The organism is Leucobacter sp. GX24907, from assembly GCF_053567335.1.
In genome coordinates this window covers 396,713-454,383 of the sequence record NZ_JBSGPD010000001.1, presented here as the reverse complement: position 1 = coordinate 454,383, position 57,671 = coordinate 396,713, and the positions used below count along the sequence as shown (strand labels likewise).

The 57,671-nt window shown below is 64.1% G+C and carries 46 protein-coding genes and 1 pseudogene (2 of these 47 running past the window's edge); 16 read left to right on the top strand and 31 right to left on the bottom strand.

The features are described from left to right. The 3 genes in view from ACUYV6_RS02160 to ACUYV6_RS02150 are tightly spaced (at most 58 nt apart) and all read right to left on the bottom strand, a layout consistent with a single transcriptional unit that may run on beyond the window. Nucleotides 1-185: the 5' end (the start) of an ABC transporter ATP-binding protein gene (locus ACUYV6_RS02160; protein ID WP_449276998.1), read on the bottom strand. 598 nt of this gene lie to the left of the window's left edge; only the first 185 of its 783 coding nucleotides appear in the window; the start codon lies at nt 183-185; its stop codon lies off the left edge, out of view. 25 nt (nt 186-210) lie between these two features. Beyond that, nucleotides 211-1,269, bottom strand: a complete 1,059-nt coding sequence (locus ACUYV6_RS02155; RefSeq protein ID WP_449276997.1) for an ABC transporter substrate-binding protein — start codon at nt 1,267-1,269, stop codon at nt 211-213. A 58-nt stretch (nt 1,270-1,327) separates the two neighbouring features. Then, nucleotides 1,328-2,191, bottom strand: a complete 864-nt coding sequence (locus ACUYV6_RS02150) for an ABC transporter permease (RefSeq protein WP_449276996.1) — start codon at nt 2,189-2,191, stop codon at nt 1,328-1,330. 256 nt (nt 2,192-2,447) lie between these two features. Here ACUYV6_RS02150 and ACUYV6_RS02145 point away from each other — a divergent pair, with 256 nt between their 5' ends. Then, nucleotides 2,448-2,927 carry a RidA family protein gene (locus ACUYV6_RS02145; protein ID WP_449276995.1) on the top strand — a complete coding sequence of 160 codons (480 nt, stop codon included), beginning with the start codon at nt 2,448-2,450 and terminating at the stop codon, nt 2,925-2,927. A gap of 9 nt (nt 2,928-2,936) precedes the next feature. Then, nucleotides 2,937-4,553, top strand: a complete 1,617-nt coding sequence (locus tag ACUYV6_RS02140; protein WP_449276994.1) for a thiamine pyrophosphate-binding protein — start codon at nt 2,937-2,939, stop codon at nt 4,551-4,553. A gap of 32 nt (nt 4,554-4,585) precedes the next feature. On the opposite strand, the gene ACUYV6_RS02135 is transcribed toward ACUYV6_RS02140, so the two are convergent. Then, on the bottom strand, nt 4,586-5,500 hold the full coding sequence (locus ACUYV6_RS02135; RefSeq protein ID WP_449276993.1) for a LysR family transcriptional regulator: 915 nt from the start codon (nt 5,498-5,500) through the stop codon (nt 4,586-4,588). 144 nt (nt 5,501-5,644) lie between these two features. Here ACUYV6_RS02135 and ACUYV6_RS02130 point away from each other — a divergent pair, with 144 nt between their 5' ends. From ACUYV6_RS02130 to ACUYV6_RS02120, 3 genes and pseudogenes are all read left to right on the top strand, one after another. Then, nucleotides 5,645-9,211, top strand: a complete 3,567-nt coding sequence (locus tag ACUYV6_RS02130) for a bifunctional proline dehydrogenase/L-glutamate gamma-semialdehyde dehydrogenase (protein ID WP_449276992.1) — start codon at nt 5,645-5,647, stop codon at nt 9,209-9,211. 224 nt (nt 9,212-9,435) lie between these two features. Beyond that, nucleotides 9,436-9,654, top strand: a pseudogene (locus tag ACUYV6_RS02125) (hypothetical protein); the annotation flags it as partial. Nucleotides 9,655-9,822: 168 nt separating this feature from the next. Then, nucleotides 9,823-10,302, top strand: coding sequence for a MurR/RpiR family transcriptional regulator (locus ACUYV6_RS02120; RefSeq protein ID WP_449277143.1), 480 nt, complete (start codon nt 9,823-9,825; stop codon nt 10,300-10,302). 101 nt (nt 10,303-10,403) lie between these two features. Here the strand turns inward: ACUYV6_RS02120 and ACUYV6_RS02115 are convergent, their stop codons facing one another. From ACUYV6_RS02115 to ACUYV6_RS02090, 6 genes are all read right to left on the bottom strand, one after another. Further along, nucleotides 10,404-11,660: an amidohydrolase family protein gene (locus tag ACUYV6_RS02115; RefSeq protein ID WP_449276991.1), complete on the bottom strand. Its 1,257-nt coding sequence runs from the start codon at nt 11,658-11,660 to the stop codon at nt 10,404-10,406. Next, on the bottom strand, nt 11,657-13,174 hold the full coding sequence (locus ACUYV6_RS02110) for a GMC family oxidoreductase (protein ID WP_449276990.1): 1,518 nt from the start codon (nt 13,172-13,174) through the stop codon (nt 11,657-11,659). Before ACUYV6_RS02110 ends, ACUYV6_RS02115 begins: the two co-directional genes overlap by 4 nt. 23 nt (nt 13,175-13,197) lie before the next feature. Then, a complete protein-coding gene (locus ACUYV6_RS02105) occupies nt 13,198-14,688 on the bottom strand; it encodes an aldehyde dehydrogenase family protein (protein ID WP_449276989.1) in 1,491 nt (496 codons plus the stop codon). 61 nt (nt 14,689-14,749) lie between these two features. Continuing rightward, nucleotides 14,750-15,973 carry a sugar ABC transporter permease gene (locus ACUYV6_RS02100; RefSeq protein ID WP_449276988.1) on the bottom strand — a complete coding sequence of 408 codons (1,224 nt, stop codon included), beginning with the start codon at nt 15,971-15,973 and terminating at the stop codon, nt 14,750-14,752. 10 nt (nt 15,974-15,983) lie between these two features. Next, nucleotides 15,984-16,757, bottom strand: a complete 774-nt coding sequence (locus tag ACUYV6_RS02095) for an ATP-binding cassette domain-containing protein (RefSeq protein WP_449276987.1) — start codon at nt 16,755-16,757, stop codon at nt 15,984-15,986. Nucleotides 16,758-16,765: 8 nt separating this feature from the next. Then, nucleotides 16,766-17,899 carry a substrate-binding domain-containing protein gene (locus ACUYV6_RS02090; protein ID WP_449276986.1) on the bottom strand — a complete coding sequence of 378 codons (1,134 nt, stop codon included), beginning with the start codon at nt 17,897-17,899 and terminating at the stop codon, nt 16,766-16,768. Nucleotides 17,900-18,316: 417 nt separating this feature from the next. Here ACUYV6_RS02090 and ACUYV6_RS02085 point away from each other — a divergent pair, with 417 nt between their 5' ends. Further along, nucleotides 18,317-19,180, top strand: a complete 864-nt coding sequence (locus tag ACUYV6_RS02085) for a MurR/RpiR family transcriptional regulator (protein WP_449276985.1) — start codon at nt 18,317-18,319, stop codon at nt 19,178-19,180. A 137-nt stretch (nt 19,181-19,317) separates the two neighbouring features. Here ACUYV6_RS02085 and ACUYV6_RS02080 read toward each other — a convergent pair whose 3' ends face one another. The 4 genes from ACUYV6_RS02080 to ACUYV6_RS02065 form a co-directional block, all read right to left on the bottom strand. Next, nucleotides 19,318-20,643, bottom strand: coding sequence for a TRAP transporter large permease subunit (locus ACUYV6_RS02080; RefSeq protein WP_449276984.1), 1,326 nt, complete (start codon nt 20,641-20,643; stop codon nt 19,318-19,320). A 12-nt stretch (nt 20,644-20,655) separates the two neighbouring features. Then, the gene (locus ACUYV6_RS02075) at nt 20,656-21,186 is read right to left on the bottom strand and encodes a TRAP transporter small permease (protein WP_449276983.1); all 531 of its coding nucleotides are present in this window, start codon (nt 21,184-21,186) and stop codon (nt 20,656-20,658) included. A 98-nt stretch (nt 21,187-21,284) separates the two neighbouring features. Beyond that, nucleotides 21,285-22,286, bottom strand: a complete 1,002-nt coding sequence (dctP, locus tag ACUYV6_RS02070) for a TRAP transporter substrate-binding protein DctP (RefSeq protein WP_449276982.1) — start codon at nt 22,284-22,286, stop codon at nt 21,285-21,287. Between the two features lie 47 nt (nt 22,287-22,333). Next, complete coding sequence (locus ACUYV6_RS02065; RefSeq protein WP_449276981.1) at nt 22,334-23,545, bottom strand: amidohydrolase family protein; 1,212 nt, start codon at nt 23,543-23,545, stop codon at nt 22,334-22,336. Between the two features lie 155 nt (nt 23,546-23,700). On the opposite strand from ACUYV6_RS02065, the gene ACUYV6_RS02060 reads away from it, so the two are divergent. The 3 genes from ACUYV6_RS02060 (at nt 23,701) to putP (ending at nt 27,428) form a co-directional block, all read left to right on the top strand. Further along, nucleotides 23,701-24,963: an MFS transporter gene (locus ACUYV6_RS02060; protein WP_449276980.1), complete on the top strand. Its 1,263-nt coding sequence runs from the start codon at nt 23,701-23,703 to the stop codon at nt 24,961-24,963. 94 nt (nt 24,964-25,057) lie between these two features. Further along, nucleotides 25,058-25,753: an SDR family NAD(P)-dependent oxidoreductase gene (locus ACUYV6_RS02055; protein WP_449276979.1), complete on the top strand. Its 696-nt coding sequence runs from the start codon at nt 25,058-25,060 to the stop codon at nt 25,751-25,753. 175 nt (nt 25,754-25,928) lie between these two features. Then, nucleotides 25,929-27,428: a sodium/proline symporter PutP gene (gene putP, locus ACUYV6_RS02050; RefSeq protein WP_449276978.1), complete on the top strand. Its 1,500-nt coding sequence runs from the start codon at nt 25,929-25,931 to the stop codon at nt 27,426-27,428. A 303-nt stretch (nt 27,429-27,731) separates the two neighbouring features. Here putP and ACUYV6_RS02045 read toward each other — a convergent pair whose 3' ends face one another. The 8 genes from ACUYV6_RS02045 to ACUYV6_RS02010 all read right to left on the bottom strand — a co-directional run bounded on the left by ACUYV6_RS02045 (nt 27,732) and on the right by ACUYV6_RS02010 (nt 38,679). Then, nucleotides 27,732-29,222 (bottom strand): alanine/glycine:cation symporter family protein, encoded by a 1,491-nt coding sequence (locus ACUYV6_RS02045; protein ID WP_449276977.1) that lies wholly within the window; start codon nt 29,220-29,222, stop codon nt 27,732-27,734. A gap of 288 nt (nt 29,223-29,510) precedes the next feature. Next, nucleotides 29,511-30,761, bottom strand: a complete 1,251-nt coding sequence (locus tag ACUYV6_RS02040; protein WP_449276976.1) for an amidohydrolase family protein — start codon at nt 30,759-30,761, stop codon at nt 29,511-29,513. Between the two features lie 171 nt (nt 30,762-30,932). Continuing rightward, nucleotides 30,933-32,636: a hydantoinase B/oxoprolinase family protein gene (locus ACUYV6_RS02035; protein WP_449276975.1), complete on the bottom strand. Its 1,704-nt coding sequence runs from the start codon at nt 32,634-32,636 to the stop codon at nt 30,933-30,935. Then, nucleotides 32,629-34,686, bottom strand: coding sequence for a hydantoinase/oxoprolinase family protein (locus tag ACUYV6_RS02030; protein WP_449276974.1), 2,058 nt, complete (start codon nt 34,684-34,686; stop codon nt 32,629-32,631). The genes ACUYV6_RS02035 and ACUYV6_RS02030 overlap by 8 nt, the downstream gene beginning before the upstream one ends. A gap of 98 nt (nt 34,687-34,784) precedes the next feature. Then, nucleotides 34,785-35,768, bottom strand: a complete 984-nt coding sequence (locus ACUYV6_RS02025; protein WP_449276973.1) for an ABC transporter permease — start codon at nt 35,766-35,768, stop codon at nt 34,785-34,787. Then, entirely contained in the window at nt 35,765-37,294 is a 1,530-nt protein-coding gene (locus ACUYV6_RS02020) for a sugar ABC transporter ATP-binding protein (protein WP_449276972.1), read from the bottom strand. The genes ACUYV6_RS02025 and ACUYV6_RS02020 overlap by 4 nt, the downstream gene beginning before the upstream one ends. A gap of 4 nt (nt 37,295-37,298) precedes the next feature. Further along, nucleotides 37,299-38,330, bottom strand: coding sequence for a sugar ABC transporter substrate-binding protein (locus ACUYV6_RS02015; protein WP_449276971.1), 1,032 nt, complete (start codon nt 38,328-38,330; stop codon nt 37,299-37,301). A 34-nt stretch (nt 38,331-38,364) separates the two neighbouring features. Continuing rightward, nucleotides 38,365-38,679 carry a hypothetical protein gene (locus tag ACUYV6_RS02010; protein ID WP_449276970.1) on the bottom strand — a complete coding sequence of 105 codons (315 nt, stop codon included), beginning with the start codon at nt 38,677-38,679 and terminating at the stop codon, nt 38,365-38,367. 110 nt (nt 38,680-38,789) lie between these two features. Here ACUYV6_RS02010 and ACUYV6_RS02005 point away from each other — a divergent pair, with 110 nt between their 5' ends. From ACUYV6_RS02005 to ACUYV6_RS01995, 3 genes are read left to right on the top strand one after another with little or no spacing between them, the layout of a single operon-like run. Then, nucleotides 38,790-40,151, top strand: coding sequence for a hypothetical protein (locus ACUYV6_RS02005; RefSeq protein ID WP_449276969.1), 1,362 nt, complete (start codon nt 38,790-38,792; stop codon nt 40,149-40,151). Beyond that, on the top strand, nt 40,141-41,226 hold the full coding sequence (locus tag ACUYV6_RS02000; RefSeq protein WP_449276968.1) for a DUF917 domain-containing protein: 1,086 nt from the start codon (nt 40,141-40,143) through the stop codon (nt 41,224-41,226). The genes ACUYV6_RS02005 and ACUYV6_RS02000 overlap by 11 nt, the downstream gene beginning before the upstream one ends. Next, the gene (locus ACUYV6_RS01995; protein ID WP_449276967.1) at nt 41,219-42,862 is read left to right on the top strand and encodes a PucR family transcriptional regulator; all 1,644 of its coding nucleotides are present in this window, start codon (nt 41,219-41,221) and stop codon (nt 42,860-42,862) included. The genes ACUYV6_RS02000 and ACUYV6_RS01995 overlap by 8 nt, the downstream gene beginning before the upstream one ends. Nucleotides 42,863-42,870: 8 nt before the next feature. Here the strand turns inward: ACUYV6_RS01995 and ACUYV6_RS01990 are convergent, their stop codons facing one another. Next, nucleotides 42,871-44,310 (bottom strand): aldehyde dehydrogenase family protein, encoded by a 1,440-nt coding sequence (locus ACUYV6_RS01990; protein WP_449276966.1) that lies wholly within the window; start codon nt 44,308-44,310, stop codon nt 42,871-42,873. Nucleotides 44,311-44,497: 187 nt separating this feature from the next. Between ACUYV6_RS01990 and ACUYV6_RS01985 the strand changes: the two genes are divergently transcribed. After that, entirely contained in the window at nt 44,498-45,265 is a 768-nt protein-coding gene (locus tag ACUYV6_RS01985) for a FadR/GntR family transcriptional regulator (protein WP_449276965.1), read from the top strand. Beyond that, nucleotides 45,258-45,953: a cache domain-containing protein gene (locus ACUYV6_RS01980; protein ID WP_449276964.1), complete on the top strand. Its 696-nt coding sequence runs from the start codon at nt 45,258-45,260 to the stop codon at nt 45,951-45,953. The genes ACUYV6_RS01985 and ACUYV6_RS01980 overlap by 8 nt, the downstream gene beginning before the upstream one ends. A 79-nt stretch (nt 45,954-46,032) precedes the next feature. On the opposite strand, the gene ACUYV6_RS01975 is transcribed toward ACUYV6_RS01980, so the two are convergent. The 5 genes from ACUYV6_RS01975 to ACUYV6_RS01955 are packed head-to-tail and all read right to left on the bottom strand — an operon-like array spanning nt 46,033 to nt 51,510. Further along, nucleotides 46,033-47,118, bottom strand: a complete 1,086-nt coding sequence (locus ACUYV6_RS01975) for an ABC transporter ATP-binding protein (RefSeq protein WP_449276963.1) — start codon at nt 47,116-47,118, stop codon at nt 46,033-46,035. Continuing rightward, nucleotides 47,118-47,954 (bottom strand): carbohydrate ABC transporter permease, encoded by an 837-nt coding sequence (locus ACUYV6_RS01970; RefSeq protein ID WP_449276962.1) that lies wholly within the window; start codon nt 47,952-47,954, stop codon nt 47,118-47,120. Before ACUYV6_RS01970 ends, ACUYV6_RS01975 begins: the two co-directional genes overlap by 1 nt. Then, complete coding sequence (locus ACUYV6_RS01965) at nt 47,954-48,919, bottom strand: carbohydrate ABC transporter permease (RefSeq protein ID WP_449276961.1); 966 nt, start codon at nt 48,917-48,919, stop codon at nt 47,954-47,956. The genes ACUYV6_RS01970 and ACUYV6_RS01965 overlap by 1 nt, the downstream gene beginning before the upstream one ends. Then, complete coding sequence (locus ACUYV6_RS01960) at nt 48,912-50,216, bottom strand: extracellular solute-binding protein (protein WP_449276960.1); 1,305 nt, start codon at nt 50,214-50,216, stop codon at nt 48,912-48,914. The genes ACUYV6_RS01965 and ACUYV6_RS01960 overlap by 8 nt, the downstream gene beginning before the upstream one ends. 37 nt (nt 50,217-50,253) lie before the next feature. Continuing rightward, the gene (locus tag ACUYV6_RS01955; protein ID WP_449276959.1) at nt 50,254-51,510 is read right to left on the bottom strand and encodes a D-arabinono-1,4-lactone oxidase; all 1,257 of its coding nucleotides are present in this window, start codon (nt 51,508-51,510) and stop codon (nt 50,254-50,256) included. Nucleotides 51,511-51,707: 197 nt separating this feature from the next. On the opposite strand from ACUYV6_RS01955, the gene ACUYV6_RS01950 reads away from it, so the two are divergent. Next, complete coding sequence (locus ACUYV6_RS01950; protein ID WP_449276958.1) at nt 51,708-53,189, top strand: aldehyde dehydrogenase family protein; 1,482 nt, start codon at nt 51,708-51,710, stop codon at nt 53,187-53,189. Between the two features lie 96 nt (nt 53,190-53,285). Beyond that, nucleotides 53,286-54,818 (top strand): APC family permease, encoded by a 1,533-nt coding sequence (locus ACUYV6_RS01945; RefSeq protein WP_449276957.1) that lies wholly within the window; start codon nt 53,286-53,288, stop codon nt 54,816-54,818. 102 nt (nt 54,819-54,920) lie between these two features. On the opposite strand, the gene ACUYV6_RS01940 is transcribed toward ACUYV6_RS01945, so the two are convergent. The 3 genes in view from ACUYV6_RS01940 to ACUYV6_RS01930 are tightly spaced (each overlapping or abutting the next) and all read right to left on the bottom strand, a layout consistent with a single transcriptional unit that may run on beyond the window. After that, the gene (locus ACUYV6_RS01940) at nt 54,921-56,429 is read right to left on the bottom strand and encodes an FAD-dependent oxidoreductase (protein WP_449276956.1); all 1,509 of its coding nucleotides are present in this window, start codon (nt 56,427-56,429) and stop codon (nt 54,921-54,923) included. After that, nucleotides 56,426-56,803, bottom strand: coding sequence for a (2Fe-2S)-binding protein (locus ACUYV6_RS01935; RefSeq protein ID WP_449276955.1), 378 nt, complete (start codon nt 56,801-56,803; stop codon nt 56,426-56,428). The genes ACUYV6_RS01940 and ACUYV6_RS01935 overlap by 4 nt, the downstream gene beginning before the upstream one ends. Beyond that, a protein-coding gene (locus ACUYV6_RS01930) for an NAD(P)/FAD-dependent oxidoreductase (protein ID WP_449276954.1) crosses the window boundary here: on the bottom strand, nt 56,800-57,671 show its 3' portion. 463 nt of this gene lie beyond the right edge of the window; the window shows 872 of its 1,335 coding nt (coding positions 464-1,335); its start codon lies off the right edge, out of view; the stop codon is at nt 56,800-56,802. The genes ACUYV6_RS01935 and ACUYV6_RS01930 overlap by 4 nt, the downstream gene beginning before the upstream one ends.

Below are 57,671 nucleotides of genomic sequence, written 5' to 3'. Positions count from 1 at the left end.
AGCAGTCCGGCGATGATGCGCAGCAGCGTCGTCTTGCCGCTGCCCGACTGCCCCACGATCGAGATGAACTCGCCGTGCTGCACGGAGAAGTCGCATCCGTCGAGAACCTTCACTTCCCCGCCCTCGCGAGACTTGTAGGTCATGCCGACATCCTTGATGTCGATGACGTTGTGCGTTGCAGTCACTGGGACTCCTTACGTCGCCGAAGAATCACTTCTTGGGGCTGTCGATCGTCTCGCCCTTCGCGATGGGCTCGATGTAGTCGTTGGTGTAGACCGTGCCGGGATCGAGCTCATCAGCGTTCTCGAGCTCGAGGTACTCGCCGCCGAGGTCGATGAGCTGCTGCACGCCCTCGTCGGTCATGTAGCCGAGCCCCTCTTCCTCGTTCTCGTCGTTCCAGCGGACGTCGCACTGCATCTGAATCGCCGTCTCGAGCGCGATGTCGCTGAACCCGGAGACCTGGTTGTTGAAGCTGTCGATGGTCTCGTCGACGTGGTCGCACGACCACATCACACCGCGGGTGACCGCACGGTTGAAGGCCTTCACCAGTTCGGGATCCTCTTCGATGAGCTTGTCGCTGGTGAGAACACCGTCGCCGTACACGCTGAGGTCGGCGTCGCTCCAGCTCAGGATCACGGGATCTTCGCCCTGGTCGACGAGCCCGGGAACATCCGACCCGGAGTACGAGAGGTTCGCGTCCCACTGACCGGCGAGCAGACCCGGAACCTTCGAGTCACCGGTCGCGTGGATGACCTCCACGTCGCCCTCATCGAAGCCCATCCGCTCCATGATGAGCGGCCAGAAGGCGGTCATCGCGCCGCTCGCCTCGGTGGCGACGGTTTTGCCCTTCAGGTCATCCCAGTCCTTGATGCCGCTCTTCTCGAGGGCGACCACTGAATAGAAGTCGGAGCCCTGCAGGAGGTTGACCTGCTTCACCTTGCTGCCCTGACCGACGTTGAGCACCGTGACGCCGAAGTCGGCCCAGCCGAAGTCGACCTTGCCGGAGTCAACGGCTGCAACGGTGTTGCCGGAGCCGGTGCCGGGCAGGATCTCGAGGTTGATGCCTTCTTCTTCGAAGAAGCCCTGATCCTTCGCCGCGAAGATCGGTGCGTGGCGAGGGGTGAACGCCACACCCAGCATGAGAGACGCATCCTTGAGCCCCTCCGTGTCGCCGTCTCCGCCCGCGCCACTGCACGCCGTCAGCGTCAACGCGGCCGCGGCTACGACCGCACCGGCCGCCAGAGTCCAACGCTTCCTGTTCCGATTCATTGTCATGATTCCTTTCTTGAGAGTGTTCAGAGTGCGCAAGCGACTTCACGAAGTCGCACTACTTGACGAAGTTGCGCCACGGTACGAGCTTTCGACCGATGAAGTCGACGAGTGCGAAGAGCAGGAGCGAGATGACCGCGAGCACCATGAACGCGGCGAACATCGACGGCAGATTCACCTGGCTGTTCGCGAGCAGGATGACGAAGCCGAGTCCGCTCGAACCGGCGATGAACTCGCCGACCACCGCACCGCCGACCGCGATCGAGATCGCGATCTTCATACCGGTGAAGACGTAGGGCAGGGCGTAGATGAACTCGATCTTGCTCATCTGCTTCCATCGCGAGGCCTTGTTGATGCGCGCGAGCTCCTTCAACTCGGCAGGCACCGATGAGAGGCCCTCGTACGTGTTGATCACGAGCGGGAAGAAGGCGATGAGCATGGAGACGAACGCCTTCGATTCGAAGCCGAAACCGAACCAGAGGATGAAGAGCGGCGCGAGTGCGACCTTCGGAATCGTGTCGATCGCGATGAGCATCGGGTAGATGAAGTGTCTGAGGAAGGGCAGGTAGTAGAGGATCGACCCGAAGAGGATGCCGAGCATCGCGCCGAGGGCGAAGCCCGCGAGCGACTCGGCGAGCGTCACGCCACTGTGCATGAGGTAGAACTCGGGACGCGAGAACAACTCCTGCAGTGCTGACAGCGGCCCGACCAGCAGGTAGGCGGGGAAATCGAAGACCCACACCACGATCTCCCAGAGGGCGAGCGCAATGAGAATGCCAGCGATTGCCTTCGCACCCGACGAGGTGAGGATCGCCCGGAGGCTTGGACTCTGCTTGGCCCGAGATACTCTGATCTCACTGATCTGGCGCGTACTGAGATCCTCGTGGGTCTCCGAAGCGGTTCGGTCATTGGCCACACTCATGTGTGTCTCCGTCCTTCTCAACACTGAGATCTAGCTGCCGTGGCCCGTGGTACTTGCTTCCCCTACGGGCTCACGACGCCAAAAAAGGTCTTCCAGCGGCCCCAGTATCACATGGGACTACATACCTGTCTAAGACCCGTTTCGAATCAATCGATACCTTTTTTGGCATGAGATTTGCCTGTCCCGAAAGGGGCCTTCCGGGCTATAACTGGGTGGCGTGCGGCGACCCCGTCGCACGCAGCGAAAGGAAGCCAGCATGACCAGCCGCATCGCCCGCAGACTCGCGGATCTCGGCCACCAACTCCCGACCGCCGCCGCACCGAAATACGCGTACACCGCAACGGTGCAGACCGGTGATCTGCTCTACGTCTCTGGCCAGATTCCGAAACTCGACGGACAGGTGGCGAGCACCGGACTGGTGGGCCGCGACCTCTCCGTCGAAGAGGGGGCAGAAGCGGCACAGCTCGCAGCGCTGAACCTGCTCGCCCAGGTGGAACAGGCCGTCGGACTCGATCGCGTCGCTCGCGTGGTGAAGCTCAACGGCTACGTCGCCAGCGCACCGGGCTTCTACAGCCAGCCCAGCGTCATCGATGGCGCGAGCTCTCTGCTGCGCGACGCTTTCGAGGACTCCCGCGGCGAGCACGCCCGCACGGCTCTCGCCGCCCCGCAGCTGCCCCAGAACGCCTCGGTCGAGCTCGAGGCCATCTTCGAACTCGACCGCGCCGAGACCAACTAGGAGGCACCCGTGCCGAATACCGTCGCCCGCAGCATCGTGCGTCAGCTCGAGGCCCGAGAAGTGCCCCGCATCTACCAGGTGCCCGGTGAAAGCTTCCTCGGCCTGCTCGACGCGCTCCACGATTCGCCCATCCGCTTGGTGACCGCCAGGCAGGAGGGAGGCGCCGGTTTCATGGCTCTCGCCGAGGGCCGCCTCACCGGCCGCGCCGGGGTCGCGATGGTCACCCGCGGCCCCGGGGCGGCCAATCTCTCGATCGCGATCCACACCGCCTATCAAGATGCGACGCCGCTCGTCGCCTTCGTCGGGCTCATCCCGACCTCAGACCGCGACAAGGAGGCGTTCCAGGAGTTCGATCCGCGCGCCTGGTTCGGTTCGACGACCAAGGCCGTGATGATCCTCGATGATCCGGATTCCGCCGGCGAGAGCGTCGCACGGGCATTCGACCTCGCCGAGGCCGGCCGTCCGGGCCCGGTCGTCATCGGACTCCCGGAGGAGCGCCTGCGGGAGGCGACGGACGTGCAAGACGTGTTCCCGGCGATCCGCGTCCAGCCACTGCGCCCGACTCCGGAAGGCATCGCCGAGGTGCGCGTGGCATTCGAACGGGCCGAACGCCCCGTCTTCGTGATCGGCGGCGATGACTGGAACCGCGAGTCGGCGACACAACTGCGCCGCATCGCCGAGGCTATGTCGGTTCCGGTGGTCTCCGACTTCCGGGCGCACGACAACCACCCGCACTCCTCCGCGGCCTGGGTCGGATCGCTCGGCTTCAAACGCTCGGAGGCGGCGGCCGCCGCGTACGAAGAGGCCGACCTCGTGTGCTATCTCGGCGCCGTACGCTCCGACGTCATGAGCGATGGGTATACGCTCGGCCGAAACGCTCCCCGCACCTACATCGTCACCAAGGACCCCGACCTGCGGGCCCGAGTCGGGGGAGCCGGGGCGCACTTCACGATGTCGACGACCGACTGGATGACCGCGCTCGAAGCAGAAGCCCTCCCGGCTTCGGCCGCGCGCGCCGATCGCCTCTCCGCGCTGCGCGAGAGCTACGTGCGTTGGAGCACCCCTCCGCAGCCCGAGAGCGATGAGCTCACGCCCGAATCGATCTACGGGGTACTCGCCCAGGTGCTTCCCGACGACAGCATCTTCACGCTCGGCGCCGGCAACTACGCACTCGCGGCGCAGCGATATCTACACCACGAAGTGCCCCGCAGCCTCGTCGGTCCCCGAAACGGTGCCATGGGCATGGGCATGCCGGCCGCCGTCGCCGCGAGCCTCGTCTTCCCGGAGCGCACGGTCGTCGCACTCGCCGGAGACGGCTGCTTCGGCATGAACGGAACGGAGCTCGCCTCGCTCGCCTCAGTCGAGGGACGGGCGCTCGTGTTCATCCTCGACAACGGCGGCTACGGCACAATCCGCTCCCACCAGGAGCGCGAGTTTCCCGGGCGGCGGGTCGGCACGACGCTGGTCAACCCCGACTTCGCCGCGCTCGGACGCGCCTACGGGCTCGACGCCTGGACGTTCACGACGCTCGACGGCTTCGCCGAGCGTCTGGCAGCGGCGGTGAGCTCGCGACGCTCGACCGTCTTCCACCTGCGGATCCCCCAGTTGCCCCCGTCGGCGAAGTAGCGCGCTGAACTGCGGAAGCTGCGCCGCCCACCTTACGCCGCGCTGAGCGCCCGCGCCTCGTGCGCCAGCGCGGCCCGCACCGCGGCGAGTTCGGGTCGCGACCGGCTCGACGCGCGAGCCGCGGTGAACACGGTACGGTGCGGCTGCCCGGGCAGCTCGGCCAGACGCAGACGGTGCGGGCGGCCGAAGTGCACGAGTCCGGGCAAGAGCGCGACCGCGTTGCCCGACTCGACGAGCCGCACATGGGCCTGCAGATCCGCCGTCTCATACCGCACGTCTGGCTCGAACCCGGCACTGCGACACATCTGCTCGGCCCAGTGCCGGGAGGCCGCCCCACGCGGCTCCATCACCCAGGGCAGCTGCGCCGCATCGGCGAGCCGCTCGGCCTCATCGAATGCCGGATCGCCCGAGCCCAACGGCGGGAGGGCGAGCTGCACGCGATCCCGAGTGAGCGCCTCGCGATCCAACCCCGCGAAGTGCGGTGCCGCGTGCCCCGGATACTGCTCAGCCACCACCAGATCGAAGCCTCGCGCCCAGGTCTCTTGCAGCGCGGCCTCCGGCTCGTGCTGCACCATCTCGACGCGCAGAGCCGGGTGCTCGCCCCGCAGCCGCCTGAGCACCTGCGGCATGATCGCGAGCACCGCCGTCTGGAACACGGCGACGCGCAGCGTGCCCGAGACCTCGCCATCGAGGCCGTGCAGCGACGCCTCGGCCCGCTCCAGCCCCGCGAGGAGCTGCTCGGTCTCTTCCACGAGCGCCTCGGCAGCCGGGGTGAGCTCGAGCGTGCGCCCGCTGCGACGCAGCAGTTCGACGCCCGCTTCTCGCTCCAGAAGAGCGAGCTGCTGGGAGACCGCCGACGGGCTGTAGTTCATCGCTTCCGCCACCGCAGCGACCGTTCCACGGGCGTGGAATTCCCAGAGCAGCCGCAGCCGCTTCATCTCCAACAATCCCCGACTCCAATCGTTAAGATGCTCTTCATTGTACGCAACAGAAAGTATCGCTTTACTTCACGCTCGGAAGAGCTCACACTGATTCTGAATACGCGCGCGCGACGCAGCGCGAAAACCACCCCATCCCGAGAAAGGTTCCGAGTGAGTACTGACACCACCACCCTCACCCGTCCACAGGACCTCGCGAACGACGCTGTCGCGCTCGTTCAGCGCTGGCTGAAGGAAGCCGCCACCATCCCCGCCGACGCTTCGGCCGCCCGCCTCGCCGGTGTGCTGAGCGACCCCAACGGCCTCGACTTCACCGTCGGCTTCGTCGACGGCGTCGTGCGCCCCGAAGACCTCTCTGCCGCAGGCAAGAAGCTCAAGGAGCTCGTGCCGCTCACCCCGAAGTTCCTCCCCGCACCGATGCGCGGAGCGATCGGCCTCGGCGGTGCCTTCGCCAAGCCCATGCCCGGCGTCGTGGTGCCGATCGCACGCAAGGTGCTGCGCCAGATGGTGGGCCACCTCATCATCGACGCGACCGACTCCAAGCTCGGCCCGGCGATCGCGAAGATCAAGAAGGACGACGTTCGCCTCAACATCAACCTGCTCGGCGAGGCCATCCTCGGTGAGCACGAAGCCGAGCGCCGCCTCGCCGGAACGCACAAGCTGCTCGCCCGCGACGACGTCGACTACGTTTCCATCAAGGTCTCCTCGACCGTGGCTCCCCACAACCACTGGGCATTCGACGAGGCCGTCGGCCACATCGTCGACCAGCTGGTGCCGCTCTACGAACGCGCCGCAGCGTCGAGCCCCCAGAAGTTCATCAACCTCGACATGGAGGAGTACAAGGACCTCCACCTCACCATTGAGGTCTTCAAGCGCATCCTCGATCGCCCCGAGTTCAAGAACCTCGAGGGCGGCATCGTGCTGCAGGCGTACCTGGCCGACGCCCTCGAGGCGACGATCGACATCCAGGAGTGGGCTGCGAAGCGTGTCGCCGACGGCGGCGCCCCGGTCAAGATCCGCGTCGTGAAGGGCGCGAACCTTCCCATGGAGCTCGTCGACGCGGCCATCCACGGCTGGCCCGCAGCGACCTGGGGCTCCAAGCAGGCCTCCGACACCAGCTACAAGGCTGTGCTCGACTACGCGCTGACCCCTGAGCGCGTGAAGAACGTGCGAGTCGGCGTCGCCGGCCACAACCTCTTCGACATCGCCCTCGCCTGGCTGCTCGCCAAGTCGCGCGGCGCTCAGAGCGGCGTCGAGGTCGAGATGCTGCTCGGCATGGCCACGGGCCAGGCCGAGGCCGTCAAGCGCGAGGTCGGATCGCTGCTCCTCTACACGCCCGTCGTGCACCCTGAGGAGTTCGACGTTGCGATCGCCTACCTGATTCGCCGCCTCGAAGAAGGCGCGAGCCAGGAGAACTTCATGTCGGCCGTGTTCGAGCTCAACGACAACCAGGCGCTGTTCGAGCGCGAGAAGCAACGCTTCCTCGCATCGCTCGCAGACCTCGAAGCCATCACCGGCGACGGTTCGATCGAGTCGTACAACGTGCCGAAGCCGAACCGCCAACAAGATCGCCGCAGCTACGACGAGCCCGGCGCAGAAGCTCGCGTCGAGGCACTCGTCGAGGCCGGCCGCAAGGGCGAGTTCGAGAACTGCCCCGACACCGATCCCGATCTGCCCGGCAACCGCATCTGGGGTCGCGAGATCGCGAACAAGATGGTCGCCTCTCAGCTCGGCGTCGAGATGGTCGAGAACTCGCGCATCGGCGACGAGAAGACCCTGAACGAGGTCATCGAGCGCGGTGTCAAGGCTGCCGACGGCTGGCAGGCACTGGGCGCCGACGAGCGTGCCCGCATCCTCTACCGCGCCGCTGAGCGCCTCGAAGCGAAGCGTGCCGACCTCATGGAGGTTTCCGGATCCGAGTGCGGCAAGACGCTCGACCAGACCGACCCCGAGATCTCGGAAGCGATCGACTTCGCGAACTACTACGCGATGCTCGGTCAGCTGCTCGAGCAGACCGACGGTGCGAAGCCCGTCCACAAGAAGCTCATCGCGGTCATCCCGCCGTGGAACTTCCCGACCGCGATCCCCGCAGGCGGCGCCCTCGCAGGTCTCGCCGCAGGCTCCTCGGTCATCATCAAGCCCGCCACCAACTCGGCCCGCACCGGCGCCGTGATGGTCGAGGCACTGTGGGAGGCCGGCGTGCCCCGCGACGTGCTGCAGTTCGTGCAGTTCAGCGACCGCTCGCTGGGCTCGAAGCTCGTCGCCGACGAGCGTGTCGAACGCCTGATCCTGACCGGCTCGTACGAGACCGCCGTCAGCTTCCGCGAGACCCGCAAGGATCTGCCGATCCTCGCCGAGACCAGCGGCAAGAACGCGATCATCGTCACCCCCGACGCCGATCTCGACCTCGCCGCCAAGGATGTCGCCCTGTCGGCATTCGGTCACGCAGGCCAGAAGTGCTCGGCCTCGTCGCTCGTGATTCTCGTCGGCTCGGTCGCTACCTCGAAGCGCTTCCGCCGTCAGCTCATCGACGCGGTGCAGTCTCTCAAGGTCGGCACCCCCGAGAACCTCGAGACCCAGATGGGCACGATCATCACGGCGCCCTCCGGCAAGCTCCTCCGCGGCCTCACCACCCTGAGCCCGGGTGAGAAGTGGCTCATCGAGCCCAAGCCGATCAAGAGCGACAGCCCGCTCTCGCTCGACAAGAAGGGCGAGGTCAAGCTGTGGAGCCCCGGCGTGCGCGAAGGTGTGAAGCGCGGCAGCGAGTACCACATGACCGAGTACTTCGGCCCGATTCTCGGCATCATGACCGCGAAGAACCTCGACGAGGCGATCGACATGGTCAACGAGATCGACTACGGCCTCACGAGCGGTCTGCACTCGCTCGACCGCTCCGAGATGAAGCGCTGGCTGGAGCGCATCCAGGCCGGCAACCTCTACATCAACCGCGGCATCACCGGCGCGATCGTTCGCCGTCAGTCGTTCGGCGGCTGGAAGAAGTCGGCAATCGGCGCGGGCACCAAGGCCGGCGGTCCGAGCTACCTGCACGGCCTCGTCGACTGGGTCGACGCGCCGGTGCAGGGCGAGATTCGCGCACCGCGCCGGGCAGCAGCAGGTCTGCTGTCCGCCGCCCAGCAGGCAGGTGTCACGGGCGAGCAGCTCGAATGGCTGCGCGGCGCTCTGTCGAGCGACGTAGCGGCCTGGGACAGCGAGTTCGGCATCGCCAAGGATGACTCGAAGCTCGGCATCGAGCGCAACCTGCTCCGCTACCTGCCGGTGCAGGTGACGATCCGCGTGGCTGAGGATGCTCCGCTGCACGAGACCATCCGCACGATCGCGGCAGGCCTCGCAGCCGATTCGAAGCCCGTCGTCAGCTCGCCGGTCGCGCTGCCCCAGCCGATCGTCGACGCCCTCGCCGCCGCCCGCGTGTCGGTGCACTTCGAGGACGACGCCGCATGGACCAAGCGCGTCAAGAGCATCGCTGCACAGGACGGCCCGCAGGCCAGCGCTCGCATCCGCGTGGTCGCCGGTGAGTCGCGCGCGGCCATCGTCGCCGCGGTCTACGAGGCGACGGGCGGCAAGCCCGACGTCGCCGTCTACGGCGGCCCCGTCGTGTCGGCCGGCCGCGTGGAGATGCTCCCGCACCTGCACGAGCAGGCCGTGTCGATCACCGCGCACCGCTTCGGTACCCCGAACCGTCTCTCCGAGGGTCTGATCTAGGGGTTCACTCGCTGCAGAACACCGGACAAGGGTGGTCTCGAATCAGTTCGAGACCACCCTTGTGTCGTACCCCAGTTTTCGCTCGATGGGACCTGCCTCCTCGACGGGCATTCGGCTTTGAAGAATGGGGCAACGGGCTCCTCAAATGCGGTATCGATGATCACTTCGCACCAGGATGGTGCATTAGCCTGCTACTCAAGTCATTCTCGGGAAAGTAGGACTGCGTGGATACTCGACACCCACCCGTTGGCATTGCGGCCTGGCTTCATGAGCGCAGCAGTGGACGGGACCTTGCCCGGAAGCCCCAAAGAGTCATTCGCCTGCTCTCCGCCAGTCCCAGACTTGCCTCTTTCGGTTCGGTTCGGGAGGTCGCAGAGCGCGCTGATGTCAGTATCGGAACCGTGACCAGAACCGCCCAAGCTCTCGGATACACAGGATGGCCCGCATTCCAGGCAGAGGCGAGAACACTGTATCTAGCGACGCTCAGTGCCACCGATTCCGGCCAGAATTCTGAATCGGCTGAGGAATTCGCGGCTTATGCCTCACTGACGCGAGATCACGACAACCTACTCTCCTTCATCAACACAGTCGACTTGCCACAGATTCGCAGGGTGGCTCACGACATCGCTTCCAGCCGTCGGATCTTCGTGGTGGCACTTGGAAGTGCGATCGGGGCCGGACACATCCTGACCCATAACGCGCGTCTCTACGGGTACGACATCAGACTCATGACCGAGGAGTCTCAGATTGTCAACACCATTGCTCATACTCAGCCTGAGGACTTGGTCATCGTGATCAGCTTCTGGCAGATCTACGAGAACTCCTACCAGACCATCCAAGCATGCGAAGAGCTCGGGGTTCCCGTGGTCCTCCTGACCGAAACTGTGACCAGGAAGTTCGAGTTGCAGTGCAAGGAGTGCATCCGCATACCCACCGAGGGAGTGACATTCACGACCTCACTGACCGCGGCAACCTCAGTGATCCATGCGATCCTTTCCGAACTCGTCGCGGTAGACCCCGAACGCTCAGGCAGAATGGTCGACCTCGCGGATAAGCAGTGGAATCGATTCGACCTGCTCCACCATTTCTGACTGTCCTCCGGAGTTACTCCTGCTCCGGGTGCACCGTCGGAGGCCAAGCTTCGACGGTTCAACTCCCGTGAGAGGCCTCGTGTCCTCACCGCGCAGACACGCTAGGTCAATCCCTGCGGCTCTCCGTCTACATAGGCGATGCGTCCCCTCGAGATTACATAGCGGTGATCCTCTGCATAGAGGTCCGCAAAATACTCCAGCGGGTCTCTTCGCGTGACGACTAAATCTGCCAAGTATCCGGCCTTCACCTGACCCAAGCGGTCTCCCCACAGGGCCATCTCGCTCGACACGACCGTCGCCGACCTGATGACGTCGATAGGCGCCTGCACCTCCGCCCTGATCGACAGTTCCTCGAGTTGGCGCTCTTGGAAGCTTCCGAGCAAATCGGTACCGAAGGCGATCTTTACGCCCGCCCTGTGAGCCTGCTCCAACGCACTCATGCCGCGCTCAAGAACCCAGTCCACTTTCGCCTGCGCGACGGGCTGAAGTCCACTGGTGCGCGGGTCTGCGAGGCTTCGGCTGGCAATAATCGTGGGAACATAATATGCATCGGCTCGCAGGAAATGCTCGACGGAAGTCTCATCGAGAAGATTGCCGTGCTCGATGCTTCGCACGCCGTTGGCCAGTGCACGATTGATCGCACGTGCAGTATAGGCGTGCGCAGCGACATACCGCTCATAGGCCTCGGCTTCTTCCACCGCAGCGCGGATCTCTTCCACCGAGTATTGTGTCGAGCCAATACGGTCAGTGGGCGACCCGACCCCACCCGAGAGCATGAGCTTAATATGATCGGCGCCGGTGCGGAACTGCTCGCGCGCCGCGCGCCGGACTTCCGGCACTCCGTCTGCGACGACCCCAATTCCCGAGCAACACCTGTGGTCATCGATGACGACTTGGCCTTGCGTCCGAAAGTCGCCGTGTCCTCCCGTCTGAGAGATCGCCTTCCCGCCGAACCACACCCTCGGCCCATTCACGTGCCCCTGCTCAGTTAGGTCGGCGAGTCCGTAGTCCGCCCCTCCAACATCGCGCACCGTTGTGAAGCCGCGACGCAGCATTTCTTCGAGCGTCTTTACCGCCCGCCCACCCACATGGAGAGGCGATTCCTGGGCCAAAGCTATGAGGTCGGCGGTCACGCTGGTGACGTGAACGTGACAATCGATCAGTCCTGGCATAACCGTTCCGCCCTCGCAGTCAAGGACAACCGCTTCGGCAGGGTACTTCACGGTACCCGCAGCTCCGACCTCTCGAATGAGGCCATCCGATACAAACACAACCTGGTGCGGAATGACCACGCCCCCAACGACATCGAGCACCGACGCATTCGTGAGGACGATATGACCGCTGTTCAGACCGCTCATCGCGTTCTCGCCTCCTTCAGCATGGCAGCGGCTTTCTCACCGATCATGATCGACGGACCGTTGGTATTCCCTCCGATCACCTCGGGCATGATAGAAGCATCCGCCACACGGAGGCCCTGGATGCCGTGCACGCGGAGCTCTGGATCCACGACGGCCATCGCGTCGATTCCCATCTTGCAGGATCCTGCCGGGTGATAGTAGGTGCTATAGGTGTTCAGGACGTAGTCGCGCAATTGCGCCTTCGTCTGGATGAGTTCTCCTGGAAAGACCTCGCGCTTCATCCACTCCGCGTACGCGGGCTGATGCGCGATGCCGCGAACGATTTCGACGCACATCATGAGGCGATCGAGGTCGCTCTGGGTCTGCAGGTAGTTCGTGTCGATGCGCGGCTTGTCCCGTGGATCGGCCGAACGCAGCTGCACAGTTCCGCGGCTGGACGGACGCACGAGGCCGGCACTCAACGTCCACGCGTTCTCAGGGCCGTCCTCTCCCGACTGGTAGAAGGGGATGTGCTTGAACGTGGGCTGCAGATCGGGCCCCTTGCGATCTGGACTGCTCTTGGTGAAGAGCAGCGCCTGCATAAAACTCGTCGTCTGAGGAGGCACGGGTTTGGCCGCTTCGAACGTCAACCCGCAGAGCACGTGGTCGTGGAGGTTTCTCCCGACGCCGGGCAGGTGGTGAAACGGCCGGATGCCCGCCTCGGCGAGCTCCGTGAGGTCGCCTATTCCGGAGAGCATCAGCAGCTTAGGACTCTCGTATGCACCTGCGGACACCACGACTTCCGCATCAGCTCGAACCGAGACGATCTCGCCTCCCGCATCGATGTACTCCACCCCAGTGCACCGGGTTCCTTCGAACAGCAGTCGTGTGACGGTCGAATCCGTGAGGATACGGAGGTTTTCGCCGGCGGTTCTCAGGAATGCTTCGGCAGTAGACCACCGCCGCCCGTCCTTGATCGTGTGCTGAATCGCAGCAACGCCGAGCATCTCCTTGCCGTTGTAATCCGGGTTGTAGTCGTATCCGGCCTCGATCGAGGCGTCGATGACCCGTTCCATCAGCGGGTGCATATCGTGATTGATCGAAACGCGCAGCGGACCCTCGACCGCTCGATACTCATCAGCACCGCCCTCCCAGTCCTCGGACTTCTTGAAGTAGGGGAGGACGGACTCGTAATCCCAGCCGTAGTTGCCAAGGTAGGCCCACCCGTCGTAGTCCTCACGACTGCCTCGGACATAGATCATTCCGTTGATGGAGCTCGAGCCCCCGAGCGTCCTACCGGCAGGGATGTAGTGCCGGCGGTTTCCTGTATGGACCTGAGGCTCCGTGGTGTAGTTCCAGTCGACCGGGGTGCGCCAGGTCTGGAGCTGCCCGGTCAACGAGTGGATGTTCGGATCGTTGTCGGGCGGACCCGACTCGAGCAGCAGCACTTGGCATGCCGGATCCTCCGCCAGCCTTGCGGCCACGACCGCGCCAGCAGAACCCGCCCCTACAACGATGTAGTCATAGCTCTTCATCTCGTCCAGCCTTCCTGTATGCTTCACAGCGCGATCTTGATGGTCTTGAGTTCGGTGTACGCGTGCAAGGCGGCCTCTCCGAGCTCCCTGCCGTACCCCGATTGCTTGAATCCACCGAATGGCGCGGCGGAGTCGTGAACGTGATGGGTGTTAATCCAGACGGTCCCTGCTTTGATTCGTCTCGCGAGCCTTGCCGCCATGCCCAGATCACGCGTGAAGATGCTCGCGGCGAGACCGAACTCGGAATCGTTCGCCTGACGCACGATCTCCTCGAAAGCAGTGTCATCGAGCCTCTGTGCGACGAGAACCGGCCCGAATATCTCCTCCTTGACGATGCGCGACCGCCGCTCGGGCTCGACGACGACCGTCGGAGCGTAGAAGAAGCCCTCCTCGCCGAGTCGTCGACCGCCGGTGATGACGCTTCCTCCTGATTCCCTCCCGGACTCGACGTAGTCGGACACCGTCTGCAGTTGTTGTCCGGAGACCAGCGGACCGATGTCCGTCGTCGCCTGCAGGCCTGGTCCCACCCTGAGCCCCTCAGCGATCTCAGCGACTCCCTCTACGACCTGATGGAACACATCCGGGTGGACGATCAGTTTCGAACCCGCGGTACACACCTGACCCTGGTTGTAGAAGATGGCATGCGCGGCCTGCTCAATCGCGAGATCGATATCTGCGTCAGGGAGCACGATGACGGGCGACTTCCCTCCGAGTTCCAGCCCCAGGCGTTTCATGGTCCGGGCCGCCGCCGTCTGAATGCGTTTGCCGGTCGCAGTCGAGCCTGTGAAGGAGATCTTGTCGACTCCCGGATGCTCGACGATCGCAGCGCCGGTCACCGACCCGACACCGGTCACGACGTTCAGCGCACCGGGCGGAAGACCTGAATCCTTCGCGAGTTCGGCGAACCTCAGTGCACTGAGAGGCGTCTGCTCCGCAGGCTTAATCACCACGGCGCAGCCGGCCGCCAGAGCCGGGGCGATCTTCCACGCGATCGACACGATCGGGAAGTTCCAGGGGATGATCTGCCCGACCACCCCGACCGGCTCCCGTTCCGTGTAGGTCAGGAAGTCTCCTGGCACAGACATGGGTATGGTCTCGCCCGTGACCTTCGTGGCCCAGCCCGCCATGTAGTGGAAGTGCTCCACGACGGCGTCCACGTCCTCCAACGCGACCGATAGAGGCTTGCCGTTGTCGAGCACATCGAGTTCGGCGAGTTCCTGCTTGTGGGCCTCGGCGATGTCTCCGAGCGCCCAGATGATCTCGCCCTTCCGCCTGGGCGGAAGGGCCCCCCACTCTCCTTCGAGAGCACGACGGGCGGCCCGCACCGCACGATCCACGTCCTCTGCGCCCGCAGCGGGCACTTCCGCCAACACACAACCCGTCGCCGGGTCATACGTCTTGAACGTGGCGCCGTCCGCGGCCGCGACCAGTTCTCCCCCGATGAGCATCTTCGGCGACCGCTCGAAGAACCCGCGCGTACCGGCTGCGAGAGCCTCAGTGAGTTCGCGTGCCATGTTCATACCCTTTCCATACCTCGGTGCGACGGCTAACCGCCTCTGCCACCGAGCTCCTTCGCTATGCCCGCTTATCCTTGGCTACGAGCAGGCTGTCGATCATGACCGCAGCGACGAGCACGAGCCCCTGCACGATGAATTTGACCTCCGTAGAGGCGCTCAGCAACGAAAGCCCGTTCGCAATGCTTCCCATCAGCAGTGCACCTACCAGTGCGGCCCAGACCGACCCTCGTCCTCCGAACAGACTCGCGCCGCCGATCACTGCAGCTGCGACGGCCTCGAGGAGCAGCGTTCCGCCCCCGCTCTGCGCCGAGACGCCCAGCGTCTGCGAGGCCGAAATGATGCCGCCGATGGCCGCGAACATTCCCGCGAGCACGAACGCTGACACCTTGATGCGGGTTACGTTGATCGCCGCACGCTTGCTCGCCTCGATATTGCCACCGATGGCGTACAGGTATACGCCGAATCGAGTTTGAGTGGTGACGTACGCCATCACTGCCAGGAACACGACGAGAATGGCCACCGGAGTCGGTACTCCTCGATCTTGGTTCAGTACGGTCACCACGATCGAACCGGCGGCGAGCACCACCAGTACCGGCAGGATCACACGCCCAAACAGGGGACTCTCGACTCCCTGCTTCAACTGGTACGACCGGGACTGCAGCGTCAGCACCAGCACCGCCAGTGCCCCGAGGAGCACCAGCCCGAACCCGACGATCGGAGTCAAGAAGCTGTTCGCGATCAGTTGCACGGGAGTTCCTGCAAGTGCAATCGAGCCGCTCTGCGGGAGAAGGGCCAGCAGAACTCCCTGCAGCGCGAGTGAGATCGCGAGAGTCACGATGAACGAAGCCGCCCGGAATCTGGCGACGATAGTCCCCTGGACGAACCCCACCAGCATTCCCACGCCGATCGCGGCCACCAACGCGATCACCACCGGTACGCGGAGCTCCACCAGCAGTTTCGCCATTGTCCCAGCGGAGACCGCACTGAGTGCGGCGATCGAGAGGTCGATCTCCTTGACGATGAGAATGAGTACGAGCCCCAGCGCCAGGAATGCCGTTACGACGATCTGCACGGACAGGTTCGTCAGATTCCTGGGGCTGAGGAACATTGGGTTCTGCACGGCAAAGAAAAGCCACATCACCAGAATGGCGACGAGCACCGGCACGACCCGGTACTTCCCCGCCAACGCCGAAAGGATGCGCGCTCGACGATCGTCGCGAAGGTCAGCGATCTGCACCGGACCGGACTTCGGGGCTTCCGTAGAAGAATTCTTCTGAGTCATCGTTTCCACCTCAATCCGTCGTCAAACCGGTGATCGCAGCGACCAGATCGGCTCGCGTATAACTGTCCCGTTCGAGTTCCACGACTTTCTCGCCGAGACGCATCACCGCCACCCGGTCGGCAACCCGCTCGACATCCGCGAGATCATGCGACACCACGATCACCGCGTGCCCCGCCTCGCGCAGACGCTCGATCAGATCCAGCACCTGCTGCCGCTGAGCGATTCCCAATGCCGCGGTCGGCTCATCGAGCAGCACGACGTCGGGCGCCCAGAGCACGGAGCGACAGATCGCCACCGACTGGCGCTGTCCGCCCGAGAGGTTTCCCACCGGTGTGCCCAGATCCTTCAGGGTGACGACTCCGAGGTCGGAGAGCACACTGCGCGCCCGGCTCTCCATCGCCGCCCGCTGCAGCCGCCCCCCAGCGAACCAGCTTCCGCGCAGCTCTCGTCCGAGGAAGAGGTTCTGCACGGTATCGAGGTTGTCGCACAGCGCCAAGTCTTGATAAACAGTTTGGATCTTGTGATCGATCGCATCGGAGGGATTCGTGATCTTCACCAGTTGTCCGGCGCAGAATATCTCGCCCTCATCCGGAATATTGATCCCGGCGATGGTCTTGATTAGCGTGGACTTTCCTGCTCCGTTGTCTCCGACGAGAGCCAGCACCTCTCCTGGGAACACGCTCAGGCTTACTCGTCGCAGAGCGAGCACTCCGCCAAAACGCTTGACGATGTTCTTGAGCTCCAGGGCCGGAACAGCGGTTCGGACCGCGGGTTCATCGGTCATCCGCACGATCAACTCTCGCCTTCGCAATAATCGCTCATCTCGGCGGGTCCTCCGCAGACCTCTTCCCTAGTGAGAATCCCTGTATCGACGAGCTCTACACCGACGTTATCCGCAGTGATCAACACGTTCTCGTTGTAGATCGCGGGCACCGTCGAAGTTCCCATGTCGTAATCCCCGTTGTACAGGGCTTCTGCCGCGGCTTCATCGTCTCCCGCCAGTGCGACTGCGAGCTCGATCGCGTTTGAGGCCATGACTTCGTAGGGGGGCACCATCGTGTTCTTCACGTTGCCGGCAAGCACCTGCTGGACGACTGTCGGCTCGCTGTCGTAGCCGCCATAGATCGGGATCGTGCCGAGCAGATCCTGCGCGGAGAGCGCCGCAACGGCGCCGAGAGCAGAACTGTCGTTGTGAACGGTTACCACATCGATGTCGTCATGCTGCGAAAGGCAGCCCTCGACAGCCGTCCGCGCGTTCTCCGTCGAAAGCTCTAAGTTGTCGTTGCTGCAGACGATCTCGATCGACCCGTCGTCAATGTAGGGAGCGAGAGTCTTCTCCTGCCCGGCATTGATCTCCTGATCGAAGAAGAATGAAGGATCCCCCTTCACCTCTGCGATTCGCAGCGGTTCCGACCGGTCTTCGAGCTCGTTCTCGATGAGTAGATTCGCGGTAGCCTCGCCGATGGATTCGAACGGTACGGTGACATAGGCGTCGACTTCGCTCTCGCTCGCCGCGTACGCGTAGTTGATGACGGGTACGTCTGCCGCTTCCGCGACCTCGACGACGCTCTGCGCCTGGGTCGGCACCGGCGGAACCAAGATGATCGCCACCGCACCTTGGGTGATCGCGGACTGCGCTTGCTGCAGTTGCTGCAACGGGTCGTTGTCGGCACTCTGCACTACTAGTTCGAGTCCGGGAGCGATCTCCTGAAGCTTCTCCTCCATCGCTGGCTTGTCATACGACTCGAAGCGGGTGACCTGGGAGTTCGGAGCCAGTAGGAACACTTTGCCTTCGAGGTCATCGGCTTCGACCGATGACCCACCACCCTCTGGAGCGCTTCCGGTGGTGCAGCCGACGAGCCCGACCAGGGCGCCGACCGCGATCACCCCCACGCGGACAAGACGTTTTCTTCTATCAAATCGCACCGTTCTCTCCTTCCAGCAGTCATCATTGACTGTTTCGACAGTAACCTCCGCATGCACCAAAGGCAACAATTTTGATATAAATTTAAAAAGTCGTTTAATAATTCTGGAGACAATGCGTATCCTCAAACTCGTCTTCGCAGAAGCAACGACGCCCGCAATTCCTTCCGTCAGATGCGGCTATTTCAATACAGGCACGGAAGCAATGAGTCCGGGTCTGCTGCTTCTAGCAAGCCCCAGCTCGCATGAAGCAGACACGGACAAGGACATTCCCACCTCAGTGCCCTCCCTTCACCCGAGACAGTCACATCGAAAGGCAGCACTCGGAGGTACGATCGAGCGGCACGATTGCCTGTAGCCTCGTTGTATCTCAGCTTTGCGCCGTTCTCAGTCAAGATGTCACGGAAGAACAACTCTCATATGGATCCGCAGCCCCCTATAACTGTGTCGCAGTGGCTGAGCGACCTCGCGACCGAGCAGCAGCTCTCACGCAAGTCTGCGCAGGTGCTGCACTCCCTCTCGAGCAATCCGAGGCTGGGCTCGTACGGCTCAATCCGGGAGGTCGCAGAGAAGGCGACTGTGAGCATCGGCACGGTGACACGCGCGGCCCAAGCCTTGGGCTTTGCCGGGTGGCCCGCGCTGCAGGAAGAGCTGCGCGCACGGTATCTCACCTCGCTCAGCGCCACTGAAGTCGCAGCCCATCGACAGGGTGGCCAGGAAAGCCCCTCATACGCCTCGCTTACGCGCGACCGCGAGAATGTCAACGCGCTTACCGCAATGGTCGATCTCGAGCAGCTCTCAAGAGTCGCACGCGCGATCGCACGGAGCCGTCATATCTTGGTAGTCGCTCCGGGCAGCGGCAACGGTATCGGCACGATTCTCGAGCACACCGCGCGCCTGCAAGGTTACGAGGTGCAACTCTTCGGTGACGGGGCACAGGTTCCGAACGCCCTCGCATCAGCCGGACCCGATGACCTCGTCATCGTCATCAGTTTCTGGCGCCTCTATTCGCAAGCCTTCAACACGATCCAGGCATGTCACGAACGCGGCATTCCGCTCGTGCTCTTTGCAGAAACGGTCCCCGGCGAGGTCGAAGCAATTTGTACAGAGGTCGTGCGAGTTCCTACTGAAGGGATCGGGTTCTCCCCTTCGCTCACTGCCGCGACTGCATTGGTTCACGGCATCATCGCCGAACTGGCCGCGCTCAACCCTGAGCAATCCACGCGAACCCTGGAACGAGCCGAGGCCGAGTGGGATCGTTTCGGTCTCATGCATCGTTACTAGGCGAACTCGTCAGCTTCGCCGGCTCGGACAGCTCCGCCGAACTGCACGACGCAGATAGACGAACGGCCCTCGCAGCTTCTGTATTGCTGTGAGGGCCGTTCGTCATCGAGCAGGCGCTCGAGTTCAGCGAGGCGCGTCTACTGCGACTTCGCAGTCAACCCGGTCGCGAGAATCGGGAAGAAGAACACGATGACCATCGTAAACACCGGCGACAGAATGAACGGGAGAATGGACTTGTAGATCGTCCCCATGCTGTACTGCGGTGCGACACGGCGCATCACGAAGAGCTCCATACCGAATGGCGGGGTCACCATACTGAGACCCAGCGCGATGAGCCACAGCACACCGAACCATACCGGGTCGACGCCGATCGCCGAGATGATGGGCACGAAGAACGGAGCCGTGATCATCACGATCGAAAGCGTCTCGAGGAACATGCCCAGGAAGATGACGACCAGCAGCAGGAGCACGACGATCACCCAAGAGGCGGCTTCCATGTTCGAGAAGAGCGACAAGAAGCCTGGCAGTACGCCACTGGCTGCGAGAGCCTGTGAGAAGCTTCCGGCCGCCCCGATCAGCAGCAGGATGGCACCCGACACGATCGCGGTCGACTTCGCACTCTCCCAGAGCGCTTTCCACGTCAGTTTGCGCTGTATCAGGGCGACGATGAGCGCGGCAAGCACGCCGAATGCCGCAGACTCCGACGGGGTCGCAATACCGAACATGATGAGACCGAGAACGATGGCGAAAACCACCAACAGAGGAAGCAGAGCTCCCGGCAGGGCCTTCGTGCGCTGCCAGAAGGACAGACGGTCGGCGCCCGCAACCTCAGTACGCTCTTTGCCGTCTCCCTTGAAGACGAACACCCAGACGAACTGCACGATCAGGTAGCCGATGATCATCAGGATTCCGGGAAGGATTCCCGCGACCAGCAGCGGACCCACTGGAATGCTCGCCGTGGCGCCAAGCACAACCGCGGTGGTGCTCGGTGGGATGATCATCGCGAGGCTGCCGGCAGACATGACTGACCCGAGAGTCAAGCCTGGCTTGTAGTCGCGCTTCTCCATCTCGGGCACCAGGTTCTTACCGAGCAGAGCGGTCGTCGCCGTCGACGAACCGGAAACGATGCTGAGCACGCCACCCGTCACGGTGGCACTTGCGGCGAGCTTACCGGGCACTCGGTTGAGCGAGAGCGTGATCGCGTTGATCGCGCGCTCCACGATCCCCGCCCTGAAGAGAATTTCTCCCATCAAGAAGAACATCACGACAGGCGCAAGTGAATAAGACGAAAGGCTCGATGCGAAACCGAGAGGCACCTGACGTGCCGCGGCGGCCCAGCCGTACTCACCGATAAGTACGACCACTCCGATACCGAGCAGCGCCACGAATACGGGTAGGCGCAGCACCATCAAGGAGACGAGCAGCGCACCGAGGATCAATGCAAGGGTGAAATACCATTCCATGTCTGTATCGCCTTACTTCTCACCCGCGGCTTCGGCCGCGGAGCGCTTACGCTGGATGGTTTTTCCCGCTGCCGTTGTCAGCAGCAGACCGAATACGACCGCTGTCAGGGTCATCGACACGGGAAGGATGGATTGGATGATCCATCGGGGCGGGCGCAGCGTAGTCGTCATTCTGGTGCCGGCTTCAATTGCTGCAATCACTGAATCCCAGGCCATGATTGCGAGAACCACCACGGCTACGAGCGACACTGCGGCACTTGAGATCTGGATCACAGTCCGAATGAGGGCACCGTGCTTCCTGTTGAAGAGCCCGTCGATCAGGTCGACCACAATGTGCTCGTTGGCCAGAGTGATCAGGGGCGCCGCGAGCAAAGGGATCCACAGCATGGCGTACTGCGTACCTTCGAACACCGCTGCGATGGGTTTGTTGAATAGCGAACGTGAAAGCACATCCGCGATGATGGCGATGGGCAGGATAAGCACGAGTATCGTCGAGATACCGGCGGCCCCCTGCAAGATCTTCTTAGAGATAGAGCGGATCACGCGTTGGCTTCCTTCTTTCGTTCATGTCTTCATCGACAGGGCATTCCGGGTGGTGCCGAGCGACTGCTCGACACCACCCGGTCTCGCTGCTACGTGGTTCAGCCCTGCCAGTGGTCCCGCAGGCGCTCGACCTCGGGGTTCGCGGAGATCATACGCTCCCAGGCCCCGTCATAGATCGCGTTCGTGAATTCCTCGGATGCCTCGGGCGACAGCTCGATCTCCTTGACGCCCTCCTCATCGAGCGTTGCATACGCTTCTTCGTTCATCTCGTCGTAGCGGGCTTCGAGGGCACCTTCGGAGTTCTCAATGGCTTCCTCGATCGCCTGCTGCGTATCCTCGTCGACGGTGTTCCACCAGTCGTTGTTCACCACGAGGAGGAAGGGGATCGACTTGAAAGACGGCGAGATGCGGCACCCGGTCAGCTCGGCAGTGCCCCACGACGGAACACCGATGGCGGTTCCTCCATAGCCGTCGATGACACCACGCTCAAGCGAGTTGTAAATATCACCGACCGGCATGCTCACGATCGAGCCGCCCAGGTGCTCTACTGCCTCAACATACTGGTCGCCGCCACGAATGACCTTGCCATCCAGGCTGGGATTCTCAGGATCGAAGCTCGCGCAGGTCTCATCGTTCAGGAACAACTCGGCCCGAATGTTCGTCTGCTGGATGCCGAGGTACGTCATGTTGTGCGGCTCGAAGAAGATCTCGTTGAAAAGATCAGCCGTACCTGCCTCACGCTCTTCGGTGGGAGTATTCGGCGTCAGCATCGCCGAAGAGATGCCGGGCATGAAGCCCTCGGCATACGCAGTACCGACCAGTGTCATGTCGTACGCGCCGTTGGAGACAGCTTCAGTCTGATCCATTTCGGGCACGACTTCAGGTCCACCGACGATATCGATCGTCACATTCGGCGCGGTCTGCTCGAGCTCGGCAGAGATGTCCTCAATGAGCCCACGCATCTCGGCATTCTCCGAGGGCAGCGGCAGCACGACTCTCGCCGTGACCGAATCTCCTCCGGCATCCGAGCCGCCGCCAGAGCAGCCGACCATCAGCAGCGAGAACGCGGCAATACCCGCGAGCGCAATCTTCTTTTTCATCATCATCTTCCTTGATTTGTTGAACTGATTTGGAACGTTGGGAGAGGTTAGACGAGGACGCCGGCCTGAATGACCTGGCCTCCACGCTCCTCGAAGTTGGAGAGGACCGAGATGTCAGCCAAGGGGTCGCTGTCGAGCAACACCGCATCGGCGACAGCGCCTTCGACCAGCTCACCGAGCTGCCCGGACTGTTGCATCATCTCTGCCGCGACCACCGTTGCACTGCGCACGACATCGAGGTTGCTCTGCACTCGGGCACGGATCTCGAACTCGTATCCCTGGTGCCGCTGCATACCGCCGAGGAGATCGGTTGCAAAGGCGATGTTCACACCGGCCTGAGCAGCGAGACGAGTGTTCTCGAGACCCTCTTCAAAGATCGTACCGACCTTTTCCCATGCGTCGCGCGGCATGCCGAATTTGAGTCCCTCATCGACGAGAGCCCAGTGCGTCGAGAGCGTCGGTACGAGATAGGCATCTTTCTCCAGGAAGAGGTCGATGCTCGACTGATCGATGCGATTGCCGTGTTCGATCGAACGCACACCGAGCTCGAGGCAGCGGTTCACGGCGCGAGGCGTGTATGCGTGCGCCATGACGTAAAGATTCGCAGCTTCAGCCTCCTCTACTGCAGCGGAGATCTCTTCGGCGGAGAACTGGGTCGAATCAATACGGTCAGTCAATGACGCGATGCCGCCGGAAGCCATGATCTTGATCTGGGTGGCACCCTTACGAATCTCCTCGCGAGCGGCCTCTCGAACTGCAGGGACCCCATCCGCGATGCGGCCGACATGGGAGCAGCAGTGCACGCGAGAGTTGTCGCCGGCGTCCCGGAAATCACCATGACCACCGGTCTGCGACAGAGCCGAGCCAGAGTAGAAGAGACGCGATCCCGTGATCAGCCCCTCCTCCTGAGCGCGTGCGAGGCCGAAATCACCGCCACCGGCATCTCGAACGGATGTGAAGCCGCGGCGCAACATTTGTTTCATCATGCGAGAGGCCGTCAGGCCGACGTAGCTGGGCGACATCGTCTCGAGTGCGCCGAGTGCGGCCGTGGAGGCAGCCACATGCACGTGACCATCGATCAGGCCCGGAAGCAGGTACTTACCCGCTGCGTTGACTTCTTCAGCCTCTGCCGGCAGCGAGCCCGCTGAACCGATGCTCTCGATCCGCCCCTCGTTCATCACTACGTCCGCCTCGCGGTACTCACCTGAGCGCACATCCAGTACACGAGCATTGCGCAGTATCAGCGGGGAAGCAGTCATCGATCCACCTTCAAATCATCGTCGATTGTCGGCCCAGAGCGAACCAACCGTCCAATACGATAAATGCATAATTCTTCTTTTGCAAATATCGTTTCGTCCTGACCTAGAGTAGTTATGCGACCGTGACATTCCCTCCCGGGTGATCGAGTCGAAAAATGAGCGCATCGGTGAAGATCGCAGGAGGTGCAGCTGTGGCACGAGCGGGCTCAGCAGACAACGGGGCAGATGATGAGGCAGATGACCTCCGTGTCAGCCGAGGCAGCGCCACCTACCGTCGTGCCCTGATAGCAGCCTTCTGCGCCGCTATTGCGACCTTCGCCCAGATGTATTCCCCACAGGGCATACTTCCTGAAATCGCGGCTGACCTGGGCGTCACTCCGGAGCTCTCGTCGTGGAGCGTGGGCGTCACGACCTCTGGCGTGGCTCTCGCCGTGCTTCCCTGGGCGCGAGTCTCTGACCGTATCGGGCGAGTCTCGGCCATGCGAATCGCGATTGTTGCGAGTTCGGTGCTCGGTCTTGCGACACCGTTCGTTTCCGATATCGGCGCCTTGCTCGTCATGCGCTTTCTGACCGGTATCGCCCTCGCAGGATTACCGGGAATAGCGATCCCCGCGCTCACCGAGACGGTCCGACCCAAGGACCTCGGCTCGGCAGTAGGAGCGTTCATTGCTGGCAATGCCCTCGGCGGCCTGATCGGACGCCTCACGGCCGGACTCTTCACCGACACGTTCGGGTGGGTTGGCGGCATGCTGGCGGTTGCTGTGCTCTCGGCGATCGCCAGCCTCGTCTTTCTCGTCGTAGTACCTCGTACTCGTGTGTCCCCCGGGCCGGGGCTCCCTGTGATCAGGGCAGCGCTGCAGAACCTCCGCAATCGTCGTGTCGCAGTCCTCCTAATGCAGGGATTCCTGCTCATGGGCGGCTTCACCATTGTGTTCAACTTCATCGCTTTTCATCTCGAGCATCCGCCATTCGGGCTCAGCGTTGCCCAGACATCCTGGCTCTTCCTCTCATATCTGGCAGCGATGGTCGCTTCACCCGTGGCCTGGAGAATCGCGGGTCGCGTGCAACCGACGACAGTGCTGCTCGCGAGCACTGGCATCACCATCGCCTCGCTGCTCTTGATGCTGGTGCCGTCACTTCCGGTCACCGTCGTCGCAGTGTTCATCTTCACCGGTGCGTTCTTCGGTGCTCACGGCATTGCTAACGGACTTGTCGGTCTCCGCGCGGCAGGTACCCCCGCTGCGAGTCAAGCGCCCGCGCTCTATACGCTCAGCTTCTACATCGGCACGAGCGCGTTCAGTGTACTGGGCGGGATGGTGTTCACCGCGGCCGGATGGTCGGGATCGATCGCTCTGAGTACCCTGACCATGTTGGGCGTCGCTGCTCTGGCGATATGGGACGCACGCAGACGTACATGAGCAGATCCCGTACCGCTCCGTGGATCTCAGAGAAGTCGGACAATCCGACATCGAGCGGGTTACAGTTCAGAGCATCACGACAGAGAAGAGAGATATGAGAACCGCAATTGTCACCGGCGCCTCCAAGGGCATCGGGCGCCAGATCGCACTGGAGCTCGGCCGCACTCACCACGTCATAGCCGTTGGCCGCAACGAGGATGATCTCCGCAGCCTCCTCGCAGAGATCCCCTCGGGTGAGTCGCTCGTCATCGATCTCGCCGAGGCAGACCTTGAGCAGGCCTTCGGCGAACTGGACACTTCCGAGCTCGACTTCGTCGTACACGCTGCGGCAATCGGAGAAGAGGGGCGCATCGACACGCTCACCCGTGAAGACTGGCGCCGCAGTTTCGAGATCAACTTCCTGTCGATCGTCGAACTCACGCGCATCCTGATCCCGGCGATGCGAGCGGGTCGCGGCACCTTCGTGTTCATCAATTCAGGATCGGGCCGCATGTCGTACATCGGAGGCGAGCCCTACACTGCGACGAAGCACGCCCTCCGCGACCTCGCCGACTGCCTGCGCGAGGAGGAGCGCGAGCACGGCGTGCGCGTCACCTCGCTCTATCCGGGATGGGTGCTCACCGAACTGGGACGAAACATGCGCAGCAGTCGCGGCGAGATCGGCGAGGAGTACTACATCCCCGTGGAGTCCTTCCGCCCGATCATTCGCACCCTGCTCGAGATGCCTGAAACCGCGTCGATCGAAGAGCTCATTCTGCGCCCGAGCAAGTCGGAGCCCACGGGTTCGTGACCTCTCGAGCAGTGCGGTGAATGCCGCGATTTCGCTCTCCCGAGCGCCCGGCAGTTCCCACTGTCGAAGCTCTTGTATGCCCTGAAGCTGAGATTTTCCCGATTTCGTGAGAGGCTGTACAGGTTTCGCGGCCATCACCGCTCCTGCAGCACACCCTCAGAAAGGGATTCTCACAATGTCTGACCAGGCATATCTACTCATCGCGCTTGGCGTCTACTTCGCCGCCATGCTGCTCATCGGCTACATCGCCTTCCGTCGCACGTCGGGCCACGAAGGTTACATGCTCGCGGGCCGAGGCCTGCCACCGTGGGTCGCCGCGCTCAGCGCCGGGGCCTCCGACATGTCGGGGTGGCTCATCATGGGTCTGCCCGGCGCCATCTACCTGGCCGGCCTCATCGAGGGCTGGATCGCCGTCGGCCTCACCCTCGGCGCCTACCTCAACTGGCTCGTCGTCGCACCCCGCCTGCGCGCCTACACCGAAGTGTCGAAGAACTCCATCACACTGCCGAGCTTCTTCGAGAACCGTCTGCGTGACAAGAGCCGCTCGCTGCGCATCGTGTCGAGTCTCATCATTCTCGTCTTCTTCACCCTCTACGTCTCGTCGGGCATGGTCGCCGGCGGTGTCTTCTTCGAGAGCTCCTTCAACGGCGACTACATCTGGGGCATGGTCATCGTCACCGTCGTGACCCTCGGCTACACCCTCTTCGGCGGCTTCCTCGGTGCTTCGCTCACCGACGTGGTCCAAGGACTCATGATGGTCGTCGCACTCATCGTCGTGCCGGTTGCCGCAGCGGTCTCCGTCGGCGGTTTCGGCGAGGCGATGTCTCTCGTCGGCGAGCTGCACCCGTCGCACTTCGACGTTTTCGGCGGTACCGGCTTGACCTCCGCCACGATCATCGGTGTACTCTCCGGTCTCGCCTGGGGGCTTGGCTACTTCGGTCAGCCGCACATCGTCGTCCGCTTCATGGCTCTGCGCACCCCGCAGGAGGCGAAGAGCGCTCGTCGCATCGGCGTCAGCTGGCAGATCGTCTCGCTGGTAGGCGCCGTCTTCTCGGGCCTCATCGGAATCGCCTACGTCTCGAAGAACAACATCGACCTGTCGAATCCCGAGACCATCGTGCTGATGATGTCGCAGGCGCTGCTGCACCCGCTCGTCGCCGGCCTCGTGCTCGCCGCAGTGCTCGCCGCGATCATGAGCACCTTCTCGAGCCAGCTCATCGTCTGCTCGTCGGCCCTCGTGGAAGACATCTACAAGGTGCTGAAGAAGGACACGCCCTCCGAGAAGACGCTGGTGCTGCTCGGCCGGGCTTGCGTGCTCGCCGTCGCACTGATCGCCGCACTGCTCGCGATCAGCCCGAACGATTCGATCCTCGGCCTCGTCAGCTTCGCCTGGGCCGGATTCGGTGCGGCATTCGGCCCGATCGTGATCCTCAGCCTCTACTGGCGCAAGCTCACCGCGTGGGGCGCCCTCGCCGCCATGGTCGTTGGCACGATCACCGTCTTCGCCTGGAGCGCAGGCGAGGGTGGCCTCTTCGACCTCTACGAGCTGCTTCCCGGCTTCATCTTCGCCCTTCTCACCGCGGTGATCGTCAGCCTGGCGACCTACAAGCGCAACGAGGAGATCGAGGAGGAGTTCACGACGACCACCTCGATGCTGGTGGTCTCGAAGGCATAGTTCGCTCCGGATCGCCCAGCGGTCACCACCGCCACGGCTTCGGCCGAGCGAGGTTCTGGCGGCTGGGCCTCGGTGCCCGGCGCCCGGAATCGGAGCCTGCCTTGGAAACTGGAATCGGACCCAAGGAGAAGGGCGCGAATTGCAGTCTCACCCACGCGGTGAGTGCAGTTCGCGCCCTTCTCCGTTCTGCCGGCGGGTCTCCGTTCCCCAGCCAGGCTCACCGCTCGTCTCGCACAGATAAAGCTGCGGCCTGCCCCATCTCGGATGGGGCAGGCCGCAGCTGTGTGTTCTGGTGGAGTGTGACTACCGCATACCTTCGGCGTTGCGCTCCATGGCGAGCACGACGCTCGTCGTGGGCGCCGAGGAATCCCACGCCTCGGTGCCACTGATGCCAGCCTTCGCCGCATCGAACACCGGGTCGAGGCCCTGCTTCTTCTGGGAGGTGTAGTCCTTGAGCACCTTCCGCACCTTCGGGGCGAGGAACAGCAGGCAGATCATGTTGATCCAGCCGAGCGTGCCGTAGCCGATATCGCCGATCCCCCAAATGAGATCTGCCGATGCCACCGCACCGAGGAACACCATGATCGTCATGACGGCCTGCAAAATGCGAGTCGCGACGGGCAGCGCCTTCTCGGGGACGAGGTATGCCATCGCCGACGTCGCGATGTAGTTGAAGGCGATCAGCGTGGTGTACGCGAAGAGGAAGAGCGAAAGTGCCACGAACACGGGGCCGAACGCGCCGAAGCTGGCCTCGAGTGCGACCTGTGTGAACTGCGTTCCGGCGGCAACACCGGGCACGTTCTCGACGAGGGTCTCACCGGCCTCGGTGATGACGTTGTAACTGCCGGTCATGATGATCATGATTCCAGTTGCCGAGCAGACGAGCACGGTGTCGACGTAAACCGAGAAGGCCTGGACGATGCCCTGCTTCGCGGGGTGCGACACCGATGCGGCAGCCGAGGCGTAGGTTCCCTCGCCGACGCCCGCGACGTTCGAGAAGACCGCGCGACGCACGCCCCACGCGATCGCAGCGCCGACGATGCCGCCGAACACCTGGTGCACGCCGAACGCGCTCGAGAGGATCATGCCGATGACGGCGGGCAGATCCGCGATGTTGATGATGATGACGATGATCGCGAGCAGGATGTATGCGGCCGCCATGAACGGCACGATCTTGTCAGCAACTCCGGCGATGCGCTTGGTGCCGCCGAAGACGACGAGGCCGAAGAGCCCGGCGACGATCAGGCCGGTGGCCCAACCCGGCAGGCTGAATGCGGTGCTGAAGCTGTCCGAGATGTTGAAGCTCTGCACGCCGGGGGCGAGCACTGCGTAGAGCACCAGCGTTGCTGCGGCAGCGATGACCGCGAGCCACTTCTGACCCAAGCCCTTCTCGATGTAGTAGGGGATGCCGCCGCGGTACTCGCCACCGACCTTGCGCTTGTAGACCTGCGCAAGCGTCGATTCGGCGAAGGCGGTCGCCCCGCCGAGCAGAGCCATGACAACCATCCAGAACAGTGCCCCCGGGCCGCCGGCTGCGATCGCGGTCGCGACGCCGGCGATGTTTCCAACGCCCACACGGCTCGCGAGGGTCATGGCGAGCGCCTGGAAGCTGGAGATCTCGCCCTCTTCGGTGCCCTGCTTCTCCTTCAGAATGGAGATCAGATCGGGCAGCCGTCGAATCTGTACCGCACCGGTCCAGATCGTGTAGAACAGCCCCAGGCCGAGGGCCAGATAGGCCATCGGGTTCCAGATCGCTGTGTTGATATCGCCGATAACGGCGAGAAAGTCGTCCAAGGAGTCACTCCCTCGTGAAAATCGAGTTTGGATGAATCGGAGGGCTCAACCCTCTGTGACATATCACATTACATGAAGGTCAGGGGTGTGCGCACATCGGCGAGACTTCAAGGGTTCCGTGGGCGTCATCGGCTGCGGAAGGCCGCTGAACAGGAGCGAGAAGAGCGGTCCGCACGAGCACAGGAATGGGGCGCGAACTGCAGTCTCACCCACGCGGTGAGTGCAGTTCGCGCCCCATTCCTTTCAGCGGGCAGTCGTTCTCGACTTCGCCCGAGTCGCTGACGATTCTTAGTTGTTCTCGGCGACGATCCGTCCGCCCTGCACGACGGCTCGGCGAGCGCTCTCCTCCCACAGCCCCGAGGGATCCTCGAGCGGATTCTCGGCGAGCACCACCGCATCACCGAAGGCACCCGCGCCGAGGTGACCGAGGCGCTTGTCGCCGATGAGTTCGGCATTGCGCTGGGTCATCGACCGCAAGGTCTCAGCCGCGCCGCTCGCCTCGACCTGCAGACGCACCCCGCAGAGCTGGTCGTCTTCGAGATCGCCCATGAGGTCGCTGCCGAAGCCGACGCGCACCCCTGCGGCGAGCGCCATCTGCACCGCTTCTTGCCCCTTCGAGAGCACCTGAGAGTTCTTCTCGAGCGAGATCTCATTGAGCCCGATCTCGGCGCCGCGACGGTCCATCGCATCGTAGGCGGCGAGCGTCGGCACCATGAAGGCTCCGAGTTCGGCCATGCGCTGCGCCGTCGCCGGGTCGATGAGGTTGCCGTGCTCGATCGACCGAACTCCGTTCTCGATCGAGTGCATGACGGCGTCGACCGAGTAGGCGTGCGCGGCGACGTAGCTGCCGCGGCGGGTGGCTTCTTCGACGACGGCTCGCAGTTCTTCGGGCGAGTACTGCGGAATGAGGATCGGGTCGGTCAGAGAGAAGACGCCTCCCGAGGTCATCACCTTGATCGCGTGCGCACCGGTGCGCAGACGGTTGCGCACCGCCACGCGCAGCGGCTCGACGCCGTCGACGACCTCGCACATGTGTCCGTGGGAGAAGCAGACGTCGACGTGGGCGGAGCGAGGATCCCCGTGCCCACCCGTCTGGCTGAGGGCCGGGCCGGTGAAGTGGTAGCGGGGAGAGGGGAACATGCCGCGCTCGATCGCGTGGGCGAGCCCGATGTCGCCACCGGCCACGTCGCGTACGGTGGTGAAGCCGCGGCGCAGCGCCGCACCCAGGCGCAGTGTTCCGTTGATGGCCGCGTAGCTGAGCGGGCCGCGCTCGTTCTCGAGCCCGTCCATACTGTTGGCGTACGCGTGGAAATGGGCATCGATCAGGCCCGGGATCACCCAACCGCCCGAGACATCGAGCACGCGGGGTGCCGATCCCTCGGGCGCCGCGCCACCGGAAGCCGCGCCATCGACGACGACTCCGTTCGAGATCAGTAGATCGCGCTCCTCGAAGCCGCGCTCCGCACCGCCCCAGACTTTGGCACCGGTGATTCTCAGGTCACCGTTCTTCTGTCCGTCGTTATTCGGTGTATTCGACATGTTCTTGCCTCTCCTGCTCGTCGTCTTCGGTTCCTGCTCGGTTCCCAGGTTCCCAGCTCGCACTCGGTTCCACACGCGAACTCGATCCCGAGCTCGCGCTCGGCTCAACACTCGCACTCGGTTTCTCGCCGAGCCATGCTCCAGCCTGGACCGTCGTCTACCCCACGAACGTTACCCGCGCAGGGCCGCCGTCCGATCGACATCGACCGCGAAGTCGTCGCCGACCGCGACGCCGTAATCGCGCTCAGCCGATTCGGCCGAGACGAAACCATTGCGCACGTCGTGAGCGACCGCCTCAGGGTCACGCTCGAAGGGGCTCCCGTATCCGCCACCGCCGCCGGTCGCGTTCACGAGCACCTCGCCGGCGTCGAGCTTGTTGTAGCTGCCGCCCTGTCGCACTTCGCGGTCGGTTCCCGGGTTGAGCACGATGACGTTGGGCTCACCCTCCTGGCCGCCGGCGATCGACCACGGCTTCGTCTTCGTCTTGTAGACGAGGCAGATGCCGGTGGAGGGTGCGGTGAAGCGGTACGCGCGGCTCACGCCGACGCCTCCGCGGAACTTGCCCGCTCCCCCGGTGTCGGGACGGTACCCGTAGTGGTCGATGATCATCGACGACTTCGCCTCGAGCACCTCGACCGGGTTGTTGCGGCATCCCGGCTCGGAGAGGTGCATGATGCCGTCTTCACCATCATGGGTGGCGGTGCCGCCGTAGCCGACGGCTTCGTTGGTGGCCTCCTGCCACGGCTCGCCCGTGCGCGGATTGATGCCGAGACCCATCATCGAGCAGACGTCGCCGCCCGAGCAGGCCGGTACGAGTTCGGGCATGCCCTGCGCGAGGGCTTTCAGGATCACCTCGCCCGCCAGCAGCCCCGTCCACAGGGTGAAGGTCGGCATGGGCGACACGGCGTGCATGACCGACCCGGGCACCGTCACGACGCGCATGGGTGCGAAGTTGCCTGCGACGACCGGGGAGTCGGGCGTCGTCAGCGACTTGAAGATGAGGCTCGACAGGGCCTGCGTCTGCCCGGGGGGCAGGTTGATCGGACCCTCGACGTTCTCGGCGCTGCCGGTCCAGTCGACGACCATCTCTTCATCGGTGACGGTGACGGTGCACTGCAGCTTGACCAGATCGTCTTTGTTGATCCCGTCGTCGTCGACGTAGTCGACTGCCGTCCAGGTGCCCTTCGGCAGCTTCGCGAGCGCGAGTCGGGCGAGCTTCTCACCGTGCTCGTTGATCGTACGCATCGACTCCTCGAGGGTGTCGACACCGTACTTCCCGGCGAGCTCCTGGGTGCGGCGTACGCCGGTGACCACGGCGGAGACCTGCGCCTGAATATCGCCGATCGTGTGCTTCGGCATCCGGCTGTTGAAGCGGATGATGTTGAACACGTCGTCGTTGCGCTCGCCGCGCCGGTACAGCTTCGAGGCGGGCATGATGAGCCCCTCTTGCGAACGGTCGGTCGAGTCGAGCACGTAGCCGGGATCCTTCTGGTTGAGGTCCGTCACGTGGATGCGGCAGGAGGCGAAGCCGATGAGCTGACCTTCCGCGTGGATCGGCGCGAACACCAGCGGATCGAGCGTGTGGGCGCTCGACCAGTAGGGGTAGTTGATGATGAAGACGTCACCGGGCTCCATCGCGTCAGCGCCCAAGAACTCGACGGAGTGCTTGATGCCCGCGTCGTTACCGCGCGTGAACACGGCGATGCCGGGAGCGTCTGCCACCACGTCGCCGTTCGCGTCGTGAATGCCGATGCCGTAATCGTGGATCTCGTAGACCACGGTGTTGTATGCGGTGCGGCAGAGGTTGCGCGCGACTTCCTCGGCCGCCGCGAGCAGACCGTGCCGGATGATCTCGGTGGTGATTGCGTCAGCCACGGGGGGCCTCCTTCTGTGCGTGCTGGATGGAGATGATGAGTTCGCCGTAGGGGCCGACCTCGAGGCGGTCGCCCTCGTGGAGCACGGTGGTAGCGGTGTGCTCGGTGACGACCGCAGGCCCGTCCAATACGTCGCCGGCCATCAGCTCTTCGCGGGCGAGCAGCTTGTACTCCGCCTCGACGTCGCCCTCGAGGGTGACGGTGCGAGTACTGTACGAGGGGCTCTCGCCTGCGGGGCGCTGCGCGGCCTTCGGCAGTTCAGGCTTGTCGACGATGCCGGTCGCGTGCAGACGAAGGGTGGTGGTCTCGATGGCATCGTCCATCGTGTGGCCGTACTGGCGCAGGTGCAGGTGATCGAACTGTTCGCGGATCGCCTCGCGCGGATCGGCCGCCCCATCTGGGTAGTCGACCGTCACCGCGTGCTCCTGACCCGAGTAGCGGACGGCGACGACGCGGTGGAACTCCATACGATCGTCGGAGAAGCCCTCCGCCCGCAGAGTCTCTGCAGCTTCCGCCTCCATGCCCGAGAACTGCTCGTCGGCCGCGGCCGCGTCGAGGTCGTCGAGCGCCTGGATGCTCGTTCGCGAGTAGTCGTGCTGCACGTCGGCCATGAGCATGCCGAGGGCGGAGAATGCGCCCTGCCCGGGCGGCACGATGACCTCGGGGATCCCCAGTTCGCGCGCCACGTCGACTGCGACGAGCCCGCCGCCGCCGCCGAACGAGAGCAGGGCGAAGTCCTTCGGGTCGTGCCCGAGCTCGATGGTGATCGCGCGCACGGCGCCCATGATCTTGGTGTTGGAGATCTGCACCATGCCGCGCGCGAGCGCGGTACGCGTGAGACCCAGCTGCTCGGCGATCGGTGTCAGCGCTTCGAGCGACTTCTCGCGGTCGAGCGTGAGCTCCCCGCCGAGCGGGGTATCGACCCCGAGGTACCCGATGGCCAGGGCCGCGTCGGTGAAGGTGGGCTCGGTGCCCCCTCGGCCGTAGGCCGCCGGACCGGGCATCGCGCCGGCGCTCTTCGGGCCGACCTGCAGCGCTCCGGCCTCATCCAGGTATCCGAGCGAGCCGCCGCCGGCACCGATCGTGTGGATGTAGAGGGAGGGAGTGTTGATCGGGAGCCCCTCGAACTCGGCGCCGTGATAGAGCACGGGCTGACCGTTCTGCACCAGTGACGCGTCGAGGCTCGTGCCACCCATGTCGATGGTGATGAGGTTCGGGCGTCCGATGAGCTTCGAGAATGCCGCCGCACCGACGACACCGCCGGCCGGGCCGGAGAGGATCAGGTTGACCGGCTGCTCCCGAGCTGCCGACGCCGTCATCGCACCGCCGCCCGAGCGCGACATGAGGAAGCGCCCGTCGAAGCCGCGCTGCTCGAGTTCGCCCTCGAGGGCCTTGAGGTAGCTGCGCATGATCGGCTTGATGTAGGCGTCGAGCACTGCCGTGCTCGTCCGTTCGTACTCCCGGTACTCCCGTGACAGCTCATGCGAGATGGTCACCTCGACGTCGGGCGCCTCCTCCTCGAGCACCTCGCGCATCCGCAGTTCGTGAGCCGGGTTGGCGTAGGCGTGCAGGAAGGCGACGGCGACAGCGTCATACCCGCGGCGGGCGATCTCCCGCGCAACCTCGCGTGCGTCGTCTTCGTCGAACGGCGTGGCGACCGATCCGTCGAACATGCTCCGTTCGGTGACCTCGAAGGTGTCGTAGCGCTCGAGCAGCGCTGCCGGCTTCTGGTGAGCGAAGTCGTACATCACCTTGCGGTCGGTGCGGCCCAGAAGGTACACGTCGCGGAAGCCGCGCGTCGCGATCGTCGCGATGCGCGCACCGGTACGGGTGAGCAGCGAGTTCAGACCGAGCGTGCTGCCGTGGTTGAAGGTGCTGACCTCTACCGGATCGGCTTCGGCCTTGTCGAACGCGGCGAGTACTCCGGCGGTCGGCTCGCTGGGAGTCGTCGGAACCTTCTCGAAGCGGAGCTCTCCCGTATCGGGGACGAGTTTCACGACGTCGGTGAACGTGCCGCCGACGTCGATGGCGATCCGTACGTTTTCGGACATGACAGATGTTCCTTCCATGGATGGTGAAGGGTGGTGCGAAGCTCGCGCTCGTCGCGCGGAGCTCGGTCTGGTCTGGTGCGGCGAGTGCGTCGCCGCGGTCAGCGTTTCGTTCGACCCGCGGCTGCGAGACCGACCGCGGCGAGGATGATGAAACCGGTGACCATGTCTTTGAGCTGCGGGTTGAGGTTGAGCAGATCGAAGCCGTTGCCGATGAGTGCGATCAGGAAGACACCGGCGATCGAGCGCCAGACCGCGCCGATGCCGCCGTAGATGCTCGTACCGCCGAGGATGACCGCCGCGATGGCGCTGAGCTCCAGCCCCGAACCGGCGAGCGGCTGCCCTGAGGCGATACGTGAGACGCCGATCGCTGCCGCCGAGCCGGCGGCAAGGCCGCTGAGCACGAAGACGATGATGCGCGTGCGGGTCACGTGGATGCCTGAGAGCTCCGCGGCCTCCGCGTTGCCGCCGACCGCGTAGACGTGCCGGCCGAAGACCGTGCGCGAGAGCAGGAACCAGAAGGCTGCGACCACCGCGATCATCACGAACACCGCGATGAAGATGCCGCCGACCCGGTCGCGACCGAGGGAGGTGAAGCCCGGCGTCGTGACAGTGATGAGGCTGCCCCCGGTGATGAGCACGGCGATCGTCGTGAAGATCATCGAAGACGCGAGCGTCGCGAGGAAGGAATGCACGCGGAGGCGGGTGATCACGACGCCGTTGAACGCACCGAGTACGAGCCCCACAACGGGAGCGGCCAGCAGCGCGAGCCAGACGTTCTCCGTGGTCACCGCGAGCCAGGCCGAGACCACACCGGCGACACTGAACATCGCGCCAGTCGAGAGGTCGAAGTTGCCCGAGATGATCACGAACGTGCCGGCCGCCGCGATGATCACGAGCGGCGCGTTCTGGTTCAGGATGTTCACGATGTTGCCGAAGGTGAAGAACGACGGCGACAGGATCGCGAGTGCGACCAGCACGATGGCGAGCAGGATCAGCACGGCGTACTCGATCGCGACTTCGCCGAGTGAGAATTTCTTCCGCGCGCGCACCTGCGTGGCGGTGGTGTTCAGGGCCTCGCTCACGCTGCGGCCTCCTCTCCGGATGCGACGTGGAAGAGGCTGAAGAGCACGTCTTCCACAGTGGTTTCGCGGGGAACGATCTCCCCGAATGTTCGTCCCTCAGAGACCAGGTAGGCGCGATGGGCCAGCTCCATGATCTCCTCGTGCTCGGACGAGATGAGGAGGACACCGATGCCCTCCTCCGCGAGTCTCGCGATGAGTTCGTAAATGGTGCGCTTCGCGCCGACGTCGACTCCGCGGGTGGGTTCGTCGAGCACGATGAGCTTCGGTCTGGCGGCGAGCGCCTTCCCGAGGAGTGCCTTCTGCTGGTTTCCGCCCGAGAACCACCCGACGGGCAGCTCGATGTCGAGCGGACGCATCTCGAGGGCTCTGGCCTGCTCGAGTGCGGCTTGCTTCTCGTCTCGCGTTCGGATGATGCCGGCTGCGGCGCGATGCGTCAGGCTGGCGAGCGAGATGTTCTCGCGCACCGAGCGCTGGAGTACGAGACCGTCCTTGTGCCGATCTTCGGAGACGAAGACGAGGCCCGCTTCGATCGACTGCTTCGGGCTCCGCCCGCGCCAGTTCTGCCCGGTGAACTCGATCGTGCCGTCCACGACGTCGTCGAGACCGAACACCGCGCGCAGGCACTCGGTGCGGCCGCTGCCGACGAGGCCCAGGAGGCCGACGATCTCGCCGGGTCGCACGTCGAACGACATGCTTTCGACCCCGGTGCGGGTGCGCAGCCCGTCGACGCGCAGCATGGGCGCGACCGAGAGATCGGGCGCTGCCGGTCGGTCGGGGTAGGCCTGTTCGAGCTCGCGCCCCAGCATCGAGGTGACGAGGTCTTGCTTCGTCACCTCAGCGCGCTCGACGGTCTGAATCTTCCGGCCGTCGCGCAGCACAGTGATGCGATCTGCCACACCGAGTACCGAGTCGAGGAAGTGCGACACGTAGATGACGCAGCAGCCGCGGTCACGCAGCAGGCGCATGAGCTCTTCGAGCTGCGACATCTCGTGCGCGGTGAGCGAGGAGGTCGGCTCGTCCATCACGATGACGCGCGCGTTGCGGGCGAGCGAACGGAGGATCTCGACCTTCTGCTGATCGGCGATGCGCAGGTCGCGCACTCGGGCCCGCGGGTCGAGGCCGAATCCGACTTCGGCGTCGAGCGCCGCGAATCGATCGTCGAGGTTGCTCCGTTCGATTCCCCAGCGGTGCTCTTCGGCGCCGAGGAAGACGTTCTGGGCGACGGTCAGGTCGGGCACGAGCGCGAGCTCCTGTGCGATCATCGCGATGCCCTGTCGTTGCGCCAGCCCGGGGTTCCACCGGTCGACCGGGGAGCCGTCGACGACGACGGCTCCCCGGTCGGCGGCGTAGATTCCCGCGATGACCTTGCCGAGTGTCGACTTGCCTGCGCCGTTCTCACCGACGAACGCGTGGATCTCTCCGCTGCGTACTTCGAGGGAGACGCCGCCAAGCGCCTGCGTGCCGCCGAATCGCTTGTCGACGGCCCGCAGCTCGACGAGCACCTCGTGGGTTGCGGGGTCAGTCATCGGCTCAGCCGTTCCACTCGCCGGTGAAGTCGCTTGCCTCGAGATCCTCCTTGGTGGCGATGGGGCCGAGGTCGACGAGCGAGTCGGCGTCGACCACGGTCTCCACCTCTTCGCCGCGCAGCGAGTTCACGAGCTGCTCGAGCGAGGCCTCGCCCATGCTGACGGGGAAGTTCAGGAAGTCGTTGGTCCAGGTGCCGTCGATGACCGCCTGCACGGCTTCAGTGGTGCCGCCGCCGCCGGTCAGGAAGACCGAGGACGGGTCGATGCCGGCATTCTCGAGCGCGATCTGCGCGCCCATCGTCTGCTGGTCGGCGTTGCTGATGATGCCGTTGATGTCTTTGTTCGCCTGCAGCAGGTTCGACACTGCGGTCAGCGACTGGTCACGGTCGTAGGCGCCTTCGACGGTGCCGACGATCTCGATGTTGTCGTGCTTTTCGAGCACTGCCTTCCAGGCGTCGATGCGCTCGATGTCGAGCGGCGAGTTCAGGAGGCCTGCGAGCAGTCCGATCTTGCAGGGGTCGATATCGGCGCAGTACTCGGCTGCCGACTCGGCCTGCAGCGTCGCTCCGCTCGCAGGCGGCGATGCGACCGTCGAGACGACGCCCTCGACCTGCGGCTCCATATCGGTGATGTCGGGGCCGATCGGGTTCAGCACCGAGACGACGGGGATGTCGCTGCCGAGCGGGAATGCGGCGTTGAGCGCGGGGCCGTCGTGCGGTACCACGATGATGCCGTCGGCCTGGCCGGTGGTGCCGGCGTTCTGCAGCTGCGACAGCTGCGTGTTCGCATCGAACTGGCCGTCTTGGATCTTCGTCTCGATCGTGATGCCGAGCTCGTCGGAGAGCTCTTCCGCCTTCTTCTCGATGCCCTCGTAGACGGCCTGGTTGTAGCCGTTCTGCGACGATGCGGCGAGGAGCACGACCGAGTAGGACTCGCCTGCGGCGTCACCGCCGCCACTGTCGGAGCTGCACGCGACGAGGCTCACGCCCAGTGCGAGGGCGCCTGCGCCTGCGAGGATTCGTGGGAACTGCTTCATTGCATTCTTCTTTCGTGGATGTGCGGGTGATGGGTTAAGGCTTGCGTACATCGTGATCGATGCGGAAGAGCCGAGCCTCGCCGATGCGGGCGTCGGCGAGCAGGGCTGAGAGTGCCGGCTGGGTGCGGCCGCGCTTGGGGTGATCGATCCACTCCTGGTAGGCCGCTTCGTCGGGCCAGAGGGCAGTGACGAGGATCTCCCCGGATCCGTCTGCTGCAACCGAGATCTCAGACGCCGTGGCACGGGTCAGGTCGAGGGACTCCTGCAAGATCTGCTCGGCGCGGTACAGGTCGAACACGGGCTGCACCTGCTCGGGGTCGGTATGAAGTGTGAGCACACTGCGAATCATGAAAACTCCGTCGTCTCGTCGATTACCGGGGACTAGCCCACAAGGTATCGAGCGCGCCACCCGAGATGCTGTGCATATTGCACAATCTCAAGCTGACGTAGAATGCAAAGATGCGAATCGGGGTGCGGGTATCGGAGCACGAGCTCGTCGGCATCACGGTCGGGGCGGGCAGGATCGGGCGGGAACATCGCACTCCGCGATCCGGAATCAGCCTGCTCGACGCCTACCGAACGCTCCTCACGTCGCTGCTGGCAGACGCGCCGTCTCCGCCCGATCTCATCGTCTTCGATGTGTGCGATGCGTTCGTGGAGCAGGATCGCACCCCGATCACCGCTATTCGCATCGCGCCTCGGCCCCCGATCGACCCGAGCCACGAGCTCATCGCATCACCGTTCCATGACGTCCAGCCCGAGATCGTGCACATCAGGGGCGGCCACACCACCCTCGGCGACGAGCTCGCACCACTCGACATCGCGGCGCTCGAGCGCTTCGCCGAGATGACGGCGCCGGGCCGACGGTACGTCATTACGAGCGTCGGCGCACGGGTATCCCCCGAACACGAGGAACGCGCGGGTGAGGTGCTCCTCGCGCGGGCCGACCCCGCCAGCATCGACTATTCCCACGTCTTCGCGAGCAACTCCTTCGCGGTGCGAGAGCGCACCGCCCAGCTCAACAGCGCACAGCAGCAGGCTGCGAACTCCCTCGCGACGGCATTCGCGCTCGTCTCGGAGAGCCTGGCTCCGCTCGCCCGCCTGTACGTGACGACCAATGACGGCGGACGCATTCCTCTGACCCGCCTCCCGCTCGCCCCCGTGCACTCGCTGTTCTCGGCACACCCGACCGAGCTGATCGGTGCCGCGGCGCTCTGCCGAATCGAGCAAGGGCGCATCGTGGTCTCGCGCCCTGACGAGACCTTCCTGGGCGAGATCGTGTCAGGTGTACCGACCGTCGTTCCGCAGCATCGCGACACGCAGGAGATGCTGCTCGCCACGCAGACGGCGAACACGCCACCCCTGAGCACGTATCTGCACTCCGGTCAGGGAGATCCTCCCCTGCTCGTCACCTCCGGGCACCACCTCGACGCCGAAGCCCCCGATGCCATCTCAACCCTTGACCCACGCGTCACCACCGACCTCGACCTGCGCGCACTCGGCGCCGCATGCACACCCATCGCCGACTGGGCGAACCGCGTGGTTCGAGTGAGCAACGCCGACGACATGGAGCAGGCGCTCACCGCCGCACGCGCACGCGTCGGCGCACGACTCGTCGCATTCGGCGCGCTCCCCGCGCAGGTGCGGATCCTCGAATCCCGCCTCGTCGCGACAACCTACGAACACCCCAATGTCGTCTCGGTGCGGGTGCGCGGCATTGCGGGGTCGATCCTCGATCCGCTCGACAGCAATCCGTTCGATATCGACCCGCTCGACGACTCGGCCGGACGGATGCAGACGGAGGCCGACGATGCGACTTGACCAAGACGACATCCGGCACCTGCTCACGGGAGCACGCTTCCTCGCCTGCTCCGCAGACCCCGACTGGTGCATCGAACAGGCGCACCGCACCCTCGCGCACATGCGCGCGCACGGCACCGACGCCGAACTGCGCGTCGCAGGCGAGTTCGACGACGACGCGCTCATCGTCGCCCTCGGCTTCGTGAACAACGGGCTGCCGCTGTCAGATCTGCGACCCGTCGGCGACGAGTTCACTCGGAGCCTGCGCCTTGTCGAACAGGCCCTCGGCCGGCCTGCCGCCGGGATCATGCCGCTGGCCGCTGCCAACGTGAACGCGCTCGTGCCGTTCCTCAGTGCACTGCAACTCGGCATCCCCGTGGTCGACGCAGATCCGATGGGCCGCGTCTTCCCACTCCTCTACCAGTCGGTGTTCACGCTCGGAGGGCTGTCGGCCGGCCCGATCGGCGTCGCCGGGGCCACCGGCGAGACCGCAGTGCTCGACGTCGCCCCGCCTCGCCGCGCGGAACGGCTCGTCCGCGCACTGGCCGGAGAATTCGGCGGCTGGTCGGCGACCGCGCTCTACCCGATGAATGCGTCGACGCTGACCCAGCACGCGATCACCGGCAGCGTCTCGAGAATGGTGAGGATCGGCCGTCTCCTCGATTCCTCCCGCGGAGTAAGGGAGAAGCACGCCGCCCTGCAGCGCACCGAGGGCGTACGGCGGATCATTCGCGCGACCGTCAGCGATGTGGCAGGGCTCTCCCGACCCGCACCTCCGGGCCAACCCGATCACCCCTCCAGCGTCGTGCTGATCGAGGAGGCGCAGGGGCGCATCGTGCAGCTCGAAATCCAGAACGAACTGCTCATGGTGATGATCGACGGCGATGTCGTCGCGGTCGTGCCCGACATCATCACCATGCTGAGACCCGAGAACGCGAGCGTCGCGAGTCTCGACGATCTGTGGGTGGGGAACACACTCGATATCGTGATCCTGCCCGCCGCACCGCAGTGGTACACACCGGAGGGCCTCGAGCTCGTCGGGCCCGCAGCACTGAACGTGTGGGCGAAGGGACGCAGAGGAGCCGGTCATGCCTGATGCGAAGCACAACGGGACAGTGTCTAGTGCTGCGGCGCCTGGTGCCACGGCACCCGGTACTGCGATGTCTGGTCCCGTGGCGCCCAGCGCCATGAAGCATGGCGCGGTGAAGCTCAGAGAGCTCACCTCGTCGCGAGAGCTGCGCGGACTCGAGCAGCTGCATCTCGCATCGACGACGAGCCCGGTGCGCGATGTCGCCCTCGTCGCCGATATCGAAGAGGTGTCGAGCGTCGGCCCCGACACGATCGTCGTACTCACCCAAGATGTCGCCCGGGGCGGGTGGATGATCTCGGCGGCCCTTCGCTACGCGTGGGAACGGCGGGCCTGCGCACTCGTCGTGCCGAAGCGCTCGTTCACGAGCACGGTCATCGAACTGGCTCGCCGCCTCGGGCTCTCGCTGTTCACGACCGACGTCGATATGACCCGTGTCTCGCTCGACATCGCCATGCAGCTGGGCGTGATTCGTGCCGGGTCACTCGCGCGGTTGCAGACCTTTCACGACCGCATTGCCGGGGTCACCGAGCTCTCGGAAGCACTCGGGCTCATCTCCGAGGAGCTCGACGGGGCACCCGTCTCGATCGAGAGCGGCGAAGGCGGCTGGTCTCGGAATCCCGGGGGCAGGAACACCAGGTCCGGGAGCACCGGGTCCAGAAGCACCGAGGCCAGAAGCACCGACGACGGCCGCCGTGTCGCTGTCGCCATTCCCGGGGACTCTACCGCCGATGATGCGCTCGTCGCGATCGTGCCGGAGCACGGCTCCGCCACCGCTGAGCAGGTGCTCTCAATGGCCGCGCCGACCGTACGAGCGCTGCTTCTGGCTTCGCGTTTGGACTCGATGCAGGCGTCGTTGCCGCTCGTCTCGCTGGCCGTAGTTTCCGGGGTATCCGCGCGGCACAGTTTGGACCCTCCCCAGTTGCAGGGCGCGTTCGAGACGCTCGAATCACCGCTCGACGAGCACTGGATCGCGGTGTGCATCACCTGCGAGTCGCGGGACCGCGCCGGGCACGCCGTCCATCGCTTCTGGAACGAACTGTTCCCGCGGACCCCACTCGCCGGCGTGAGCGAGGGATGGGTCGGCTTCATCGCCGAACCCGAGTCGGGATCGCCATCAGAATCGGGATCCGATACGGCCTCTAGCTCAGGCGCGGTGGCCTACGACCGGCTGCGGGGTGCGATCGCAGGCCACCCCGAGCTCGGACGCTCCTTCGGGATTGCCGTTGGGGTTTCGAAGCCCCACCGGGGCTCAGCGGAGGCGGCAGCCGGGCTGCGCGAGGCCTGGTATGCGGCGAGGATCGCTGATCCTGCCCATGCCGAGACCGCGGTCGTGAGCTTCGATGCCACCCCGCTGCGGCTGCTCGCCCGAGCGCTGCCTTCCGTCGACGCTGCGCAGATGGCGGAGTCACTGCTGCCTCAGCTGATGCAGGATTCAGCTCGCACAGACCTCATCGAAGCCCTGCTCGCATACCTGGGTCACCACGGCTCCGCGACCGCAGCCGCGGCGACACTGGGCGTGCACCGCAACACATTGCAGTCGCGGCTGCGACGCGTACAGGAACTCGGCGTTCCGCTCGACGACCCTACCGCGACGCTGCCCCTGCACATGCTGCTGAGCTCGGCGATGCTGAGCGAACGGTGAGCGGCATTTCAGCTGCCGAGCGCCAGGCCGATCTGCTTCACGCGGGTGTACTCCTCAATACCGAGCAAGCCGCCTTCCTTACCGAAGCCGGAGGCCTTGAACCCACCGATCGGCATCGCCGGGCTCAGCACGAGATGCGTGTTCAACCACACGTTCCCGAAATCGAGACGCCCCAGCAGCTCGAGCCCGAAACCCGAATCCTTCGTCCACACCGATCCTGCCAGCCCGTACTCGACATCGTTCGCCAGTCGGATCGCTTCTTCCGGGTCTGAGAAGGTTTGCACGGTGACAACCGGGCCGAAAATCTCCTCCTGAACCACCCGGCTGTTCTGCTGGAGGCCGGTAATGATCGTGGGTGTGAAGAAGAAGCCCGGCCGATCCAACACTTCGCCTCCCGTGACCAGAGTGCCCTCCTGCTTCCCAAGCTCCACGAGCTCCACGACCTTCGCAAGGTGCTCCGCAGAACTCAACGGCCCCAGAACGGTGTCCGGATCCAGCGGATCTCCGACAGTCACAGCCTCGAAGCTATCGCGGAGTGCGGCGACGAAGGCGTCAGCGATCGACTCGTGCACGAGAATGCGCGTGGACGCCTGACACTCCTGGCCCGCGTTATACAGCGCGGATCCCGTGATCTTCTGGGCGGCGCCTGCGACATCCACGTCGGCGCACACGATCACAGGAGCGTTGCCGCCAAGCTCCATCACGGTGCGCTTCGGACGCTCGGCCGCATTGCGCGCAATGATGCGACCTGTTCGCGTGGATCCGGTGAACGACACGAGTTCGACGTGTTCGTGCAAGGTCAAGGCATCTCCCAGGTCGCTGCCTCGCCCGTTCACGACGTTCACCAAGCCGGAAGGCAGGTACTCCTGGATCATTTCGACAAATCGGGTCGTGGACCGCGGGGTCACCTCAGAGGGCTTCACGACCACCGCATTTCCAGTGGCAATTGCGGGGATAATCTTCCAGAGTGCCTGCCAGAGCGGATAGTTCCACGGAGTGATCGCACTGACGACCCCGAGCGGTTCGCGCTGCACATACGTGACCGCGCCCGAGGCATGTTCGCCGGCCGACGGAGCACTCATCACCCGCCAGGCATTGGCGAACAGCCTCGCGGCCTCGAGAATGCCAGGAAACTCCTCCTCAGCGGCGGCCGTGATCGGCTTCCCAGTGTCTGCGATCTCGAGGTCCATCAATTCCTGCACGTGCCGTTCGAGATGGTCCACGATCTCGTTCAATACACGCCCACGCTCCGCGTGCGGCAGACTCGCCCAGTTGGGCTGTGCTCGGTGCGCCGCATCGACCGCCCGGTCGACGTCGTCGGCATTGCTCAGGGTGACTCTCGAGATAGGTTCACCCGTTGCAGGATTGATCACGTGGAGGAACTCGCCGCTGGAACCCTCCAGCACTTCGCCATCGATGACGTTGAGAGCTTCGAACACTCCGGACATTGGTTCTCCTCATTCCTGCTGCTTCGTTGCACATCGTCGACCGAACCGCTCACCACTCCTCAGTTGCGCGTGAACTTGAGAAGAAGCATCGGTTCCACATACTCAGAATTTTAAAACTGCGTCGACAAAAAATTACGCTAACACATATTTATCTCTCGATGGCGATTTCCGTGCCATACTGCTGTTCATGGCAAACGAGCGGTTCAGTGCGCCCCACAGCGCACACTTCGATCCGCTGAAGCCCGAGGAGACCACTCCCGAGGGAATCGCCGCCAGACTCAGACTCGCCATCGACCTCGGTGACCTCAGGGACGGACAGAAGCTGCCTCGCGAAGCCGAACTCGCCGAACAACTCGGCGCCAGCGTCTTCTCACTGCGAGAAGCCCTTGGACGGCTGCGGAGCGAAGGTCTCGTTTCCACGCGTGCCGGACGCGGCGGAGGAACGGTCATCACGACGAAGGGCCGCGGGAACGGCGCGGAGACGCAGGCGCGCAACCAGCTGATCTCGATGTCGGCCGTTGGTCTGCGTGACCTCGCCGACTGGAGAACGATGCTCATCGGCGATGCTGCAGAACTTGCTGCCAGTCGAGCCTCGGTCGGCCACATGCGCCGAGGCGCCCGGCACGTTGAGCTCATGCGGGAGACCGCCGATGCCAATACGTTCACCTGGGCCGAGAACAAGTGGCTGATCGAGCTGTCGCTCGGTAGCCAGTCGTTACGACTGAACACCGCGATTATCGATATGCAACGGGAGCTCGGCACGCTGTCGCTCTTCATCAATCGAGAGTCCGACCACCAGCGCGACACCCGTGCCGCGATCGAACAGATCCAGCACGCCATCGAAATGCGAGATGCCGTGCAAGCCAGGCAGTTGGCGCGCGCCTATTCCTACCTGGGCACCAACGTTCTCGTCAGTTCCCGCTTGCACCTGATTGCGGAGTCACTCCATGTCTGAGACCAGCTTCGACCTGAACCACGCGGCCTCCGAGGCCTGGTCGGTCTTCGAGACTGCGTTTTCGAGCATGGAGCCCCTCGCACAGTTCGTGGAGACGCTCACGAGAAACGCACTCGAGAGGAACGGCGCACTCCGCACCTCCGATTTCGAAGCATTGAAGCCCGAACTGCTCAAGAACCTCGTCACACTCCCCGAACCGGTCATCGGCTCGTGCTTTGGGTTCGGCGTGGGAGTGCTCGAAGACATTACTTACTTCATGCCGGGTCTCGAGCGCGACGCCAGCGGTGTCCGCGATGCGTCGCACAACCTCGACCCGATGAGTGACACCTTCTACGACTACTCGGAACTCGACTGGCTCGCCCCCTTCCAGCGAGACTTCTCTCACGTGCAGGGCCCCTACATCGACCTTGGCGGGACCAACAAGTTCACGATCACCGCCTCGCTGCCCGTGCAGGTCGATGAACAGTTCATCGGCAAGCTCGGCGTCGACGTCGGTCTCGAGGCATACGAGCGTTCACTCGTGCCGCTCCTCGATCGCGCTCCCGGCAGTCTCGCCATACTCAATGCAGAGAACCGAGTCGTTGTCTCGAACGACGCCGCGCGCCCGACAGGTTCACTCCCGACCGTCGATCCGAACCATCTCACGCCCTGTGGCGACTTCGGCTGGCACCTGTACTACCTGCCGTAGGCTGCGGAACCCCGGCCGCCCAATTCCGTCTGCGCCGACACCTCCGTCAACGACTCGGCAACGCGGGGTCCCGCAGCGACTAAGCGCCGATGCGCTCTCCCGTTGCAGACGCGAACCAGTTGAGACGGTCCGGATCAACGCGCAGGTGCAGCTCACTCCCCGGCTCGCAGGCACGGAAGCCACTGACCCGCACGGTAAATTCCCGACCCGAGGCAGTCGTCGCAAGAATGTCACTCACCGCACCGAGCGGCTGCGATACCAGGACCCGGCACGAGAACGTGTCGCTCCCGGCTTCGGAGAGCAGCTCGAGCGCTTCGGGTCGCACACCAAGCTCGGAGTCGGGGGCGACGCCCTCCGGCAGTTGGTGCAGTCGCAGCGGGATCGACAGGTCCTCGCTCCGATACTCGAGTCCGTTCGCCCCTACGACCACCTCCCCCTGGAGGAAATTCATCTTGGGGCTACCGATGAAGCTCGCCACATACTTGTTGCTGGGTCGGTAGTAGACTTCCTCAGCTGACCCGACCTGCTGCACCTTGCCCCCTCCGAGCACGACGATCTTGTCAGAGAGCGAGAGCGCTTCCTCCTGGTCATGTGTGACGAACACCGAGGTGATCGAGAGCTTCTCGTGCAGCTGTTTGATCTCACTCCGCATGCGAACTCTGAGTTCAGTGTCAAGGTTCGAGAACGGCTCATCGAAGAGGAACACCGAGGGCTCGCGCACGATTGCACGCCCGATGGCCACGCGCTGCTGTTGACCTCCCGATAGCTCTCGCGGGTAGCGTTTGAGCAGCGGGCCGAGCTCCAGCGAGGCAGCAACCTGCTCCACCCGTTTCTTGATCTCGTCCTTCTTCGCCTTTCGCGTCTTGAGCGTAAAGGCGATGTTGTCGAAGACAGTCATATGCGGGTACAGGCCATAGCTCTGGAACACCATCGCCACGTCGCGGTCGAACGGCCGGAGGTCGTTGACTCGGCGCCCGTCGAAGAGCAGGTCGCCTCCCGTGATGCTCTCGAGCCCGGCGATCATGTTCAGTGTCGTGCTCTTGCCACACCCCGACGGCCCGAGCAGGGTCACGAACTCGCCCTCGGCTGCGTGGAATCCGATCTCGTCGCAGGCGAGTACGTCACCGTACTTCTTGACGATGTCTACCAGTTCGATCTGAGCCATCAGCCCTTCACCGACCCTTCAATGAAACCCTTGACGATGTACTTGCGGAAGATGATCGCGAGCGCGACCACCGGAATGCTCGCGACGATCGACGATGCGATCATCTGTCCGTAGAGCGTTTGGTACTGGCCTGAGAACTCCGAGATGGCAATCGGTACGGTCTTCGTCTCGAATCCCGTCAGAATGACGGCGAAGAAGAATTCGTTCCACGATTCGATGAACGCGAAGACTGCCACTGCGAACACGGGAGGCGCTGATATCGGAAGCACGATCTGCGCGAACGTTCGAAAGACGCCTGCACCATCTATCGCCGCGGACTTCTCCAGCTGATCGGGCACGGAGTCGAAGAATCCCTTGAGCACCCAGATCACGATCGGCAGGATGAACGAAATGTTCACGACGATCAGCGCCGTATACGTGTTCGTCAGGCCAAGGTTCGAGAAGATGACGAACATCGGGATCGCGACAATGATCGCCGGGAACATTTGGCTGCCCAAGATCATGAGGAGCATCTTCTGCGAGCCGGGCACCCCGAGTTTGGCCAGTGCGTAAGCTGCGGGCGCTCCGAGAAGGATCGAGAGGCTGCCCGTGATGAGTGACACGATCAGAGAGTTCCTCATACTGCCGGGCAGGTCTGGCCCTGCGGCCATGGCGTCGATGTAGTTCCTCAGCGTGAACCCTGCAGGGTTGAGATCTGGCGGAGATTGAGTGACTGCCGCGTTGGGCAACAGGCTGGTGATAACCGCCCAGATCAACGGAAGCAAGGTCCAAGCAACGAAGAAGCCCAGAGCGATCATGACGAAGACTCGACTCAGTCGAGAGCTGACTGCGATCATCAGGCGGCGCCTCCCTTGCGCTTCGGTTCACGGCCCATCAGGCGGATGTATCCGAGCGCGAACACGAACATCACGATGAAGAGGATGTTGGCGATAGCCGATCCATACCCCATCTCGCCGAACTGGAACGTGGTTCGGTAGGCGTAGAAGTTCATCGTCACGGTGCCGTCGGCCGGGCCGCCCTTCGTCAGGATGAAGATCAGATCGAAGACCTTCATCGCCCAGATCGTCTGCAACACGACCACGATCATCAGAGTGTGTTTGAGTTGCGGCAGGATGATCGAGCCGAACACCTGCAGACGGCTGGCTCCGTCGATCGCCGCGGCCTTGAACTGGATCGGGTTGATGCCCTTGAGCCCTGCAATGAGTAGCAGCGTGATGAACGGAACGGCCTTCCAGATATCCGCGATGAGCATCATGTTCAGGGCGAGGAAGGGGGATCCTAGCCAGATGACATTGCCGTCGATAATTCCCGTCTCTGTGAGAATCGAGTTGAGGATCCCGTAGTTGCCGTGGTAGATCCACTTCCAGATCGTTGCGTTCGCCACCGGAGCCAATGCCCACGGAATGAGCAAGATGACCATCAACCACCCGGTCCCGCGCTTTCGCTCGGAGATCAGGAGAGCGAAGAGCAGCGAGATCACGATAACCGCGAGCACTTCGACAACGGTGAAGTAGACGGTATTGAATACTCCGGTCCGCATGATCGGGTCTTCGAACATGCGGGCGTAGTTCGAGAGGCCGGCCCATTCACCTCCGGAGAGCCCCTGGCTGACCTTGACGTCCCGAAAGGACAGCAGGATCGACTGGAGGATCGGATAGACGAGCACGACCAGCAGCACGAGTAGAGACGGCGCAAGGAAGTAGATCCCTGCCCTGCGCCGGCTCTGCTCGTAGCTGCGCTTGCCGCGGATGTTCTCCGCGGACAAGGTGCGTACCAGCTCGGTGTTGAGTTTGTTAGCCAACGATCTGCGATACCGCGTCGTACGCGTCCTCGATCGCCTGCTCGGGGGTCTTGTTCCCCTGCAGGGCCTGCTGAATCTCGACACCGAGGGCGTGCGTGTACTCCTCGTGCTGGGGCACCACGTAGCTGCTGTACGGGTGCTTGGCCTGTTCGAGCGTGGCTTCGGCCTGCGGAGCCGCCTCCTGCACTTCCGGATCATCCAGCACCGACATGCGGATCGGCAACCAACCCGTCTCGATCACCTGTGCTTTCTGCTGCTCGGGACTCAGGTAGAAGTCGATGAGGTCGTAGGCGAGCTCAGGGTTCTCGCTCTCCTTGTAGATCGAGAGCGAGTCTGCCCCATCAACCGACGCGGTGCCGGCCTTGCCCGCCGGTAGCACCGCGGTGCCGATCTTGTCGGCAACGGCCGAGGTTTCCGGGTCGTTCGCCTCTTCCCACATGAACGGCCAGTTGAACATGATCGATGCCTTGCCCGCTTTGAACACCTCGGTGGCATCGGCGAGACCCGCATATGAGACGTTGCCGGGATCGCCGCCGAGCTCCTGCAAGTCGACCAGCATCTGCAGAGCTTCGACACCCTCAGGGGTATTGAATGCAGGATCGCCGTTCTCGTCAAAGATCTCGCCACCGGCCTGCTGAAGGAATGCCATGTAGGTCGTCGCAACACCCGAGATGCCGCCCGCTTGACCGAACGCACCGACCCAACCGTAGTGATCGTCGGTATTGAGTGCGGCGACGTATTCCTTCAGCTCATCCCAGTCCTCGGGTGGCCCATCGAAGCCGGCTTCGGCGAGGTGCTCCTCATTGAAGTACATGATCTGCAGCGAGAGGGTGAAGAGCACACCGTAGGTCTCGTCGTCCCACTGCGCCGTGCCGAAACTCGACTCCGGCAGGTCCGCGACGAGCTCGGGGTCGAGGTAATCGTCGATGGGCTGGAGCGAGTCCGCGAACTCCGGGATCCAACCGGCGCTGATGAAGACGTCGGGAACGTCGCTGCCCGAGGCGAATGAGGTCGCGAGCTTGCCGTGCACCTGTTCGAAAGGCGCCGTCTCGTTGCGAACATCGACGTCGTTCTCCTCCTTCCAACCCTCGAAGTCGGAGAGTGCGTCAGGACCGAAGTCGGCGACTCCTACGGGTGCTGGATCCGGTGGAGCCGCTGTGAACACCTTGAGTTGGTGCTCGGCCGAACTCCCAGGCGAGCAGGCTCCGAGTCCCAGCACGAGGGCGACTGCTCCTGCCGCCCCGATACCGGTTCGCAGCATGCGCGCACGCGGTCTTCTCAGTTCTCCTTTGAACATGACTTCTCCTTGTTGTTGTGAAGGCCGTTTCGGTGGCTTAGGTGGTGAACAGCTCGCTGAGGGTGTCGTTGAGGAAGACGCCATCTGGATCGAACTCGGTACGGATGCGGTCGAAGCGCTCGTATTCGGGGTACACCTCGCGTACGCGCTCACGGGTGAGAAAGTTCACCTTGCCCCAGTGGGGACGGGCGCCGAAGCCATCGAGCACCTCGGCGGCGTCGCGGAGGAACGGTTCGTAGGCGTCGGCGTCCGTGCCGGAGACTGAGATCGACACGGTTCGCCGCCCGTAGTTGGGGGCGAGATAGTTGTCTTCGGCGGCCTGCCAGCGCAGCTGGATCGGCGAGTACTCCTCCGGATACTTCGATGCCATGAGATCCCTGAGTGCTTCAAAGGCTTCCAGCGCGATCTCCGCGTCGACCATGTACTCGAGTTCCTGGAACACCGTGTCGGTGGTGCCGTCCGGGTAGATCTTGTACGCGGGGCCGGTGCGGTCACCCCACTCCCCCTCGACCTCGTCTCTTGGTGCCGGGAGTGCGTTCAATCTCTTGGTAAGCGTGGTGCCCGCCGGGTAGGCCTGCTCCTCGGGGAAGTACAGCTTGGAGGATCGATCGGTTGGGAAGTAGAAGAAGGAGAAGTGCCGATTGTTCTCAAGAAGTTGCCCGATCTCCGGCTTGAGCTCCTCGTACCGGTAGGGCACGTAGCTTTCCGAGAGTCCGTACTTCGGCACGGCTTCGTAGACGACCTCGGTGAGTATTCCGAGCAAGCCGAGCGAGACCCGGGCCGCATTCAGCAGTTCGGGCTGTGACTCGTCGATCTCCACGATCCGTCCGGTCCCGTCGATGAGTCGTACGTACCTCACACGCGCAGCGATCCCACCGAACTCGATGCCCGACCCCTTGGTACCGGTAGACATCGCGCCGGCCATGGACTGCTGGTCGATGTCGCCCTGGTTCTGGAGTGAGTACCCGGCAGCCCAGAGCGGCTCGCCGAGGTGCTTGAGTCGGGTGCCTGCCCGGAGCCGGACGCGCCCGGTCTTTTCATCCACCTCGATGATGCCTTGCATCTGGTCGAGCGAGACGAGGAAATCCGTAGTCGCTGCGATACGTGAGCTCGAGTGACCGGCGCCTACGACTCGGATCTTTCGCCCCTCGGCACGGGCTCGCTTCACGAGATCTGCGAGCTCCCCTTCGGTTTCGGGGAGATGGAACTCGGCAGCGCGCACGCTGACGTTCTGACCCCAGTTCGTCCAGAGAACGGAACCATCGGTCTGCTCGATGATCGTGTGCTCCCGCATGAAACCTCCATTGGCGATCGGGACTATCCTGCGACCCAATATAGTCGCTAGGAAATATTTGGCAACTAATTTTATTTAACGATTTTTCGTGTAGAGTCGGATCCCGCAACGCACTGGCGCCTGCTTCAGAGGCGCCTCCCCGGCCTGTCCTGCGCAGCACCGGGGCACCGCGTTCCCGAATTCACACGAGGTGTTTCATGTCAATCCCCGGTATCGTCGATGCCCCTACGCAGCTCCTCATCGACGGGCGGTTCACCGATTCCAGTGATGGCGGCCGCATCGCTACGCATAATCCCGCGACCGGTCAGGTCATCGCCGAGGTCTCCGCGGCCACTGAGCAAGACGTTGATCGGGCCGTGGCCAGCGCCCGAGCCGCATTCGAAAGCGGGTCGTGGAGCCGTCTCGATCCCGCCGACCGGAAAGCCGCGCTCTACCGCTTCGTAGCGAAGATCGAAGAGCACGCCGAGACCCTTGCAAAGCTCGACTCGATCGAAGCCGGTAAGCCGATATCCGATTGCACCGACGGAGACCTGCCCGAAGTCATCGGCATCTTTTCGTGGTACGCCGAGGCCATCGACAAGGTCTTCGGCAAGGTGTCGACGACCGGAGAGGGCAACCTCGGGCTCATCGTCACCGAACCTGTCGGCGTGGTCGCCGCGGTCGTACCGTGGAACTTCCCGCTGCCGGTGCTCACGATGAAGCTCGCCCCCGCGCTCGCCGCGGGCAACGCCGTCATCGTCAAGCCGCCGGAGCAGGCCTCCCTCAGCGCGCTCTACCTCGCCAAACTCGCGCTCGATGCAGGGATCCCCGCCGGAATCCTCAACGTCGTGCCCGGCCACGGCCACGTCGCCGGCAAGGCACTCGGCCTGCACAACGACGTCGACGCGCTCACCTTCACGGGCTCCACCGAGGTCGGCCGCTACTTCCTCGAGTACTCGGCGAAGAGCAACTTCAAGAAGGTCACGCTCGAGATGGGTGGCAAGAGCCCACAGATCGTCACCGAGAGCGTCGCCCACATCCTGCCCCGCGTCGCGGAGGACCTCGCCGACGCTGCGTTCTGGAACAGCGGCCAGAACTGCACGGCGGGCTCGCGCATTCTCGTGCACAATTCGATCAAGGATCGTTTCGTCGAAGAACTGAGCGCCGTCGCTGCGCGCAAGGTCGTCGGCGACACCGCCGATCCTCACACCGAGCTCGGCCCCATCATCGAGGAAGAAGCGCTGAACCGCATGCTGCACGCGGTTCAGGAGGCGGAGGGGCGCGGCGCCGAAGTGCGCACCGGCGGCACCCGCATCCTCGAAGAGACCGGTGGATGGTTCATCGCCCCCACCGTCATCACCGGGGTTTCGAACGCCGATCCCATCGCCCAGACCGAGCTGTTCGGGCCGATCACCGTCGTCATCGGATACGACACCGAGGAAGAGGCGATCCAGATCGCGAACGCCACCGAGTATGGACTCTCCTCGACAGTCTGGTCCAAGGACATCGACCAGGCGATCCGTCTCTCGCGCCGCATCAAGTCGGGCATCGTCGCAGTCAACGGGTTCAGCGAGGGCGACTTCACGACTCCGTTCGGGGGCTTCAAGGCCTCGGGCTTCGGAGGCAAGGAGAAGGGACTCGAGGCCTTCGAGCAGTACACCGAAACCAAGACGATCTGGATCTCGCTCGACAACGCCTGATCACAGCACCCCGGCCCCGCAGACGACCGCTCTGCGGGGCCACCCTGCCCGCATTGCCGCGGCGCAGGCCGCAGCATCACAGAAAAGCAACGAGCAATGTCACACTCACCCGAGAGGGAGATCGCAGCCGAGCATCGCGGCTCGGACAGTCTCCAGGCCAACGCGCTGGGAGTTCCCTCGATCGTATTCTTCATCATCGCGGCGGCCTCGCCACTGACCGGCGTCGTCGGCCTCGTTCCGATCATGATCGGTCTCGGCAACGGAGCCGGCGCCCCCGTCGGCTTCCTGTTTGCGGCGGGCATCCTGCTGCTCTTCGCGGTCGGTTACCTCGCCATGAGTCGCCACGTGCTGAACGCGGGCGCGCTCTACTCGTACATCACCATCGGGCTCGGCCGATTCGTGGGGCTGGGGTCGGCGACACTCACGATCTTCGCCTACAGCTGCATCCAGTTCTCGCTCTACGGAGGATTCGGCTACTACGTCAACAGCTTGGTGCTCGCGTGGACCGGCGTCGACATCCCGTGGTGGACCTTCGCGCTCGGCGCCATGCTCGGTGCACTCGCTCTCGGCATCCGCGGCGTACACGCCGGCGGTCTCGTGCTCGGCGTGCTCATCGTGCTGGAATGCTCGATGCTCGCCCTGCTGGGCGCCGGCATCATCGTGAACCCTGGTGGCACCGGCACCACCGAATTCTCACTCGAACCCTTCTCCATCCCTGCGATCTTCGCGACCGGGCTCGGCGTCGCCATCATGTTCGCCCATACGACCTTCATCGGCTTCGAAGGCAGCGCCATCTATGCCGAAGAAGCCAAGAATCCGCTGCGCACCATCCCCCGCGCCACGTACACCGCGGTCATCGTCATGGCCATCATCTACGCGGGCACCTCGTACCTCGTTATCAGCGCGCTCGGCCCTAGGAACGCTCAGGAGGTCGCACTCCGAGAGTCGGGTGACCTGTTGTTCTTCGTCAGCGCTCAAGCGCTGGGGCCATGGGCCTCCCACCTCTTCCAAGTACTGATCATCACCGCGATCTTTGCTGCGGCAGTCACGTTCCACAACAACATCTCGCGTTACCTCTACGTACTCGGACGCCAGGGACTCATCTCGGCGAAGCTCGGCAAGACGCTCAGTACCCGAAAGACTCCCTACATCGCCTCGATCGCCCAGACCGCGAGTGCGGTCGTCGTGATCCTCGGGTTCGCGGTCGCAGGCCTCGATCCGTACACCACCCTCTTCGTGTGGCTGGCCGGTATCGGTACGGTGGCGATCATCTCGGCCCAGACCATCGCCGCCGTCGCGATCTTCGTCTTCTTCCGCCGCACCGGTGTCGACCGGCGCGTCTGGCACACGATGGTCGCCCCGATCCTCGCCATCATCGGCCTCGTCGTACTGCTGTCGATGTCGCTCGGCAGCCTCGAGCTGATCCTCGGCACTTCGGGCGGTCTGACCGCCCTGCTCGTCGGCCTGTACGTGGCAAGTCTCGTCATCGGTGTGCTCTATGCCGTGTACCTGAAGCACTTCAAGCCCGGCATCTTCGAGAAGATGCGGGTGATGCTGACGTCCGACGGATCAACTACCACGATTGCGGTCGTCGACGATCCGCTGATACGCAGCGAGCTGGCCGGCTGACTCTCCCCCGGACGCTCCTTCGGTGCGGGACCAGAGCCGTTCTGCGCGATACGCGGCGGCTCGGGTGCCGCACCGAAGTCGGCGCGACAGGCTCCGGGCGGGTCAGTCGTCGAGGTCGACGAGCGATCCGAGCGGGATCGGCTGCGCCACCGGACGCTTCGCGCTCGACGCGAGCGATGTGTGCGCCGACGATCCGCGGGGGGCAGCGTGCGCGCCCGAACCATGCGCTGAGACATCCCCCTGACCCGCATCCGAGAGGCAGGACACCGCGAAGCCGCACACGCGGCCCTGACACCAGCCCATCCCCGCACGGTTGATGCCCTTCTGCGTACGCGAGTCATCACCGGCCATGTCATCACGAGTCGACACGATCGCCCCGGCACGCACCTCTTCGCAACGGCACACCACGGTGTCGTCGGTGAGACGCTGATCCCATCCCTCGGGCACGGGGTGGGCGAGGTGCATCGCTTCGGCGAAGGATCGCTGCGCCCGGATCGTGCGCGCCTCCCCCGAGGTCGCTCCCCCGACGTTCGCAGCAGCACGGCCGGCCACCTTGCCCTCGATCACCGCGAGCGCGGCACCGCCCACACCCGTGAGCTCGCCGGCCAGGTAGAGCCCGGGCACCGATGACTGCTGCAGCTCGTCGACCGTCGCGACCAGCGAACCATCGACATCGACGCGGGTCTCGACACCGAGCTGCACCGGCAACTCCATCTGCGGGGTGAAGCCCCACCCCATGCCGACCCCATCGACACCGTCGATCGTGCGCTCGCTCCCCGCGACCACACTGCCGTCTCGCCGCACCTTCGCGGTACGCACTCCGGTGACGTGATCCTCACCCAGAATCTCAGTGATCACCGTGCGCACCCGGTACGGGATGCGGTGCTTCACGAACGTCCACACATACTCGGCACCCTCGAGCCCCTTCGACGGCACACCCGCCGCGCGGTGCGCGCGAGGCAGCCAGCCCATGAGGTTCGACGACTCGCACACGGCCGCGACCGAACCACCGGCGGCGACCACATTCGCCGCCACGGGCAGCAGGAACGGGCCCGTCCCCGCGATGACGAAACGCTTGCCCGGTAGCATGTCGTTCTGCTTGATGAACGCCTGAATACCGCCCGCAGCCATGACGCCGGGAAGATCCCACCCCGGTACCGGCAACTGACGGTCATACCCGCCGGTCGCAACGACCAAGCGCTCAGCGCGCACCGTCGGCACCTCGGACACACCGGGGCCGTACGCCGGAGTCAAACGCAACGTGAACCCCTGCCCGACCCCACGATCCGCGCCGAGACCGCCGCGCTGCGCCATCCACACGCTCGTCGCCGGGAAGTACGAAATACGCCCGCTCGCGATGCCCGCATCGAACTCGCGACGCAGCTCGAGATACTCGCCCCAGCCATGATGCAGCTTGCCGTCATCAACGATGCCGGCCGCCTCCGAGCGGTGCCTCCAGAACTGGCCGCCGGGCTGCTCGCTCGAATCGATCACCGCTACCCGAGCGCCGGCCACAGCCGCCGTTCCCGCAGCAGCGAGCCCCGCCGGGCCCGCCCCGATCACGGCGATATCAAACGGAGTCACCGCAGAACGCGTCGCCTGCTCAGTCATGCCTGCTCCTCCTCGGAACTCGTGCTCGACACCGCCTGCTCAGACTCAGACTCAGCACCAGGCTCACCCGGCACCGGGAACTCGTGCGGCACCGCAGCCTTCGCCGGCTGCACGTCCATGCCGTCCTGCAGCGGGATCATGCACGCGCGCTGCCCCGACTGACCATCGATCTCGACGATGCAGTCGTAGCAGACCCCGATCCCGCAGAACAGACCGCGCGGCTTACCCGACTTCGTCGTACGCCACGCCGTCCCGCAACTGCCCATGATCGCCGCAGCAACACTCGCGCCGGCTGCAGCCTCGATCGGCTCCCCGCCGAAACTGGCTGTGACCCGATCGGGTCGTGATGAATCTGCCGACTGGGGTGCGCTCATGCGGAGGCCTCCTCTGCTGAATCGGTGCGAGCTGAATCGGTGCGAGCTGAATCGGAAGACCCGGCATCGGGGTGCGCCGGGCTGGGAGGCACCGCCTCCGAAAGCGCAGGATCGGGCTCCTCGACCTGAGCGGCAGCGGCCTCACGCGGAGAGAAGTCAGGGTTCAGTCCGTGCGAGGCGAGATACTCCGCGTCGCTGAAGCGCTCGGGACGGAACGCGGTAATCGGCATCCCGGTCTCTTCACCGACCATGGCCTGCGCGAGCAGCTTGCCCGTGCCCGCGGCAAGCCCGATACCGGCACCCTCGTGGCCGGCGGCGTGCCACAGACCGGGCGCGCGCGGATCCGGGCCGATCACCGGCAGGTGGTCCGGGCAGTACGGGCGGAAACCGTGGTAATGCCGCATCATGCGCACGTTCTCGAGGAACGGGAACAAGTCGATCGCATTCCGGGCGATCTGCTTGAGTGCGTCAGTGCTGATCGTCGCATCGAAGCCGATGCGCTCACGGCTCGACCCGATCAGGATCGTCCCACCCGGCGTGCCCTCGACCACTGGCGACGACTGCAGCCCGGCATCGGAACTGCCGACGTTGTCAGCGTATTCGGCCGCGTACACCTTGTGATTGATCATCGGCGGCAGCGGTTCGGTGACGAGCACGAAGCCACGACGCGGCAGCACCGGCACCTCGACACCCGCGAGCCGTGCGACCTCGCTCGACCAGGTGCCCGTCGCATTCACGATGTGAGCAGCCGAGAAATCACCACGCGGAGTACGTACACCGGTCACCCGGTCACCGTCACGGAGGAACTCCGTCACCGGCGCATCCACCACGAGCTCGGCACCCATGTCGCGGGCCAGGCGGATCAGAT

What these genes read in the sequence shown, in the direction of transcription:
- ACUYV6_RS02155 (WP_449276997.1), bottom strand. Translation starts at nt 1,269, where the DNA reads ATGAATCGGAACAGGAAGCGTTGGACTCTGGCGGCCGGTGCGGTCGTA.
- ACUYV6_RS02150 (WP_449276996.1), bottom strand. Translation starts at nt 2,191, where the DNA reads ATGAGTGTGGCCAATGACCGAACCGCTTCGGAGACCCACGAGGATCTC.
- ACUYV6_RS02145 (WP_449276995.1), top strand. Translation starts at nt 2,448, where the DNA reads ATGACCAGCCGCATCGCCCGCAGACTCGCGGATCTCGGCCACCAACTC.
- ACUYV6_RS02115 (WP_449276991.1), bottom strand. Translation starts at nt 11,660, where the DNA reads ATGAGCGGTCTGAACAGCGGTCATATCGTCCTCACGAATGCGTCGGTG.
- ACUYV6_RS02110 (WP_449276990.1), bottom strand. Translation starts at nt 13,174, where the DNA reads ATGAAGAGCTATGACTACATCGTTGTAGGGGCGGGTTCTGCTGGCGCG.
- ACUYV6_RS02105 (WP_449276989.1), bottom strand. Translation starts at nt 14,688, where the DNA reads ATGGCACGCGAACTCACTGAGGCTCTCGCAGCCGGTACGCGCGGGTTC.
- ACUYV6_RS02100 (WP_449276988.1), bottom strand. Translation starts at nt 15,973, where the DNA reads ATGACTCAGAAGAATTCTTCTACGGAAGCCCCGAAGTCCGGTCCGGTG.
- ACUYV6_RS02095 (WP_449276987.1), bottom strand. Translation starts at nt 16,757, where the DNA reads ATGACCGATGAACCCGCGGTCCGAACCGCTGTTCCGGCCCTGGAGCTC.
- ACUYV6_RS02085 (WP_449276985.1), top strand. Translation starts at nt 18,317, where the DNA reads ATGGATCCGCAGCCCCCTATAACTGTGTCGCAGTGGCTGAGCGACCTC.
- ACUYV6_RS02080 (WP_449276984.1), bottom strand. Translation starts at nt 20,643, where the DNA reads ATGGAATGGTATTTCACCCTTGCATTGATCCTCGGTGCGCTGCTCGTC.
- dctP (WP_449276982.1), bottom strand. Translation starts at nt 22,286, where the DNA reads ATGAAAAAGAAGATTGCGCTCGCGGGTATTGCCGCGTTCTCGCTGCTG.
- ACUYV6_RS02065 (WP_449276981.1), bottom strand. Translation starts at nt 23,545, where the DNA reads ATGACTGCTTCCCCGCTGATACTGCGCAATGCTCGTGTACTGGATGTG.
- ACUYV6_RS02060 (WP_449276980.1), top strand. Translation starts at nt 23,701, where the DNA reads ATGAGCGCATCGGTGAAGATCGCAGGAGGTGCAGCTGTGGCACGAGCG.
- ACUYV6_RS02055 (WP_449276979.1), top strand. Translation starts at nt 25,058, where the DNA reads ATGAGAACCGCAATTGTCACCGGCGCCTCCAAGGGCATCGGGCGCCAG.
- putP (WP_449276978.1), top strand. Translation starts at nt 25,929, where the DNA reads ATGTCTGACCAGGCATATCTACTCATCGCGCTTGGCGTCTACTTCGCC.
- ACUYV6_RS02040 (WP_449276976.1), bottom strand. Translation starts at nt 30,761, where the DNA reads ATGTCGAATACACCGAATAACGACGGACAGAAGAACGGTGACCTGAGA.
- ACUYV6_RS02030 (WP_449276974.1), bottom strand. Translation starts at nt 34,686, where the DNA reads ATGTCCGAAAACGTACGGATCGCCATCGACGTCGGCGGCACGTTCACC.
- ACUYV6_RS02020 (WP_449276972.1), bottom strand. Translation starts at nt 37,294, where the DNA reads ATGACTGACCCCGCAACCCACGAGGTGCTCGTCGAGCTGCGGGCCGTC.
- ACUYV6_RS02015 (WP_449276971.1), bottom strand. Translation starts at nt 38,330, where the DNA reads ATGAAGCAGTTCCCACGAATCCTCGCAGGCGCAGGCGCCCTCGCACTG.
- ACUYV6_RS02010 (WP_449276970.1), bottom strand. Translation starts at nt 38,679, where the DNA reads ATGATTCGCAGTGTGCTCACACTTCATACCGACCCCGAGCAGGTGCAG.
- ACUYV6_RS02005 (WP_449276969.1), top strand. Translation starts at nt 38,790, where the DNA reads ATGCGAATCGGGGTGCGGGTATCGGAGCACGAGCTCGTCGGCATCACG.
- ACUYV6_RS02000 (WP_449276968.1), top strand. Translation starts at nt 40,141, where the DNA reads ATGCGACTTGACCAAGACGACATCCGGCACCTGCTCACGGGAGCACGC.
- ACUYV6_RS01995 (WP_449276967.1), top strand. Translation starts at nt 41,219, where the DNA reads ATGCCTGATGCGAAGCACAACGGGACAGTGTCTAGTGCTGCGGCGCCT.
- ACUYV6_RS01990 (WP_449276966.1), bottom strand. Translation starts at nt 44,310, where the DNA reads ATGTCCGGAGTGTTCGAAGCTCTCAACGTCATCGATGGCGAAGTGCTG.
- ACUYV6_RS01985 (WP_449276965.1), top strand. Translation starts at nt 44,498, where the DNA reads ATGGCAAACGAGCGGTTCAGTGCGCCCCACAGCGCACACTTCGATCCG.
- ACUYV6_RS01980 (WP_449276964.1), top strand. Translation starts at nt 45,258, where the DNA reads ATGTCTGAGACCAGCTTCGACCTGAACCACGCGGCCTCCGAGGCCTGG.
- ACUYV6_RS01975 (WP_449276963.1), bottom strand. Translation starts at nt 47,118, where the DNA reads ATGGCTCAGATCGAACTGGTAGACATCGTCAAGAAGTACGGTGACGTA.
- ACUYV6_RS01970 (WP_449276962.1), bottom strand. Translation starts at nt 47,954, where the DNA reads ATGATCGCAGTCAGCTCTCGACTGAGTCGAGTCTTCGTCATGATCGCT.
- ACUYV6_RS01960 (WP_449276960.1), bottom strand. Translation starts at nt 50,216, where the DNA reads ATGTTCAAAGGAGAACTGAGAAGACCGCGTGCGCGCATGCTGCGAACC.
- ACUYV6_RS01955 (WP_449276959.1), bottom strand. Translation starts at nt 51,510, where the DNA reads ATGCGGGAGCACACGATCATCGAGCAGACCGATGGTTCCGTTCTCTGG.
- ACUYV6_RS01950 (WP_449276958.1), top strand. Translation starts at nt 51,708, where the DNA reads ATGTCAATCCCCGGTATCGTCGATGCCCCTACGCAGCTCCTCATCGAC.
- ACUYV6_RS01945 (WP_449276957.1), top strand. Translation starts at nt 53,286, where the DNA reads ATGTCACACTCACCCGAGAGGGAGATCGCAGCCGAGCATCGCGGCTCG.
- ACUYV6_RS01940 (WP_449276956.1), bottom strand. Translation starts at nt 56,429, where the DNA reads ATGACTGAGCAGGCGACGCGTTCTGCGGTGACTCCGTTTGATATCGCC.
- ACUYV6_RS01935 (WP_449276955.1), bottom strand. Translation starts at nt 56,803, where the DNA reads ATGAGCGCACCCCAGTCGGCAGATTCATCACGACCCGATCGGGTCACA.